This window comes from Enterobacter cloacae complex sp. GF14B, from assembly GCF_004136805.1.
Lineage (GTDB): Bacteria > Pseudomonadota > Gammaproteobacteria > Enterobacterales > Enterobacteriaceae > Enterobacter > Enterobacter hormaechei_C.
On record NZ_QFRV01000010.1, the window covers coordinates 1 to 57,671 of the forward strand.

Below are 57,671 nucleotides of genomic sequence, written 5' to 3' on the forward strand. Positions count from 1 at the left end.
GCTTTATTGTAGGTGGGCCAGTTGGTGATTTTGAACTTTTGCTTTGCCACGGAACGGTCTGCGTTGTCGGGAAGATGCGTGATCTGATCCTTCAACTCAGCAAAAGTTCGATTTATTCAACAAAGCCGCGGTGATGCTTACGGTATGGTGGTTATCAAGTTTTATCCTGATTAGCACCCTTAATGGCTATTTCGATAATCAGGACCGCGATTTTCTGACAGGTAAACTTCAGCTCACCGAAGAGTTTCTTAAAACAGAGACGTTCCGGAACAAAACGGATATTAAGTCATTATCAGAAAAAATAAACGATGCGATGGTAGGGCACAATGGTTTATTCATTTCTATAAAAAACATGGAAAATGAAAAAATTGTTGAACTCTATGCCAAAAATTCTGTTGTTCCAGCGGTCCTGCTTAATAAGTCGGGTGATATTCTCGACTATATGATCCAGACGGAAGAAAATAACACCGTGTACCGCAGTATCTCGCGGCGGGTTGCCGTGACGCCGGAACAGGGTAAAAGCAAACATGTCATCATTACGGTTGCCACGGATACTGGGTATCACACCCTGTTTATGGATAAGCTCAGTACCTGGCTGTTCTGGTTCAATATCGGTCTGGTCTTTATTTCTGTTTTTCTGGGCTGGCTGACCACACGTATTGGTCTGAAACCGCTACGGGAAATGACCAGTCTGGCTTCCTCCATGACCGTACACAGCCTGGATCAGCGTCTTAATCCCGATTTGGCTCCGCCGGAAATTTCTGAGACCATGCAGGAGTTCAATAACATGTTCGATCGCCTGGAGGGGTCATTCCGGAAACTGTCAGATTTCTCGTCTGACATCGCGCATGAGCTGCGCACAGCGGTCAGTAATCTGATGATGCAGACGCAGTTTGCACTGGCTAAGGAAAGGGATGTTTCGCATTACCGCGAAATCTTATTCGCTTACCTGGAAGAACTGAAAAGGTTGTCACGAATGACCAGTGATATGCTTTTTCTGGCACGTTCAGAGCATGGTCTGCTGCAGCTGGATAAACATGATGTGGATCTGGCCGCCGAACTGAATGAATTACGTGAGCTGTTCGAGCCTCTGGCAGACGAAACAGGAAAGACAATCACCGTTGAAGGAGAGGGCGTTGTTGCCGGAGACAGCGATATGCTGCGACGTGCTTTCAGTAACCTGCTTTCCAATGCAATCAAGTATTCTCCCGATAACACCTGTACAGCGATACACCTTGAGCGTGACAGTGACTGTGTGAACGTGATGATTACGAATACGATGTCCGGCCAGGTTCCCGCTAATCTGGAACGTTTGTTTGATCGGTTCTATCGAGCTGATTCATCAAGGGTCCACAACACGGAAGGCGCGGGGCTGGGATTATCAATTACAAGGTCGATCATTCATGCTCATGGCGGCGAGCTGTCAGCAGAACAGCAGGGGCGGGAAATTGTGTTCAGTGTGCGCCTGTTAATGGATTAATCCCGTTCTTCAGGAGAAACCTGGAAGGTGACAAAATTGTCATCATTCAGTCACGCGATAAACAGAGGCGGTTTTTTATAATCATACATAAATCAGGAGCAGAGTGATAACGCAATCGCCTGGTTCCTGGAGTGATGAATAACCCGCCCTGAGATCAAATGCTTTCTCTGTTATAAGCCGTTGATTGTTTGGGTATGAAAACACCGGAGACCCAACCATGAAAAAGATCCTTGTATCATTTGTTGCCATTATGGCTGTCGCTTCATCCGCCATGGCTGCAGAGACAATGAACATGCATGACCAGGTAAATAATGCCCAGGCACCCGCCCATCAGATGCAGTCAACCTCTGAAAAAAGCGCTGTTCAGGGAGACAGTATGACAATGATGGATATGAGCGGACACGATCAGGCTGCAATGTCCCATGAAATGATGCAAAACGGCAACGCTTCTGCCCACCAGGACATGGCGGAGATGCATAAAAAAATGATGAAAGGCAAACCAGGGGCCACCAACGAATCAGCAACGTCATTTTCAGAAATGAACGAGCATGAAAAAGCCGCTGTTGTGCACGAGAAGGCGAATAATGGTCAGTCTTCCGTTATTCATCAGCAGCAGGCTGAAAAGCATCGCAGCCAGATCACCCAGAATTAACCCGCAGCTCCACTTGTTAGACCCTCATTTGACGCCGAAGTCACTGGCTTACGCTCCCGTCCGGGAGCGTTTTTTTTATTCTTTCATTTATCATTGAGTCTTATGGGAATGGATTTAATCAGTTACTTAATCCCTGCCTCAGCAACAAGTCCCGGAAAGAGCAGCTTTATATTCCGGGTTTTTCTGCTCATAACCTCAACGGTGGCGCTTAGGATGTACTTTGTAAGTACCCAGAGTGTGTGTCATCAGTACCGGTGTTAATGCACCAGCCCATTCCAGCCATGTATACCCATGTAAATCCCAACAGCAGCAATCAGGGCGCTTGAAATATAGGGGGCTCTTCTGGCGATGGTATTGAAGCCACTCCAGCGTTTGGCGACCTGACGAACGCTGATCGCCGCACCCACTCCAACCGTTACGAGGGTCAATGCCAGGCCGATACTGAAACAAACAACCAGTGTGGCACCCAGCGTAAGCGCTTTAAGCTGAAGGCAGATCAACAATACAGTTATAGCTGCCGGGCAAGGGATAAGCCCTCCTGTCAGTCCAAATATCAGGATTTGCCCGTTGGTTACTTCTTTCCCGTCGAAGCGGCGTTTTATGTCATTGGCATGAGCCAGTTCGTGAGCGTCCTGATACTCTTTCGAATTCACATCCAGCCCATCAAGCTCAGAGTGGTCATGGTCATGGTCGTGTTCAGCGAACGCCACATCATAGTCATGGACATGACCACGATGTCCCAGAGACAGACGTACGTTGAAACTGTGAGGCTCAGGGATGGGAGATGTTGACTCCAGATAATCACCATGATCAACAAATTCAAAAGTCTGAGAGATCGTACTGTTTTCCCGAAGTGTGGTTAATGAGATATCTTCAGAAGCCCATCTTTGGCCACTAAGAGTGCGTAGCCGCCAGTGGGGAAGTTGTCCTTCTTCAAAAATGGACAGTTCAACTTTTCCATGGCCAGTATCGATCAACCTTGTTTCGTCATGGTGATGATGTTCATTCTCCTGCATTCCCTCCAGCCAGTTTTTCTCACCGCTCCAGGTTCGCCAGAACATCCAAAAAGCCGTACCAAGGATGATCACTGAAGAGACCATCTGTAGCCAGGGTTCGGCTGATTCTGCGGTAAATTTATTACTGATATACATCCCTCCAAAAGCAATCAGCCATACGACTGCAGTGTGCGACAATGTTGCCGCGACACCCAGCATCACGGCCTGACGTACGGTGCCTTTTATAGCAATGATGAATGCTGCCATCATTGTTTTGGAGTGCCCGGGCTCCAGTCCATGAAGCGCGCCAAGCAGAATGGCGCTGGGGATGAAAAACCATGCGTTGCCTTGCTGAAGAAGTGTCGTAAATTCGTTCATGAGAATCATTCTTGGTTATTAAGTGTAGGCCGGATTCTACTCCCCCCCAGTAAAATATACTACCCCCCAGTAGAATAACGCTGGTATAGTTACATAAAATATCCAGGAGAGTGAGAGCCCACATGTCACATACCATCCGCGATAAACAAAAACTGAAAGCACGTACAAGCAAGATCCAGGGGCAGGTTGCTGCGCTGAAAAAAATGCTTGATGAACCTCACGAATGTGCCGCTGTACTGCAACAAATAGCCGCCATACGTGGTGCCGTGAATGGTTTATTGCGTGAAGTGATTAAAGGACATTTGACTGAACATATTGTTCATGAAAGTGAAGAACAGAAACGAGAAGAAGACCTGGACGTTGTGCTGAAGGTTCTGGATTCTTACATCAAGTGACAGTTTGGCTAAAAGCCCTGAGCATTAATTTATCTAAATAACACGTTATCAAGTGACGGTTTTGGGCTGTTTGTAGCGGCATAGTGAGTTTGTTTAATCAATGAGCTTTAAGATGCCCCCCTTCATGCAAGGCAACGCGTACATTTCTGGTACATCTACTTCCCTTACTTTGCTCAGGGCAACCCACATTGTTAAAGCCTCTACTCGCTGACCATCAAAATCACCCAACGTCAGATAATGGAAAAAAATTTTGGATGACATTTTGAAACGTGTCCTCTGCTGTGAACGTCGAGAGATGCTACGCGAGAAAGGAGATGACCTACTTAGTATCCTGTTAAGTAGGTCTATCTGAAGAAGTAGACAACTTTAAAGTCTTTTTCATGTTAAAGGAGACAACTTTAATGTCTGTGTACACCTACCTTTGCTCAAATCAAAATGTTCTGACATACCAAAATGGAGTGTAAAATGACTCAAAACCAGGGTTCTGAGCCAGTACCGGCGAGCCGGACAGGGCAGCTCATCAGCGCCCGGGATATGGCCATGCAGAAATTCGAAGAAGGGATGCGGTTAATCTCGGAAGCGTCGGAACTGTGCGGTCTCTCTCTCTTCACCAGCAGAATTATGCAGCCCAACGCATTTGGTCTTCCGTCGTCACTGGATCGCACCATCGAGGAGGGGCGTAAGGAAATTGACCGTAAAACGTGGAAAAGGCTCTTTGAAGAAATAGGTATGGACCGGTACTGGAACCATAAGCAAAAAGAAGCCTTTAACGAATCCCTACGTACGGATCCGCCCGTCGCTTCCCTGGAGATTGTTAAGGGAACATTACAGCATGCACTGGCTAACAGACGAGACACGCTTGCAGAAGGTTTCGTTGATGTTCTCAACAAGCTTGACCGAAGTTTTAAAAGCAATGCACGGCAATATACAATGCCGAAAAAGCTTGTTCTTCGGGGGATTTTTCCTGGTGTGAACGTACTGAGGTACAACGGTTTCTCGCAGGACAATCACTTTTGTTTACGCGACTTTGAGAATATTGTATGCATCTGTTCTGATACTCCAACACCTGCAACCGGCGGTGGGCTGAGTATGGTCGACAGGCTGACGGCCATGAGAAATACAGATTTCACAGGCGAGGTCTGCGATGAGAATGGCTGGCGGTGTCGCCTGTTTGAGAATGGAAACGTTCATATTTGTATCGACAGTATCTCGCTTCTGAATGCTCTGAACGATCTTATCAGCATATATTTTGCAAACCAGCTTCCGGCCGCAGGAAAAAAATGATGATCGAAAACGATAAAGAAAAAAGCCTGAACGATGCTACCTCGCCAGAGGTGCAGAATGACATCCGCAGCGAATCCACAGAAAAATCAAAGGAAATGGGTCGTTCAAGGTACTCATCTATTGCGATGATCGATTACTTCAATGCAATCGAACGTCTGTGCGAAGAGAAAAAAATTAACCCGGAAAATATCGATCTGAGCTTCAAAGTTCACTGGCTCAGAAACGCTGTTGGCGGCTCGTTTGCAAGGTCACAGGAGATGTTCGCTGAGTACCAGAAGTATGTTAAAGAGGTTCCTGAAGAGGCCCGTTACCTGGATATACCCGATGAGGTGAAGGTTGCACTCGGCGATATTATCTCGTACATCACCTGGCACTACCGTAGAAGCTATACCGCAATACAGAGTGATAGTGTTAAAAAAGCTGAAGCACGTAGCATGCAGCTGGAGGAGGAGGTAACGCAGCTTTTACAGCGGCTTGAGCAAAGCGCTACCGATATGGATGAGCTGAAACTTGAGAATCAGGCGCTACAGGGTCGATTAGAGATCCGGGACAGTACCGTCAAGGAGTTAGAAACAAGGCTGAATGTTGCCGAAGCAGAACTCGAAACCTGCCATCACCAGTTAGATAGCACACGGCATGAATTAAGCCTCGCACAGCAGTCAAATGACTCACTCTCCCAGCAACTGGCTGAACGTAAAACAGAGATCGCTGGTCACCTTGAATATCAAAAAAAGCTGAACGAAGAGATCAACACTCAGCGTTCTGATAATGCCGGTCTTTCCAGACAATGCGACCAGTTAAGTCAGACTGTGTCAGATACAAAGGCAGAGAGGGACAGGTTTGAACAGGAATTGATTGCTGCACAGAACCTCTGTGCTGAGCTGAAAAGTGCACTGTCCGGGAAGGAGGGTGACCTGGTGGCGGTGAATGCCGAGCTTACTGAACTCCATAAACTAAACGAGTCGCTGAGCGCCGACCTGAAAAAAGTAACTTTGGTCAGCCAGGGCTATGAAGCGGAAGTGGCTGAACAAAGCAGTGAATTAAAAACGCTCCAGTCCAAAGTAATGAAGCTGGAAGCTACCCTGGAGGCAGAGAAAACAATCTCAGAATCCCTGAAAGGCACCATTGATACATTGACTGGTGCAATGGCAGGGGGAGGTACTGGAAAGTCAAAACAGCCGCGTAGTAGAAAAACATCATGATAAATGAAGCCAGGTTGATAGACTTCTCTGCATCCCCTGGCACAGTAGACCTTCTGCGGACATTCAGCCCGTCCGCAGGAGTTTTCGTCCTTCAGTCAACAAATGCACTACCTTTTTTGAGTCTCCACTTTCCAGTGCAGAAAACACGTTACCGATTTTACCAACAGCTTGTATCTGAGTGATAACCCCAGTCTTGTAATCATCAAGGATCCCTGACAGGAAAGCGTTCAGTTTTGTCTGTTCGCTTAGTGAAAGCATGTATGACATTTTTTCTCCATTTTAAGCAGGTGTGCCAGTTGAAAGAGGTTTACGTGATTCTGGAAAATGAGGCAGCACCATAGTTTCAGATGCTGTGGTCGCATCCCAGTGCCACCATCCATAAGGCCCATATTCACGGTTGTAATAATCTTTTTTGAGTTGCTTTCGGGCCAGATAAGCAGGAGTGGCCATACCAAATACTTCCATCGGGAACGGCTTATCGCTTTTTGTGTCGAGCAGGTAGAAGTCAGGGAACACCTCACTAATACTCGCATCATAACGCATGGGCTTAACGTACTGCCGGTGCTCTGCATCCAGCTTTTCTGCAACAACCGCCTCATAGGAGGAGTCCAGAGGTATCCAGTTCTCGCTAACGTGCATCAGCACAATTTGATGAGCTCTTACAGAAGGGCCTCTGCCGGTTACCGCAGCTGGTGACGTCAACGCAAAGACAACTATTTTCGCCCCGGATTTCCATGCTGCGTACTCCGATGAAAATCGTTTCTTTACGCTATCCCAATGGCCTTCTGAATTGAAAAAAATCAGCGGTAGCCCCCCAAAATTCCGCAGGGGTAAAAATTTAAGTGGCTTCTCATGCTTTTCAGCATCGTAGCGAGGTAAAACTGACAGGAGCATGAGACGTTTATCACTCATCGCCTGTGATGAAAGACGCTGAATTTGCGACTGAGCGACAGGTTGTTTCGGGTCAGGTACACCAATGAATAAATGGTCACCTATGCAGGCTCTGCCGGTACGAATTTGTTTAGCGGTTTCAAGCAGACGATACCGTACCAGTGAATCGTTACGTTTCCCTGCCATTTTCGGGTACCAGACATTCAGACCAGACTCTGTCCACAAAAGACTAAGCAAGCCCAGGAGGGTCATTGAGGCCTGACCTCCTTCTGGTCGCTGAACATGGGGCAGGGGAGGCACTTCTGATTTTTCAGGAGGATCTTTCTCTGTCATACCGATACCGAGCCTTACAGCCATATCACCTTCGGTTGTAATCCGGACCACACCACTCGCATATCCTTTCAGGCCGGTATGCCGGGCATCAAGGGAGAAGAATACACAGGAAGGATCATGCTCAATGCCCGTGTTAGCGGCTTTGACGAGAATAAAGGCATCACCGTTCGGTAAAGCACGAACATAAAGTCGCTTTTCTCCTTTTCCACGACATCCGCAGGTGATGACTGATTTTTGACCTGAGGTGTGGTGTGCCTTTTTAAGAGCCGACTGCCACCCTTTAGCAAACTCATCCTGCGTTTGAAAGTCAGGTGAGTACCTTTTGACGTTTGGATCGTCGTCGTAAGCAATCATCACTGCGAATTTTTGGCTCATAGTAGTCTCCTAAACAGGAAGTTTAATATCCCAACCAAAGCAACACTTCCTGAGCGTCATACTGTTCCTTTACGCCCATGTCGCTAAAGAATTCTTCGAAATCTGTTTCGGGAACGCAATGCCTGGACAGTTCTTGTAATGCTCGTTCTTTAGATACCGTCTCACCTTCAGCTGATTCGAAATACGTCATGGTTGACCTCTGACATTATTACAACAATCTTAAGCATTTAAATTGATGAAGGAGCTCAGGTCAGCTGACTTCGTCGTAAAACTGCCGCAAGCGCTGGGAGGCTGCAAATTCAATTCGAGACTTCAGCAGTTTGGCGACGGCCGCAAAGACATCAACGACCACGGAGTTCCCAAACTGTCTGTAAGCCTGTGTATTGGACACAGGGATACGGAAAACACTTTCCCCGGGTTTATCGAAGCCCATTAGCCTGCTGCATTCACGTGGCGTTAGCATGCGTGGCCGACGGTCCATGTTGTATGTGTTATGGAAATCAGTTTCTCCCAGCTCATGAGACCAGCCCCGATCAATAAGAATTTCAGATCCGTCTTTCATATAGCGGCTTGAGAGGGTTCTGGTGACACTATTAACATTGGAAGGATCTACTAGTCCAAAACCAAAACCATTGCCTTTTGCCGCATGTTTCTTTGCATAGTTGTATAAGTACTCCCAGAGTTTAGGGGAGAGGATGTATTTACTATCTACGCTCGGATCCAGTAAATCTGAGAGAGAAGGGCGCTTGTCCGGATAAAAGTCTTTAATGTCTCTCAGAGTAAAACCGTCTTTCAGACGTAGGTCGCGGCGAAAACCAATAAGGACGATACGTTCACGGTGCTGGGGTCGGAAATGACGGCCATCGATGACTTTAGGATCATCCGCGCCCGTGCTTTCGCTGTTTGCGACGTCGTAGCCAAGCTCATCGAGCGTTTTCATGATGATGTTAAAGGTATTACCCTTATCGTGACTCTTCAGATTTTTTACGTTTTCCAGAACAAAAATTGCAGGTTGTTTTGCCCGGATGATCCTGGCCACATCAAAGAAGAGCGTACCCTGAGTGTCGCACTCGAAACCGTGTTTGCGACCCATAGAGTTCTTTTTACTGACACCGGCGATGCTGAATGGCTGGCATGGAAATCCCGCAAGAAGAACATCATGATCCGGGATAGAGGCATCGATAAATTTGTATGCCTCGTCATCAGTAACCTCGGGCCGGTTGCTAAGAGTGATGTCACGGATGTCTGAATTGAAGCGGTGCTCGTTCTCATCGCAATACCAGTTCGCCCGGTAAGTACGGCTGGAATAAGTATTCCATTCGCTCGTGAAAAGACATTTACCACCGATGGCATCAAATCCGCTTCGCAGTCCACCTATCCCTGCAAACAGATCGATAAAGCTAAAGTGCCTGTCCTCATAATCAGCAGGTCGTGAAGGTATTAAAGTCTGTAGATAGCGTCCATCTGCGATACTCAGATCACAATGCTCAGGTATGCATGTAACCTGACGTTTAAGGGATGCACGGGACCAATTACTGCCATTTTCATCATTTAATACCTGAGCCAGATATTTCAGGTCATAAATAGTCGAAGCTGTTAACAAAGTTTTGTGGATCAGAGATGGTGTTTTATCCACATCATTCAGGTCTGTCTCAAGATCATGAGTGTAACGTTTCATCCAAACTCTCTCAGGAATAATATCTTTGAGATAGATTAACACGCTTAATTTGGATTATTTTTTGGTTCAGGTTCTAAATTTATTGTGATTATTCTGCCTTTAAGTTGCAAAAAGATTGGTTTTAAGCCCGCCCATGAAATAATGACTTGTTAAAATACTGCCTGTAAATAGGCTTGTGGATACATGTCTGTACTCAACAAATTCAGGTGAAATGATGTTTTTTTTTACAAAGTTACTTTTGCCCATCATGATTGTTGTATTCCCAGTGGCGTCCTGGGGGAACTCAACAACTTTTGAGGCAAAGGTGGTTAAGATTGTTGACGGTGACACCATAACTGCGTTGGATGCTCAAAACACAACCATCAAAATACGGATGTATGGTATAGACGCTCCTGAATCTAAACAGGCTTTTGGCCAAAAAGCAAAACAGGCCTTAACCACAGCTATAGCAACTAAAATCGTTACCGTGATAGACCATGGTACGGATATCTATGGCCGTATGTTAGGTACCATCTGGTTAGATGGATATGATATCAATGCCTCTATGGTGGACAGTGGATATGCGTGGGTTTATCGGTTCGAAGATAACGCCATTGTCCCTGGCTATATCAAATATGAATCCGCAGCACAAAAGGAGGCAAAAGGGTTATGGGCAGACACCAACCCTGTCCCACCATGGCAGTGGAGACAGGCAAACGAAAAGCCCAGAAAGGTGAAAGGGAAGAAATAACCATGATGAAAGAGCCTCATCCGTTACTTCAGTTGGTACTAAACGATTCCGGTCGTCTAACCATGCCTGTTTATTATAGAGATCAACAGTATTGCCCGACTTGCCTTACAAAGGTGTTGAAGAGTGAGGATGGAAGTTTGGCGCACCTCGGGGAAATAAATCAAAATACATGTAGACCTTCTATTTCAGTAGTTGTGACAAAAGCAATTATTGAAATGTTATGTGACGGGGAAAAAATATTTGTAAATCCAATACGATACCGAGGCCGGGTGCTGGCACCCTCAGTAATTTTTTCTCCCGACACTCACACTTTCAAACCGTTTATAAATACAGACTATCAGCCTGTGGGAGCAAACTGGAAAAGTGAAAAGGGATATAAACTCGGTCTGTTTTATCTCAAAGATCGAGCCAACTCTATCAATAAAGAGGAATTTGATTTCATTGCCGTTATAGACCCTAAGGCAATGCAGAAAGAATTTATTTCGGCCTGGTCTGAGGTTGATGAAAAAAATCCATTGGAAACGCTGAAGCAGATCTTACGATCTAAAAACAACTCTTCTTTATGGGTAAAATGGCCTGGCAAAATTGAGCATGCGCAAAAAGGAAATTGCAACGAAAATTACTGGTTCGATTATCAATCTGATAATCAGGAAGTGAACTGTACGGTCTCTGTTGTAGGTATCGAAGGTAACAGTTCCGGTGAGACAATTTATAGATTGCAAACTTTGCTAAAGCGTAAGCTCAATGAATATCAACTGGTTCGGTCTTTAGGGACTATTATGCTTCTTGATAATACCGGGAATATGATTCCATCAAACCATCCTTATTTTGAAGTCATCTCAAAAGCATGTATAAATGGAGTGCGTGACTTTGTTCGTCAAAACCCGTGGGTAGTCTGACGGTCAACTATAAAGCATAATATAATTAGTAATAACAAGGAACAGACATGAATGAAAACTCAGTAATCTTAATAAGTTTATTTTGGTTTTTTTTTGGATCGAGTGTTGTAGCTGGTTTTATGGATGCATCATTATATTGCTGGATTTTTGCAGCCATAAGCGCATTGTTTCTTCTTTCGGTGATACAAACACCAAAGGAGTTAACGGTATCTATTCTTCTTGCGGTACTTATGGCAAGCTCCGCAGGTGTTTTCATTCTGGCTTATAAAGTCAAAACGAATGTCGTTTCACCAATCTATCTCTTAAAAAAGCCTACTGCATACATGGCTGAAATAGATAACCGAAGGATTCATGGTTACTAAATATTTTGCAATTGCATCATTTGACGGTCCGGGTTTATTTACCCACAGCATCGACTAATTCAAGAGGTTACATATGATAGTTTCAGAAGCAATTTTTTATTCTTCTATTATTTCCTGGGTTCTTTATTGGTGGTTTATTGGAAATATTACTAAAAAGGTAGGGATGCTTGTTGTTCCACTCACGCTTACCTTCGGATGTTACATTTATGCAATTCATTTGGATGATTCCGAACAGCAAACCAATTTACGTTGGGAGCAGATCGGTTTTATTACCTTTATAATTGTGATAATGTGGGCAGGAAAGTTTGTGATGAAAAGACTATCTGAATGATGATCTAATCCACACTTTTCGATATCTTAGAAAAGTAACTTTGTGAGCAAACAGTCATATGACATGCAAAACGCTGATCTCAAAGACAGATGATGGATACACATTTAGCATTTCACCTTACGAAGACGGGTACCGCTTATCAGTCTCGCCTGAAAATCGTCACAATGGTACCCAAAGCTTTGACGGCTGGTTCCCACGTTTTTTTTCCGAACCACAGTATGCCAAATCATCTTTAACTAAGTTTCTCGGTGAGTCCTTAGTATGGGAAGAAGATTCAAGTAATGCTCTATGAGATTACTTATTATAAATTTTTCTATTAATCTCCATGGAGTGATATATGAATTTGGCCTATTTTTTATTTTTGTCTATAACTGTTATGCTTACGAGCTTTATTATTAAATCACTTGTCGTATTGGTAAAGTTCAAATTACTTCGTGATGAACGTCTCGAATATACCAGCAATAAAAATATTGATGAGATGTACGATTTAATGAATGCGAAGGAAGAAATCCTCATAAGGCATCATAAGCAGATGTTGGCATTGCATCTTTCACTATTAATATTCGTTCTATTTATTGCTTACATTTACTAAAAATAATTTTATTCAACATTTCAACAAAGGGTTTTCAATGGAAAGCTTCGAAACTGAACAAATGATTCAATATGCTTTCTACATAAATATCGTAATAACGACTGGTTTGGCATGGTTTTGCTTGCGGTCAGGATTGCATTACAATTTTTTCAGAAAAGCAGAGAGTGCCAGAACAAAAGGGCTGAGTAGTACCTCTACTGAACACGGTCCAGCAATTGTGAGAATAAAGAAGCTACAAGCATTAGTAGATTTTATTAGTAACTGTGCTTTTCTAATCCTTTCAATTGGCACAGCTTATATTTTGTATTTTTGGATCCACAGTTAACTCATACAAGGTAACTTCGGCAAATAACAACTTCTAATGCAGGACTTTAATAACTATAACGGATGCTACATGAAAAACGACAGTTTAATTACGCGGTATAAAATACTTAAAGGCGAACGCGATGAGTCTATCTTCACCATAATAATCGCGCTAGTAGTAAAGCTGGGGCTGGTAGCCCTGGCATTCTATCTGTTGCTTGGTTCCACGATTGATTGGTCAAGCTGGAAAACCTATGCCGCCATGTTGATCTTTGGAGCATTTCTCTAAAAGGATGACCACGGCAATACCAGGTCAGACAACAAGGTCGTTAGCATGATCGTTGGAAGCAACGGAAGCACCTTGAAAAAGGTCGGCAGCACTATAAAATCCATCAGCAATGCACACAAATAAACTACTGGTATCTTAAAATGAAAGTGAAAGAGTTGATCGCCATGCTGAACGAAAGAGACCCTGAGGCAATTGTTCTGATTTCCGGCTATGAAACGATCGGCGGCACGGAAGTCGCAGAAGCTGATTTGCTCATTGATATGCAGTCAATATGCTTAGAACAGGCTGATAATCTCACAGGAAACCGTAAAGTTGTTTCTTCCGGTGGTGAAGATTCAGTTTGGTTAGGCTGGAAAGATGATTACCGTACAAAGGTGTTTTTAGAAGATGCCCAAATTCCTGATCAAGATGAATGACGGTCAGCGTTGGCTTCAAAGGCAATCTATCAGTACGTGAAACGTAAATGTTAAAAAATAACCACATATGAATCAATAACTTATGTCAAAGCTAAGTAGAGATGTCCGGGGTGGGGCAAAGTTCAAATGTCCTTTGATAATATTGAATTCCTGGATAAAAATCGCATCTTAACCTCTTCGTTTGAGTACCTTGTTGGGTTGACCCCGTATTCGCTTTATTTGTAGTATTGGGCTGCTTTGAAGTGTTTCATGTTCAAACGCGACGTGTTCTGTAAGTTCTTCCTGACAACAGAGCCGACAATATATACACATCCGCTATGGAGAATCTGACAACCGCTATGCGTATTACGCCACCCTGAGTTTTTCCTTCCTCTGTCGTACTGAGCAAGCCTCAGCACGCACTCAATAACATCCCGTCTGCGGATGTGCTTTACCGTACGTAAAAATGTAGCCCTCCAGGGCTGACTGTATCTAAAAACTGAGAAATTACTATGTTGCTGTCCTCGACGCGTAAGGACTGGCTGGGTAACGTCCGTGGTGACGTTCTGGCCGGTATTGTTGTCGCGCTCGCACTCATTCCAGAAGCGATCGCCTTTTCCATTATCGCCGGTGTTGATCCCCAGGTGGGCCTCTACTCGGCGTTCTGTATTCCTCTCGTTATGGCCTTCTTTGGCGGACGTCCGGCGATGATTTCGTCCTCCACCGGTGCAATGGCTCTCCTGATGGTGACGCTGGTGAAAGATCATGGCTTACAGTATTTACTGGCTGCCTCCATACTGACCGGGGTATTCCAGCTGATAGCCGGATATCTGAAGCTTGGCGGGCTGATGCGTTTTGTTTCACGCTCAGTGGTCACGGGGTTTGTTAATGCACTGGCAATACTGATTTTTATGGCCCAGTTGCCTGAGCTGACCAATGTGACATGGCATGTTTATGCCATGACTGCGGCAGGGCTGGGGATCATCTATCTCTTCCCTTATATCAACAAAACCATTCCTTCACCGCTTGTGTGCATCGTGGTGCTGACTGGGATTGCCATGTGGCTGCATCTGGATGTGCGAACCGTCGGGGATATGGGGAAACTTCCCGACAGTCTGCCGGTCTTCCTGCTCCCGGACGTGCCTTTAAATCTTCAGACGCTGCTCATCATCCTGCCATATTCTGCGGGGCTTGCGGTGGTTGGCCTGCTTGAGTCGATGATGACCGCCACTATCGTGGATGACATGACCGACACGCCAAGCGACAAAAACAGGGAGTGCAAAGCTCAGGGCATCGCGAACATCTGCACATCCTTTATCGGAGGAATGGCAGGCTGCGCGATGATTGGGCAATCTGTTATCAACGTAAAATCCGGTGGACGCGGACGACTTTCAACCCTCACGGCGGGCGTGGTGCTGCTTTGCCTGATTGTGTTCCTGCGCAACTGGGTCTCCCAAATTCCGATGGCAGCGCTGGTCGCGGTGATGATTATGGTTTCCATCGGGACATTCTCCTGGCGCTCCATTGCCAACCTGCGGACACACCCCCTTTCAACCAGCGTGGTCATGCTTGCCACCGTCGCGGTTGTGGTGGCAACACATAATCTGGCCTTCGGTGTGCTGACCGGTGTACTGATTGCTTCGCTCAATTTTGCCACTAAAGTATCCCGGTTCATGCGTGTAACCTCAGTTCTGGAGGGGACGAGCCGGACGTATACCGTCACCGGCCAGGTATTCTTTGCATCAGCAGACCGCTTTACGAGCCACTTTGATTTCCGTGAAGCGATTGAGAATGTGGTGATAGACGTTTCACATGCCCATTTCTGGGACATCACGTCCGTCAGCGCCCTGGATAAGGTGGTCATTAAGTTCCGTAGAGAGGGCGCCGGGGTTGAAATACGTGGGATGAATGAAGCCACCCGCACCATCGTTGACCGGTTTGGTGTTCACGATAAACCTGAAGAAGTCGAAAAACTGATGGGCGGTCATTAACAGACTGGAGGGAAAACTATGAATAATACTGTTACAGCCTGTGTGGACGGTTCACTTTCAACGCGGTCAGTGTGTGAATATGCGGCGTGGGCAGCCCGCACTTTGCAATCACAGCTAGCACTGTTGCACGTTATCGAAAAAGACAGCACCCCGGTAGTGTCAGACCTGACCGGCACTCTCGGCATAGACAGTCAGCAATTGCTGACCGATGAGCTGGTAGAAATTGAAGGGCAACGTAATCGCCTGCTGATGGCCCAGGGGAAAGCAATACTGGAAAGTTGTGCTGAACTGCTTCAAAAACAGGGAAGCCCGGATGTGCTTTTGATGCAAAAACACGGTACACCGGATGAAGTTCTGGCAGAGCTGAGCGACCTTCGTCTCATGGTGCTGGGGCGTCGGGGTAGCCAGCATCCGGTAGGCTCTCATCTGGAAAGCGTTATTCGTCTGCAAAAGAAACCCCTACTGGTTGTTCCGGAGAACTACTCAGTGCCTTCCAGAGTCATGCTGGCTTATGATGGCAGTGAAGAAAGCAGGAGTAACCTGGAACGTCTGACGATGAGTCCCTTACTCAGGGGGCTGGAGTGCCACCTTGTCATGGTAAACGGTAAGAAGGAAGAGCTGCTGACCGCACAGCAAATTTTACGTGACGCGGATATAGAAAACAGCACAACACATCTTACCGGGCAATCAGTCGGGGACGCGCTTATTCGTTACGCCGAGGAAAATGCTGTCGATCTGATAGTGATGGGGGCCTACGGTCATTCCAGGTTGCGGCAGTTCTTTATCGGTAGTCATACCTCCGAAATGCTGCAAAAGACGCAACAACCGCTTCTTATCCTCCGTTAGCACTGATTATCTTAAATAAAAAAGGGCGAGTTCTCTCGCCCTTCGTCACAAGAACACGTTTAGTTCAGCCGGTTACCTTTTTCATCAACTACCTTCTCACCGTCCTCTTTCGTGAACGCGCTTTTCTGCGCATCGGGAAGAATATCCAGCACGACTTCAGAAGGGCGGCATAGCCGGGTACCCAGCGGCGTTACCACGATAGGGCGATTGATCAGAACAGGGTGCTGCAACATAAAATCGATTAACTGCTCGTCAGTAAAGCGGTCTTCCGCCAGCCCTAACGCTTCAAAAGGTTCGACATTCTTACGCAGCAGCGCTCGTACCGTGATCCCCATATCCGCAATGAGTTTTACCAGCTCAGCTCGTGATGGTGGGGTTTCAAGATAATGAATAACGGTCGGCTCTGTACCGCTGTTGCGGATCATTTCAAGGGTATTGCGTGACGTGCCGCAGGCCGGGTTGTGATAAATGGTAATGTTGCTCATATCAGTATCTCATTACAAAGTGAAAGACAGACGAAGCGCCAGTGCTGCAAGCGTGACAAACAGCACGGGGATTGTCATGACAATGCCCACCCGGAAGTAATATCCCCAGGTAATTTTGATATTTTTCTGCGACAGAACGTGCAGCCACAGTAACGTTGCCAGACTGCCGATAGGGGTAATTTTTGGCCCCAGGTCGCTGCCGATGACGTTGGCGTAAATCATCGCTTCTTTGATAACACCGGTCGCTGTGCTGCCATCAATCGACAGCGCCCCGACCAGCACGGTCGGCATATTGTTCATCACTGATGACAGGAAGGCCGTCAGGAAGCCCGTACCCAGCGTTGCCGCCCACAATCCCTGCTCTGCCAGCTGATTCAGCAAGGAAGAGAGATAGTGGGTCAGACCGGCATTTCGTAAGCCGTAGACCACCAGGTACATCCCCAGCGAGAAGATAACGATTTGCCAGGGCGCACCACGCAGCACCTTACCGGTGTTAATGGCATGCCCTTTTTTCGCAACAGCAAACAGAAGCAATGCACCAGCGGCTGCGACCAAACTGACCGGTACGCCCAGCGGCTCCAGTCCGAAGAATCCCACCAGAAGCAACACCAGAACCAGCCAGCCGGTTTTAAAGGTATTCACATCACGTATAGCGTCTTTCGGTTCTTTCAACAGAGAAACGTCGTAAACGGCGGGAATGTCCTTACGGAAAAACAGATGCAGCATCACCAGCGTAGCCGCAATCGCGGCCAGGTTAACCGGGACCATCACGGCGGCATATTCTGAGAAACCAAGCTTAAAGAAATCCGCCGAGACGATATTCACCAGGTTTGAGACAATCAGTGGCAGGCTTGCCGTGTCAGCGATAAACCCTGCGGCCATGATAAACGCTAAGGTTGCTCCCCGGCTGAATCCCAGCGCCAGCAGCATCGCGATAACGATAGGTGTCAGGATCAGTGCCGCACCGTCGTTGGCAAACAGTGCCGCAACCATCGCACCAAGCAGGACGATCCAGGTGAAGAGCAGCCGCCCCCGGCCATTCCCCCAACGGGCAACGTGCAGCGCGGCCCATTCAAAGAAGCCGGATTCGTCGAGCAGAAGACTGATGATGATCACGGCGATAAAGGTGGCGGTCGCATTCCACACTATCTGCCAGACCACCGGAATATCCCCCAGATGAACGACGCCAGTCAGCAATGCCAGAATTGCGCCCAGTGAGGCACTCCAGCCAATCCCCAGCCCTCTGGGTTGCCAGATAACCAGGACGAGCGTGAATAAAAAGATAGCACCAGCCAGTAACATCAGAAACTCCATTCACATTTGTTTATTCGGATATATATATCGCCATCAGCAGGAGACAGATGCCACGCTACTGAGCTTGTTGCGTATGTTTTCTCGTTCACAGTTCCAGGCTGTATCAATAATACCCGCAGCCCATGCTGGCATGTGTGGCGACAGTCGGTAATGCACCCATTTTCCTTCGCGACGGTCGATGACCAGCTCGGCTTCACGTAAAAGGGCCATATGGCGAGAAATTTTTGGCTGAGACTCTGCGGTTGCCGCACAGATGTCACAGACGCACATTTCACCGGACTCCCTGAGAAGCATCACGATAGTTGAACGGGTCTCGTCGGCGAGCAGTTTAAAAAGCTGAACAGGCTGTAGCATGCTTAACCTCGTAAAAAAATAACAATACATATGGTATTTCATATGTGATAACTTTTAAAGCATAGCTTATGAAATGGAGATTTTTTATGACCGACTTACCAGCAATCGAACCGGCTTATTTTGATGATGCGCTTGCCAGCAAACTTACGGGCAACAACGAAACCATGCCGCGAATTCTCATCCTGTACGGTTCAGTACGAGAGCGGTCCTACAGTCGTTTTGCAGCGGAAGAGGCCGGGCGGTTGCTGGCAAAGATGGGGGCTGAGGTGAAAATATTTAACCCATCCGGTCTGCCGTTACCCGATGATGCGCCCGAAAGTCACCCCAAAGTGCTTGAACTCCGCGAGCTGGTCAGGTGGTGTGACGGAATGGTCTGGAGTTCTCCGGAAAGACATGGCGCCATGAGCTCGGTGATGAAGGCCCAGATTGACTGGATACCCCTGAGTGAAGGTGCTGTTCGTCCTTCCCAGGGTAAAACGCTGGCCGTCATGCAGGTTTGTGGTGGTTCACAGTCGTTTAACACGGTCAATCAGATGCGGATACTTGGCCGCTGGATGCGGATGTTCACCATCCCCAATCAGTCGTCAGTGCCAAAGGCATGGCAGGAATTTGATGATGAAGGGCGCATGAAACCCTCACCCTGGTATGACAGGATTGTCGACGTTACCGAAGAGTTGTTCAAAATGACGTTACTCCTGAAAGGGCACACAGCCTACCTGTCCGACCGCTACAGCGAAAGGAAAGAGAGTCATCAGGAGCTCGCGGCACGGGTCAATCAGGCCAAAATCTGACAGCCAGGCATGCCCGGATGGATTACCGGGCTTTAAATCGGTTTCTTCCCAAATATCTCTTCAGAGCGTGACTGAAGTTTCACCAGGGCATTGAACATATCGTCCTGATCCAGGGAACGCTGGGATTTCTTCGTCGTGGGAGCTTTACGCCTGCGAGAAGGGCCGTCTCCGGATGGTACGGATTGCGACCGGTTATTATCCCGCTCGGCCTGGACCAGCTGCGCCATTTCCAGGGCCCGCCCCAGACGTTTGTTATCCACAATGGCCCCCTGATCGATTTCAGAAAGCTTGTCATAGGTGGAGTAGGGAAGTGATACGCCATTAAGCCGGAGCTCTTTATGTCCATCCGGGTAATGCCAGACATCGATGTATTTACCAATCGCCCGACGACTGAATTCGCTGTCTTCAATCAGATAAAGGACTTTGTCGTATTGCACTGTGAGTGATTTCGACACTTTACGAGCTTCACGCCAGTTAAATACCATATCAAGATCGTCATCGACATCCAGTTCCCGATGAACATCAAACGCCTGGCGAGGCGCTTTTGCGAAACGACGGTTGTAATCGTTCATGAACTCTTCGGCAAATGCGTTCGCAGCTTCCATGGAACTGATGCCCTGGAGCCTGAGCTCCTTGACCAGTCGGTCCTGAAGCGTCAGGTGCGCCCGTTCAACGCGGCCTTTGGCAGCACTGGTTTCTGCACAAATGGTCTGAATGTTCAGTTCATGCATCGCACGGCCAAACTGGGTATCGCCGTCGCCGCCGGTTGCATTTTTATTGTTGATCCTGAATACGCTGGCTTTGTCGCTGTACAGCGCAAGCGGTTTGCCATGTTTTTCAATATAGCCCCGGGTCGCTTCAAAATAGGTGAAAGTAGACTCAGATTTCACGAAAAGAAGCTGCATTAAACGACTGGTTGCGTCATCAACGTAAACCAGTGCCGTACACTTAGGTCCCCGATTTTCAAACCAGTGGTGGTCGCAGCCGTCGATTTGTATGAGTTCACCGGCACAGGCACGGCGGTAACGAGGTTGCTGAATTTTTGGCGCACGTTGCTTACGTGGGACCCACAGACTGGCCTGAGTCATCAGCTTACGGACGGTTTCTTTGGAAAGATGAACACCGTGCACCTCAGACAGTTTTTCACAGGCCAGCGTCGGACCGAAATCGTTATAGCGTTCGCGAATAATGTTCAGCGCGTATGCGGCCAGTCCCTGAGGCAACTGGTTGTTACTGGATTTACCACGACGGCGGCTGGTCATGCCAATCGGACCATCTTCACGATAACGCGCAAGCAGACGACGGCACTGACGGTCGGAGATACCAAGCCGCTGAGCTGCCATTTGTGTTGTCAGACGCCGGTCGATGACATCCTGAATGATTTTGAGTCGGTTAACTTCATCCAATGTGAAAAACTCCGCTGCGAGAGCCGTCATGGTAATCCTTACTTGATTATACACGCCGGACATCTTAACTTAGCCATTATCGGACATTACAACTTTGCTACTACAACTTAAGTGCGCATAATCAGGATTATGTAAGATCAGCGTTAAGTAGTCGATTTATTTGAAAGTGACGTCGTCTTTAAGTTAAAATCACCTATAATCAATACCTACTGGAGCAGCTCATGGCTGACACCTACCTCCCCCCGGGCTTTAAAAAATGCAAATCATGTCAGCAAGTTAAACCCTTTGAACAGTTTGGAAAAGAGCTCAAGGGCAAGTTTGGCCTCAAGAGTAAATGCCGAGCGTGTATTAGCGAGAAAAACAAAACGTACGCAGCAGGCCCAGGGGCCGAAGTAAAGACGCAAAATAATAGGACCTACCAGGCAGAAAACAAGACTGAGCTCGCGGAGAAAATGCGCGTTAAGCGTGCGAAAGAAAAATTTGGTGATCGCTATAATTCCTACCTCGCTTCTTTAGAGTCCATGAAAAAACTCAAATAATGTAATCGCCAACGGAGGAATAATGAATGTACATCTGAAATATGATACGATAAAGCACTATCACTTTGATTGGCTAACGCCTGCTGGCGACTATCCTAATTCAGCGGTTATGCTCGTAGGTTTCCGTGATGGGCGCTGGATTATTGTTCAAGAGTTCGGAAATGATTATAGCTGCTTCGAGGGCGTTCTGAAGAATGGTGATGATCTTAATACGGAGCCTAAATTCTATTCCGACTTAGAAAGCGTAGCGGTTGCTGCTTTTGGCATGATGAAGCAGATATATCCCCAGTACCAAGATAGCACGTTAGAAGAATTCCTCGCTGGATAAAATATTCTAGAAACCAAACTCGCCTTATTCGAAGGAAACTGACTATGTATAGAAAGGTTTTAGCTCTTTCAGCCTTACTGATTTCTGCTTGTTCCACCGATAATCCTCATAAACAAAGTATGCACCACAATGATTTTGAGCTTTCGGACTCAGCTGTAAAAATTCAAATCAAGTCTGGAAATAAGACAATCTCCGGCTCAGGTACTTGGATCGATGAACAACATATTCTTACAGCTTCACATTTATGGCTTGATGCAAGCAAGGATTATAGTCTAAGTATAATAACAAGGAATGGGAGCCAACCAGCAACAGTTATCAATATTGATGATCCTAAGAACCGGGACCTCGCTCTTTTAAAAGTAGAAAAAAATACTATTGTCAAAGCCCCACCTAATTGGAAGCTTCCAGTATGTGATAATGTTCTAGCTCCAGGTGAGTCTGTTTGGGTTCTATCGGGAATGTATAATACGCTTTCAAATACGTATGCTTCCCCCGACTCAACCTACTATTATAAAGGAATAGTTGGTTCTGATGGTTTGACTGCTTTTTATCAAAATGGAGTTAGTGGAAGCGCTGTGTTAAACCAATCTAAGAGTTGCTTATATGGTGTTGTGAGTCAACAAGACATTAAAAAGATCAATGTCTATCAGATATATATTACGAAGATTACTACAAATGAAATTATACGCGGATTCATAGGTTATAAAAATAATTAAATGAGCGTAATCTTACAACAGGCAATTCCGACGTTATCTGCGTTGGTCTACCTATCTGAACCTTTAAAAGGAACGTCTATCATGTATAAACTTTTACCCGCAATACTAGTCTTTCTTTCGGTGTTCCTTGGACTAATCGCTCTACTCAGTGCTATCAAAAATGGTTCTGATGAATTGGCGGTATTCCTCATTACACTTTCGGCGTGGTTCGCTGCTTTAAGTAAGTTTTATTCACTTAAACTGTATAAAAATAGTTAGCCTGTGAATCCAAATACAGTTGACAAGTATCCAGCACTGCCCCCGTGATTTATTCAGGTTAGAAGCATTCCCGGAGTGCAGGCTGGGATTAGAAAAGTTACTTTTCTTACGATGTACCAACCAATAGGGCACGACTTATCGTAATGCCTAATTACATATTACCTGTTTAAGTCGATCTAATAATTTCATTGGAGCAGACATGTCCCCGGAATTGGTATCAGGCATTGCACGAGTGGCGCATGAAAAGCTACTTTCAGTTTTGACGGAGTGCGGCACAAAGAAGACGAAAGGCACATGCCTTTTTGCAAGCTATCTTGTATGTTATTTAGCAAAAACTAAAGGTCTAGATGCTGTTGTTCGTGGGGGTAACGGTGCAGATGATGGCGGTATATTTACAGAGAGTGGTGGCTTTGGCCATTATTGGTGTGAATTGAACTTCGAAGAAGTGCAATATTATATTGACATCACTTCCGAGCAGTTTGGGTTTCATCCATACATAGTGAAACGCGTCAACGATATAACAGGATGGCCACGATATATTCCTGGTGATCAGGAAACGGTCGATAGTCATTTAGAACAATTATTACGCGACGGCTATACAGAATAGGCTGCGTATACACTATCGCAGCCTTTCAGGCTCTTAACCCTTGTGACCAGTTAACGGAACCACTCAGGATGACGCTGCCGATCAACGTTGATAACCTGCGAATTAAATTCAACGACATCCGCTGGAGTAAGCATTAATTCATCAGGATTTACAATAAATGGTCTTAAAACCACTTCGCCACCGTCTTCTTTTGCACCGTAGATATTAATAAGAAAGTGCAGTCGTTGATTTCCGTCAGCATTGCGTTGCCATTCTCTAAAAGTCAAAGTCTGTTTAATATAGTTTGTTAAAAGAAATGCGAATTCAGATTCTTCCGTTTGTGAGATACCGTTTTTGTTAGACATTTTTTTTAGTATCTTTCCGAGCATGGATACACAGGCATCTAGGGAAGGTGCGAATAAGCAGGTCATTTCTTCCCAAGCTGACTCGCTGATTAAAATTTCGCGGATCTGGGCCGATTTTTTTCCCGCAAACACATCGAATCAGCCTATTTAGGCTATTTTTTCCACCATTTCTGGCGTTATTTCCGGTTTTTACTGAGATCTCTCCCACTGACGTATCATTTGGTCCACCCGAAACAGGTTGGCCAGGGTGAATAACATCGCCAGTTGGTTATCGTTTTTCAGCAGCCCCTTGTATCTGGCTTTCACGAAGCCGAACTGCCGCTTGATGATGCGAAACGGGTGCTCCACCTTGGCACGGATGCTGGCTTTCATGTATTCGATGTTGATGGCCGTTTTGTTCTTGCGCGGATGCTGCTTCAAGGTTTTTACCTTGCCGGGACGCTCGGCGATCAGCCAGTCCACATCCACCTCGGCCAGCTCCTCGCGCTGTGGCGCTCCTTGGTAGCCGGCATCGGCTGAGACAAATTGCTCCTCTCCATGAAGCAGATTACCCAGCTGATTGAGGTCATGCTCGTTGGCCGCGGTGGTGACTAGGCTGTGGGTCAGGCCACTCTTGGCATCGACACCAATGTGGGCCTTCATGCCAAAGTGCCACTGATTGCCTTTCTTGGTCTGATGCATCTCCGGATCGCGTTGCTGCTCTTTGTTCTTGCTAGAGCTGGGTGCCTCAATGATGGTGGCATCCACCAAAGTGCCTTGGGTCATCATGACGCCTGCTTCGGCCAGCCAGCGATTGATGGTCTTGAACAATTGACGGGCCAGTTGATGCTGCTCGAGCAGGTGGCGGAAATTCATGATGGTGGTGCGATCCGGCAGGGCGCTATCCAGGGATAATCGGGCAAACAGGCGCATGGAGGCGATTTCGTACAGGGCATCTTCCATGGCACCGTCGCTCAGGTTGTACCAATGCTGCATGCAGTGAATACGCAGCATGGTCTCCAGCGGATAGGGCCGTCGGCCATTGCCCGCCTTGGGATAAAACGGCTCGATGACAGCGGTCATATTCTGCCATGGCAGAATCTGCTCCATGCGGGAGAGGAAAATCTCTTTTCGGGTCTGACGGCGCTTAGTGCTGAATTCACTATCGGCGAAGGTGAGTTAATGGCTCATGATGTCCCTCTGGGATGCGCTCCGGATGAATATGATGATCTCATATCAGGAACTTGTTCGCACCTTCCCTAGACTTAACGATGTTAAAATTTTGGTTGTATTAAAATCCTCCTGCGAAAGTGAAATCATCCATGTATTATCTTTATGATAGTCGGTGATATAAATAAAATGAGATGTAAAAGGCGTTGAGTGATTGAACTCTCCTAAGTTCCATCCATACTGTCTCACTGTATTTGAGCTAAGTTCTTTGTCGGTAATGTTCATAATTCATACCTTTCGATAAAGTCTGTAATGATAATTAGCTATCTCAAAGGCCCAGAACAACTCTTGAAATAACCTCACTCGAAGAATTTATCATATTGAACACCCCTACCTAATAACCTTGCCGACTTAATAAATCACAATAGCCCTCCCCTGTCATTTTAAAACGCTACTTGAATTTTTGATAGCTTATAGTTGTTTTACGTTCTTTGTGATACTCATATGTCATCTTCTCTTTCCAGTACCAATCTTGTAAATCCTGCAAGTCTAGCCCATTTTTCTCACGTATGCTTTCGTGTAATTCGCTAAGCGCGAGTTTATCATTAGGTTTATAAATGGCTAATTTTTCTTCAAATAAATCCAGCCAACGTTTCCCCATCTTTCGACGCAAAACAAACACCATCGTGATAATTGTACTGAAATGCACAGCAATTAGTTCCAACTTATGCGATTGCTGACCAGATAAAATTACTATTGTAACAACAGGGATGGCCGTATATAAAGCAATCAAAGCGACCATAAGTTGATATGGTTTTTCCCGTATTACCATGTCCATGGGTAAACCAGAGGACGCTACTGCTTGCCAAAATCTTAAATACCTTCCGATGGACTTAAACCTTTTCCCGTTTTTATGCATAAACCTGTTTTTATTTACTATCATGTTAGACCTCTATTTTTCTGTAATTCTAGAAGAATGTTACCTTAACCCTTAACAGGGATAACACCGCATGTATTATCTCCATAATCAAAGCGCAGGGCCGGTAATAAAAAGTACCATACCATCGATGTGTAGTTCGTTCAGTGCATCCCTGTCCGTGGATAGCTTTCTAATGTTGTCAGGAGTTGCATCAATCGGGTATAAATCTTGCGTCAGTTTGACGAGATTCTTCTCAGTGCAGGTAAGACCGCCTTCAGCGAGAGTGCGCAGGTAATCACTAAACACGACTTCTTTTTCATCAGAGGTAAGTCGCTCGAAGTACCCCATATGTTCGGACGTGAAATTCTCATCTGCAATACTTCTCACTACTGAGATGATATCCGACCTTATGACCAACTCCCGCACCGCAGCATAAAAAATCCTGCCGTAATGTCCTGACACGTTTTCCTTTGCGAGCCACCAGCGCTCATCCGTGGTAACGGGTACTGTGGTCGGGGATGCCAGTAGCAGAACGGGGCTTAAACCGGATCGCGATAACCCTTCAGCAAAAGCTTCTTCAGGAAGACTGCTAACAGGCTTGCCTTGATAACGTGCTTCTACCATCTATGCTTCTCCTTTCTGATGTAGGCATGACTGCCTTCTATTTAAGCAATCAGTAAACCGGATTGAGCTGAGCAACGTTATCCTTCTCCCATCATTGCTTGCCACTTTTACCATAAGCGCCAAACAATTAGCCCCATTATTCCGGTTGTAAACTGAACCTTAACACTAACCAGTATGAATCGGTCATCTGGGGCAAAGTGTCCACCGGGTTGAAGTAGCCAGGTTGTTAGCGGCGGATGGAAAGCCAGTACGAATCCGTAAACTATAAAAGCCAAGCTCAGTAAAAGAAGGAGCATGCGCCCAATACGTTTGAGTTGATAAGATAAACTCGCGCTAGTTTTTCGTGGGGGTACGATATGGTCTTTCAACACTGTCTCCTTGCCAGCAAATGCCGAAGCGCTGGCATAAAGATTAAACAATTTTTATGCCAGTTACTCCGGCGAGATGGGTGATAATCCTCGTTGCCATCATAAAGCCTTATCTCTTTCAAATTTGAGCGATAAGGGGTCTTTGAGCCTGTAATGGCTTTTTGTTTGATGTTTTGATGGCACCTGCCCCCGCGTTTTACCATGACCGAAGTACATAGCGGCTCACACCTTCTGCTGGCTGTTGCCACTCGCTATTCTCCGTTGACGGTCTGAGGCGCGTCGAGCCCCGGGAGATGTTTTTCATCGCCTGCTCAAGAGTGTCCATCCTGTAGGTTTTGATGTTCACCCCTTCTTCAGAAATAGGCCCCAGCAGTTCCGTAACCTCACGCTCACCCTGATAAATATCGACCCACTGTGTAATATTCACCTTATCACCATTCGCATCAATGCCACGTCGGTTAAAGTGGTCAATTTCAAACTCACACACGGTTACCGGTACCAGCCCCTCCGGGCGCGGATACCCGAGTATTTCATCAAAACCAGGTTCCCCTTCATCAGTGACCAGATCAGGCGTCAAATAGAGTTTTCCGTTACGGGAAAAATGCGCAACATGGCAGGACCACTGGTCATTTAACATCGTTGGCATGCTTGTGAACATTCCTGAATACCACCGTCTGGCATTATCAACTGATTTGGTGACGAGGATTTCATCTGGTACTTCCCCGTTGTCCATGGTGTAAAAACTGAGAGACAGAGCGGTATTTCTGCGTGAAAGTAGCTTTTCTTTATTGACCTCTTTATTTTCAAATTTGGACAGGTATTCCTCAAGGAACAGCGCCTGCAACTCGGGTGTCGGCGCTTTCTGATAAAACCAGTCGGCCAGGTCTTTAGTGCCAATATAGATGAGGCTGGCTTTACCTTTTTCGCTCTTGACCGCAACAGGAGCCATTAGGCTTACTTGCTGTACGTACTCACTGGTTTCATTGATACTTTCATAGGCCTCAATCCACTGGCCAAGCAGATTGGTGTAAATCACCGGATCGTTCAGCTTTAAAAACTGCTTAAGAGCCTGAGCGCCACGGGAGCATGTATCAAAATAACGCTGCTTCTCTTCGAAGCTTTTGAAAGCAGTCTTTTTGCCCGACCATGTGGCCACCAGCTGTTCATCTTCGAACAGGGTGTTTTCAGCTGGTAAGAAGTGTTTCATTTTCGCAAAACGTTGATGAGTGACGTTTAAGACATTTCGGGATGTAGCAAGTACCATTCGATGAACCCAGGCATGCCCTTCCATCCGGTTGTCGCATTCAAAATTTGCTGGTGCGGCATATGCAACAAGTTTCCCTGAAGCATTTACCGATAACCTGACCAGCTCATAGCCTTTGCTGCTAATAAAATTACGAACCCCGGGAAGATGTTTGAGCCCCACATCAGCGAGCATATAGAGCTGGTTCAGGAGCTCTTTGGAGCCCTTCTCTGTACTCATGGCAGCTTCCAGCGTCGCCCCCCTGTTATCAGCTCGCCAGGCTACAATGCATCGATCTATCAACTCTGATCTCAGATTAGGCTGGCCAATATTTCCATCGGCCAGAGCCTGGCTCAGCATCTGCCGGTAAGGTTCTTCTGCCTCACGCTCGGCACGAATATAATTTAAAGCCATCTTGAAGAAGCGAATGTAAAACAGGTGATTAGACCTGAATTTACGTCTGTGAATGTACCATTCGAGCTCCTCCGCTTTAATGGTATCCATGCACAGGAAACCCAGTTCAGCATCATTCCTGCTGGACTCCTTAAATAAAGACAAATTCACCTTACAATTGAAATCTCGATCCGTTGAGTATCTGTTTACTGTTGCGTTGACACAGATATCGTCTCCCTGACGGAATGCAATAACCGGCTCATAGTTTTTATGGGTTCTCCCAAGCCATTTATAGCCAGAGTAGCTGTTGTCTTCCTGAACTGCTCCTGGTGCTGTCACTGGGTTCATCAACGAATCCCAGTTGCACATTACCCGGGATCCGGACTGAAGGCATGAGTTTGCCTGTTCAAGATAACTTTGCAGAGACGGCCGTGTCTCAGCCATACCCAAAAGGCCAGAACCGTCTTTGTCGTGCAGAAATTGGAAGTACCGTTCCTGGAACTCAAGGCTCAGAAAACTGTAAGGGGTATTGGTATCATAGAAATCACCAAATAGTTTGAGCCGGTGATCGAGGCCGCAGATAAGGATCAGGAAACGACGGTAGTGAAGTGCCATAAGATCATGCTGCTTCAGTCGGTCGGTATAACTGACGTCCTCAAACTTTATGGTGCTGCCATCAATCCCCTGGAAATGTGCTTCCTGTTCGCTGGCGGAAGGGAATAGCTGCGAAGCCCCAAGATGGCTTTCTACCGAAGAGTAAACCTGATGAATATTTTGACCGTCCCGGACCAGAAGGAATACAACCCGGTTCCTGTCATTGCGGACATGATTTTCCCAGGGATCGCGGTAATCGATATAACGTCGTGTTGTGGCCATACATACGATGGAACGTTCGGACGGAAAAATCTGCTCCACCAGCCCGGGGCTGGTTCGTAAAGTTTCATGAAATTTTTCCATATCAGAGAAGTCGAACCAGCTATCGAGATCGCACCATACGGCCAGCTCTTCATCCACCATCAGCTTTGCCTGAACGACCTGGAGCGGGAGGTGTGATGGAGCGGATTCACCCTTCACGATATTCACTACCTCAACGTCTTTGCCGGTATACAGTTCCAGACTGCCAACGCCATCGTGGATTTTCTTCACATATTCCATGGCTTCTTCTGTAGTGGCCAGACTTGCCGCTGCAACTTCCTCGAAATAGGGCAGCATTCTTTTGCTGGCATTAGCGATTGCCTGCGTTCGTTGTGTGATGATTTTGCTGATGGCTGTGCTGATCTGCCCTTCTTTTAAGGCCGCTTCTCTGATTTGTTCAATGCGGGTATCTGAAATACCAGAGGACAGAGCATTTTGAACTGATCCAATCGCCAGTGAGGTTACCGCCTGCTGCTCTTGTGGGGGCACTAACGCAACGCTAAGGCCCGTCACAGGGTTTTCACGGTCATCTGTACCTAATTGCTCAATCGCAAGGTCACGGAGCCCCTGAGCATCGCTCACGAGGGCTGTAAGCGATGCCTGTAGGCTATTCACTTCTTCCTGAGCTTGTCTGAGTTCAGCATCCCGGATTACCTTATGGTCGGGTTCAAATACAAAACTGGACAGAAAATCCTTAACCAGGAAGCGATGCTCTCGCATTTCTTTGCCACGTTCCCTACGGTTGCCGCTGCTGTCTTCAGTGACAATAGCTACAGTCTGACCGTAAACGCGGGGATGGGCGCGTAGAATCACTGTGTGCAGCTTATCTTCAACGTAACGCAAAGACGTAATGAGCAGCGTATCCCCTGCCACAATACCCTCTTCAGGGATGCTGTCAGTGGACGTCCAGTACTGACCCGCCAGCAAAGAATGAAATCGCTCTAAACGGTCAATGTTATTTTTGCTGACCAGGTCACCCATATACCTTTCCTTCCAGATTCGTATGTTAGGTGAATCATACCAGATTGCACTTACCGTCTAATAACTCAAAAAACACCAACTTCGGCATTCACTAGAAATGAATCCGTCCACTATTATTCATTAATTAAATAGATTCTTAGATATGAATAGCGCATTGCTTTTAAAGCAGGTTTCGCAAAGGGTTAAAAAAGGCTTCTTAAGTGAAGCCTTTAATAATAAATGCTACTTATCTTCAGAGGGATACATTTCCCAGTATTTATTACGTACATTAACAAGGCAATGGTCTGCTGTTTCTGAAGCGCCTTTGTCGCGGTTTACAAAGGCTTCTGCAACTTCATCCAACTTATCCGGTACCGTATTTAATGGTAATGCCTGCTTCAGGTTGGTGGTTACCAGTTCCTTTGCTTTATCATGATTAAGTTCAGTTCGGATGCTTGCATCTTTACAAATATCATCAACCTTACCATCAAGAATAATGTTTGGGATAGGTTCGTTTTCAACTTTATGTGTAGTATTAGCAGAGGAGCCAAAAGCGACTGACATCATCGCACACAGCAGAATATTTTTTAATTTCATAGTTCACTCCATTATGACTATTGATATCTACTTATGAAGTATTAGTTATATCATGTTTGCCGTCAAAACATAGAACCCACTGTTTTGACTTTAAACATATCATGCTACAACGTTTTTTTGCACGTGACTTTAGTAGGCATGATTTATGAGGTTTCAGCAGGACGTCAGATTGTTGTCGATCCAGTATTGATGCAAGCCTACCGTCCATTTCTTCGATAAGGCCGAAAGTAAAAGCGCTAAACCACAGCAGTTACCAGGAGTAAAAATTCGTATGGGATCTGGAGAACCGACTTTAACACTCATAATGAACTCCAGAATGTTGCCATGGCATAGACTATTTCTAAGCCTGACGATATCTGCTTCAGGTTTTTTACCAGCGTCTATCTTTGCCAACATATTCTTCTCGGCTGGAAATGACAGTAATTCTATCGGCATCCCTTCCTGCTTAGCCTTTCGCATTAAAGCGTTACTCATTACTGACGTACCATCTAAGTCCACCAGTACAGGAACTGACTGCTGAACGTTAACAGTTGATTTCAACTTCAGCGTAACCCTGAGTGATGTTTCGATCCCATTCAGAAAGCTCGTACAGGCCGGTAACCATAGACCATGATGCAGCGCCTCGGTTGCTTGTTTAAAAAACCAGTCAATCACGGGGACAGTGCAATGCTCATAATAGTGATTTACCTCGCTGAACCTTGCCATATAAGCATCGTACTCAGCCTGGTCTTCAGGAGATAAAAAATTTGGTGGGAGGAGCATCAGAATCCTTTCATCCTAGCTTGTATACCTTCTTCGTAGGCCAGCTCGCCATTATCGGTAAAAGATGGTTTTTGATGTTTATGATAAAGCTTAATTTTTCGTCAGGCTTGATAGCGTTACCGGAGAGATTTGATCTTTTCTCTTCAACTCGCAATACTGTTTATACATACAGTACAAGAATTCGAGTGTAGCTATGTCTGTTATCCTTGAGCACATTAGCAACAAGCCTTACGAAATGGCACCTTTTTTCAGTGATTTACTAAGCTGTGGAGTGATGAGTCCGTGCGCCGGGCATGAAGATAATGAATTAAATTTGCATGAATATGTAGTCCGCAACCGCCCCTCAACCTTCTTTGTCAGGGCGGCGGGCCTCAGTATGATCAATGCCGGTATCAATGATGGAGCAATACTGGTTGTGGATCGGTCTTTAACAGCACGACACGGCTCTATCGTCGTTGCGCTGGTGGATGGAGAGTTTACGGTAAAGATCTTACACACGTATCCTGAGCTGCTTTTGATGCCTTCTAATCCAGCCTATAAGCCGATACGTGTAAATCCTGAATCCCTTGAGATATGGGGCGTCGTCACCTTTGCACTGAATCAGTTCAGCCATGTACATGCACGTTGATATTAACGGAGCCTATGCGGCATTTGAGTGTGCGATGGATCCCAAGCTGTCAAAAAAGCCGCTCATCATAGCCAGCAATAACGATTCGTCCGTCATTGCAATGAATAAACTGGCTAAAAGCGTTGGTATTAAGCGTGGGACCCCAATTTTTAAGTGCAGGGATTTGATTCAGCAACACCGGATCGAAGTCCGGAGCTCTAACTTTACTTTGTATGAAGACTACTCAAATCGCTTCCATGAAACGCTGGAAAGCTTCGCGCCTCAATCGAGTCGATATAGCATAGATGAAAATTTCATGTTATTGAAAAACATGAACAAGATAATAGATTATGAAGATTACGGCCGGTTGATCAGAAGTACACTTCTTCATAATCTGTCCCTTACCTGTGGTGTGGGTTGTTCAAGCACCAAAACCCTCGCTAAATTATGCACCTATGCGAGCAAACGATGGGCAGCTACAGGCGGGGTTGTAGTTTTGACTGATCAGGCCAGGATCAGGAAGCTCCTGAGCCTGATCAGTACCAGAGAAATATGGGGTATTGGTCGAAAGATTAGTGAACGCCTGTCGGCTTTCGGGATCATCACTGCCGGTGATTTTTATAATAGCGACGTTCGCTTTTTACGTAAAAGCTTTGGCGTTGAAATCGAGCGTACCTGGCGGGAACTGCATGGCGAACCATGTTTCCGGCTGCACGAGTCTCCTCCTGTCAGGCAACAGATTATCGTTTCCAGAAGTTTTGGTCAGCGCCTTAATGAGATAGGCAAGCTACATGAGGCAGTTTCATTTTTTACCGCCCGGGCGGCAGAGCAGCTGCGCAAGGATGGCTCGTGGACCCGTCAAATCACAGTCTTCATTCAGAGTAGCAATTATGCGCAAGGTGAAAACCGCTACAGCAATTGTGGTATCGAGCCGCTTACCGCTACACAGGACACCCGCGATCTGGTTGATGCAGCCATGACCATCCTGAACCGCATTTACAGACCCGGGATAGCGTATGCGAAAGCAGGGGTAATGCTCTCCGCTATGACTGACGGCACAGAGCAACTCAGCCTGTTTGATACTCGCCCGGCCAGGCCTGGCAGTCAGGCACTGATGAAAGTTATGGACCGGTTCAATAAAGAAAAGCGCGGAGCTCTGTTTTTACTGGGGGAAGGCATTCAACAGGATTTTCGTATGAAGCAGGCCATGCTATCACCGAGATATACGACCCGCTGGGATGAATTACTCGTTGTAAAAGCGTAGCGGCCATGACCGGCATGGCCGTACTCATCAAATGTGAAAGTAACTTTAGGCCCCGCGAGCTTTTTCGATTGCGCCCTGCAAAGTTGCTGCGTCCATAGCCCCGGGGATAAATGTGGTAGTCGCCGCATTCGGCTTTTTCATATTCATAATGATGAAACCGGGTGTGCCGGTGATCCCGAGCGCTTCGCCCAGCTGCATATTGCCGGAGATCACGTTTTCATACCGGTTTTTTTCCCTGTCAGAAAACGTGCTGTTAAACCCTGACTTTTCCACCACAGTATTAAAGTCAGTGAGTTCGAATTTGCGTTGAGAGGTCATGAAGGTATGAGCCACAGCCATCAGGTTGTTGTGGTACTTACGATAGGCTTCAGCACCGAAATTCTGATAGACGTGCAGACCCGTAGCGGCCCCCATGGCAGATACAGGTTTTGAACCGGCAAAAATCGGGAATTCTTTAAAGAAGAATTTTACATCTTTGCTCTGATTCATTACCGATTCAACAACAGGTGTAACCCGCATGCAGTAAATACACTGATAGTCGAAGAACTCGATTACCGCGACGTCGGCGTCATCAGGGCCGATGTTTGGCGTCTCCTTGGTATCCAGCAGAGCTGGCGCATATGGAATTATTCGTTCCACTGAGGCACTCACGTTCTGATTTTCCAGCGCCTTACCTGCTTCCACTAAATAATGGGGATTTTTTACCAGGTAAGTAGCGGCAATTTTGCCAATTTCTTCCTCACTGAGCACCTTCGGTTTAAAATAAGTTGCCGTGATTAACGCCGAGGCAGCGGTAGCAATAACCGCAGAAATTAAAATCGTGGCCATCGGTTTTAAATAAAATTCTTTAGACATAGCTACCTTTATGCTTTTCAGCCTGTTAGTTATTAACCTGCGATGGATTATACTGGCCCGGTAAATCGGAATTATTCGTGAAACAATGCTTTTTGGAGATTAAAGGATGATTAGGCAGGGCTTTATACTCACAACCGCAATGCTTTTGAGTGGATGCGGATATCATTTCGCAAACCAGGTAGATGCGTACGATCTAATGCCTCGTCCTGTTACAAATAAAAGGTTTCAGATAGTCCCTCCGGACGAAAGTATTCAGTCCAGAATGTTTTCAGGCCGTTTTGCTGATGGATTAGCAAAAAAAGGAGTCATTATTTCCACTCACCAGCCAGATTATGTGCTCAGGTTCCGAATCAGCAGCTCACAGGAGAACATGCAGTATAGCGAGCAGCTTCTTACTGGGGTGACAGGCTACGTTGTAGATAAAAAGACAACGAGAACTGACAAGCATGGCGAATTGCATACTGACTATGACTACAAGCCAGTCGATGGGGTAATAGGCACTGAGACGATGTCGCAGATGCACTATATGCGACAGCTGGATGTCGAGGTATACCCGTCAGCGAAAGGAGCAAAGCAGGTTCTGAAAGTGAGTATGCAAAGCAATGCACCTGTGCCGTCAGACAGCATTGCTTATTCAGCAATGATCGACGCCTTTACTGATAAATTTGATGCGCCGCTGCGTTCCGGAAATTATGTTGCAGTGATCCCCTGGAACTGAAAGCAGACGGCGGGAAGAGAATGTTCAAAAGTGACTTTTGGACACGCACATTAACGTGGCTATCGCCCTCCCCCATTAAAATCATAAAGTCGGTAAAGATCGCCCATCGTGATGGAATTGGGCTTATTAATGAACAGATACTGTAACTGTTCTTTATGTTGAGTACTGGCAGCTGCATTCATAAGCACTTCCAGGTAGAACTTGTAGCCTATGCTTCGCTCTGAATACATATACTGGAACTGCATCAGTAAAATGCCTGACATAACATACAACAGCAGCAGACTGAGTAATACAGTGCTATCAGGCTGTTCCAGTGCCATACTGACATACCCTGAACCCAGAATGCACAGAAGCCACCCCGTCATTAGAGCAGGCACCCTACGACTCAGACGTTTATAACAACGTTTTATTACGGGATCCCGGAGATACTTTTTGTCAGGTATCCCCGTTGCTCTGATGACGAAGCTACTGAGTATCGACATCTTTTTTCCTTCTGGACGCTCTCAGTCAATAAATCAGGCCAGGCGCTCATTGAAAGCTACCACGAGCTGCGAATCGGGATTTTTTACCAGTTCGGGCCGGATAACTTTTAGTTGCCTCGTTGGGGCGAGCTCATCTGTAGGCCTGATGGTGGTATTACCCGGCCCCTTGCGGGTACTGTCGGTGTTTACCTTGAGCTTTTTATTTCCCAGGTAGCTTTCCATCTTTTTAGAGATGGTGTCACCTGTGGTCGCAACACCAGAGAGTTCCTTTAGATGTTCACCTTTATCCATTTGTACCGATGACATCAGAAATCCGATTCCGGGATCGTTTTCCGTTCCACAGGCTCCGTACTGACATTGTGCAGCGAAAACGGGCTGTACACCTACAGCAACCAGCATTAACGTACTCAGTAAAGTAGATTTCATACACACCTCTTACAGTCGGAAAAGTTACTTTTGCGCAGCGCCCATTTGGGTCACCAGGTTTTCCGGGCTCAGCCACCCCGTAAATAACTGCGGTTTGCCGCTTAGTGTCACCATGGTAGGAGTACCTTGCAGCGGGATTGTTGAGGCCACCTGGAAATGCGATTTGATAATGTTTAAGCAAGCCTCATCAGGACGTCCTTCCGGGATAGTTGAAACCGGATTCATCGCTGCATCCAGAGCTTCGTTTGGCTTTGCTGAACACCAGATTTTGGCCATGTTCCCGGCTACTACCGAGTTCAGTCCTGCACGTGGGAATGCAAGAAACTTAATCGAAATACCGGCATCAAGATAAGACTTCAGATCATGATGCAGTTTTTGGCAGTATCCACAGGTTATATCGGTAAAGATAGCAAGCCGGTATTTTTCGTTTGGTGATTTGTAGTCGATGGATTTTGTTTTGGATGCGAATTCCCGGACGCCCATTAAAATGGCCTGCTCAGTGGTGTTTACCACATCTTTACCTTTCACGTGGAATAAGCTTCCGGTAAAAATGTAATCTCCGTCTTTGCTCACGTAACTTACCCCCTCCCTGGAAATCACCGTAAAAATATCTTTTACTGGCGAGGGTTCGACGTGCTCGATTGAAAGCCCAATGGCTTTGAGCTTATCCCGGGCTGCATCTGGCAGTACCATTGTATTAACCGGCTCGGCATTCATCGTGAAGGCGGTACTTAATGAAAGAAGTAATACCGATGCCTTAATAATTTTTTTCATTTCCGCTCCTTAAATCGAGCACTAATATTATCACGCCCCAAAATTCCAGAATTTTGCTTAAACGCTTAAATCAACGGGTAAAGCCGAAAGAAAGTCGATAGATATATGGGAGAATAGATAAAACGTAGATTCAGTGGAGAAATCGTTGTGTTTACACCACCAGCAGATGATGTGAAACCTATTCCCGTTCCTGATGAGATTTACACTCAGTGCATTACGGATGCCGCCCGCTACTTCGGAATTGATGCTGAACTGGTTTTTACGTTGTTTGACAATGAAGGCGGTAAGGTTGGTACTTTCAGCAGGAATACTAACGGCACTTATGATATTGGCCCAATGCAGATCAACTCATCCAATCTACCTGAAATAAAAAAGCATTTCCCGACGGTAACGTGGCGGGTTCTGGCTTACGATGCTTGCGCAAGTTTCTGGGTTGGAACATGGTGGCTCTATAGAAAAATTGTTGATCGCAAGGGCAATGTGTTTGAAGGGATTGCAGATTACAACAGCAAAACCCCAAAGGTACGTGCAAAGTACATATTTAACTTCATGGTAAAGTACAATCGCCGGATCCAGCAGCGTAACGGGATGGGTGAGCTTTATCAATGGACCCAGCAACCTCCTCGATACAATGGCCATATAGCTAAAAATGTCCCGGAGCAAAACCCGACTCCTGTTGTTAAATAAATACAACCCGATATTACAGAAGATCATCGAGTGGCTTGGGTAAACCACCACAAATATTTCACACTGACTCAGGAGTAATATATTGTCTTCTTCTGCAAGAAATTTATTTAAGATTCTCTCTTCTTTCTTGATCCAGAAAAACCCTCATCATGAAGAAGTATGTGTTCATGAAGAAACAACAGCTGGTTTATGGGCCCCTCTCCCTGATTCGCATGTCGTGCTTTTCTTAGATTTCGATGGGGTTTGCCACAGGTGTAAAAATGAAACCTTTGAGCGAATGCCACTGTTAGAGAAATTGCTGGATAACTGCCCTGCCATGGTGATTGTTATCTCCAGCTCATGGCGTGAGTGCGCTAATACAAGTTATCTGAAATCTCTGTTCCGGGTGCCTTATAGAGACAAAATCATAGGTGCAACCGGTTCGGTATATTTAAAACACGGACAGACTGGTGTGCGGGCTGCCGAGTGTGAGGACTTTGTCTTTTCACATCGAGTTAAAGCATTTATCTGCCTTGATGACGACGAATCATTATTTCCGGCCGGTTATCCGCATTTGCACAAAACCGATTATTACACGGGCCTCACCGAATCTGACCTTGCAGCTCTTAACGCAAGGTACCATCAGCTCATGGGACGCTGATGAACAAAGTAACTTTCCTTTTACCCTGTCACTGCTGATCTCGTACGCCCATCCACTTTAGGATTGATTGTTTTATACCATACGCAATAATGTCTCATATGAATTCGACAAGAAAGGGACATTATGCTGCATCACTGTCAGGCTAAGTCACTGGATGACATATACCTTGAGGATATTCCCCACATCATACATCCGGCCACGGCGGTACATGACCTCGAAGATACCGCCCTGCCAAACCGGATTATTCAGGAATGGAATTTACCGCAGGGATATACACAGTTTGTCAGCCGGTATCACCAGTTCCACCATCAACGCCCCTGGCTCGCTTACCGCGATACGCTTGACGACATCAGATACGGTAAGATCGTTCTGCTTAGAAAAGACATAACCGGCAATGCCGGGCCGGGGGTTATATCAAATGGCAACCTACGCAATGACCTGCCCCTGTCCCTCTTTACCCGTCTGCGCGATATCATCTCTCGTCAGTTGAAACGCCCGGGGTATTACGTTCGATCAACGACACCAGCACAGCACGCCCAATCAACAAAAACCATTAATTCCAAAGCGGCTGGTCGTCTTCTCGCAGCTGGCGGGCTTTATAATGGAAATGTGGAGGGATTTCGACATACGGCTGAACAACTTGGCGGCGAAGCTGTTGAAGGCTATGACCAGGTATTGAACGAAACAACTTCAGGTATGCTGGTTGCAGCGGCTTCACTTCTGGTTATCCGAAATCCAAGGTCTGCGGATGAATTGACAAGTTATCTCGGCAAGTACAAAAAAGCACACGTTTTGCTCGATGATATGAATGTTAGCGAATTGAACTACATGCGCCGAGACAGAGCTGAATATTTAGCTCTCCGTGGACAATTCAACAATACTGTACGCCCTAACTTCCTTAAATCACTTTCAGACCACCCAGATGCCCTGGCTACGTTTGAACCTAACGATTTGATGAAACTTGCAACAGGCAAGGTCCCCTCTGGGTGGCAGGTTCACCACAAGATCCCTCTTGATGATGGTGGCACAAACGCTATAGACAACCTGGTACTTATTCAGAATTCACCATACCATTCAGCACTGTCGAAAGCACAATCCATCATTACGAAGGATCTACCGTATAATTCAAGCACCAAAGTTCTATGGCCATCGCCGAACGGTGTTATCTACCCGGTAGGAAAGTAAGAGGCGCTCATGAAAGATTTAACTCAACTACTCAGCAGCTTAAAGAGGTTGATGGTTGCAGATCACTACCCTTTAGCCAGCCCGGTAGCCCCGGAAGTCTTGAAAGACTTAATCTGCAATCCGCCTCCAGTGGAGTGGGCAGATCACAAAAAGAGCGCCTATATAGATATACAGAAACTCATTAAAACCAGGCTTGATTATGCCCAAGTGTTTAATGCTATGGATGGTTTTGAGTACAACGGACTTACGTTTTATAACCTTGTTCAGGCAGAGAACGAAAATCTATTGTGGTCAAATATTTACATACGCAACTTTGAAGCACGAGACAATGAAATCTACGTTGACCCAAATCTCACTGATAAGGTGTTAATCGGAGAAGATGGCATGTCACTTTTCGCTTATAGTTTTGCAGACGACTGCTTTCAGATAAGAGACAAAGCATCTACTGATTATGTTATTGAATCTCATACAGAGTTTGATAGATTTTTGTCTTCACTGATTCAAACCGTCAGTTGAATGTTCCGCAAGAGCGGTACTTCTGAAAAAAAGGCCGCAAACACATACTTTGCGGCCTTAATTGTTTAGCAGTAATTTACAATCTATTGATAGTCATTTCAGGAGGTTATATTCAACCTCCCTTATTTTTTATTTTCATTAAGCCACTGATCCGCTTTATCGACACGTGACTGGTAAGGCTCATTTGTGTTGCTCAGCTCTGACTTCATGTACTGAATGAATTCATCTGCTTTCTGAGGCCCAAAGCGTGGGTCATCCGTCAATTGCTGCCGGATAGCCCTTTCAGAGTTCTGCGCTGCATTCGCATAAGTCGAAACGCCGTCGCTGCTAATACTCTGATACCGGTCACTTACAGCTGCGACGCCATCAGACATCTGCATGTGATTAAGGACTTTACCCTGGAGAGAATCAGGCATATTTGCAGGGTTAGAGGCATCATTTGCTATCGATGTCTGGGTTTGAAGGATGCCCGCTCCCGTAAGCATCTCATTTACCGGTTTCGCCCCAACGCTGGTTAGCGTATCCGAAACAAATTGCTGGCCCCCGAGTAGCGCACCAGAAATCGCGCCCCGCTCAGTGTTGGCCTCTATCTTTTCCCCAACCAAGCGATCTGTGACGGTCTGAGTGCGGTTACCAACGAGACCACCGCCCGACCCACCTTCTCCCAGGTTTGCCCGTACGACTGACTCAAGTGAACCATCAGCTCTGTTATGAGTGTTGAAACTGCTATGGATGCTCTTAACGTCATTCATACTCCAGTTAACGTTATAGTTACCCAGTTCATTAAGGATCTTCTGGGTATCCGCTTTGAGCTGCTCTCTTTCGGCACCGGTAGCCATGGTGCTGGCACCATAGGTAAAGACAGCTTGCTGTGCCAATTCAGCTCGCTTATCGTCCCGGCTTAAGTTCGGGTTGTTGGCAACACGACTAAAGTAGTTATCAGTGTTATTAGATAAGCCACGAACTTGCCCGCTCTGATACATACTGTTCAAAGCAGTGGCTCGTTGATCCATTCCATCACCAACCACCCGACCTCCAACCTTTTCCAGATCGTTAAATGTGCCTTCTGCATTTCTGACATCCTGACCCGAATTGACGACTTTCTCTACACCCTGATTATTCAGTACAGGTCCATTCTTTTCGAGAGAATTAAGCACATTCCTTTCTTCATCAGAATAAGTGCGGCCCACGTTGTTGTTATGTATTCCCTGAATATCGCCTTTGCCCGCGTTATCAAGGTTATACGGAGTAAAGCCAGCTTCACTTTTTCCAGGGACATGCTGTGTCGCGTCCTGAGCGTTGGAGGAAAGACCGAGTTTAGCCTGCGAATCTACACTTCCACCCAGTTCCCCTACGCGTGACGCACTCATCACGCCAGACGTATTTACGCTGTCAGGAGTTCTATCCTGTGCCTGAGTGATAGTATTAATTCCTGACCCGTCACCTGAAATTCTGTCGAGCTGATTGGTGATAGGTAGCAGCTGCTGTGCATTACCACCGAAGTCGGAAACCAGACTTTTAAGCAGGCTGGAGGTTTCACGGAGATCCTGTTTATTACTTTCGGCCGTCTCTCCCCGGGCGGTATCAATCGCAATTTTTTGCTCACTGAAATCTCGGGTTGCAGCCACAAGCGCGTCAGTACGTTGAAGCTGCGATCCAAGCTGATTACTGGCCTTGAAGGTATCGTTATAGGAGTTGAATTTCTCCATAAACGCATTCTCATCCAGCCCATTCTTACGAGCAAAATTCCTTACATCATCATCACTGAAGTTTTTGTTGCGAATAGAATCGGAGAACCTGTCCAGGTTAATGCTTTGTTTAGAATCAAGGCTCATTCCACTATTGGAGCTTGCGTTAGTCGAAACCGATGTAGAAATATTTTGCGCCATCGTCTGTGTCGCCTGGTTCATTTTCGACGATGCTTCTTTAAACGCATTAGTATTGGATATCTGATCGCTGCTTACCTGAGACGCCGCTTTACTGAACTGGTCAGTTAACGCAGAATCCTGGCTAAGCTGATTCGTGATTGCTTTTGAAAGGTCATTTGAAAGCGAGTCACTGCCTGTATTGGTCTTAGATGCACCGCTACTCAATTGCCCTGCTACAGCCGCTTTCAGCCCGGCTCCATTGCCAGTTCCAACACCTCCATTAAGCCCAGCGTTGAGAATAACATTTGAAGCAATGCTGGCCATCTGAGACGCACTCACCCCATGTTTCGTTGCAATACCTTCTGCTACAGAGGCACCAATCTTATCCGAGATCTGCTTCATTGTTTGCAGGTTGGTTGAGAACTGCTGGCTCGACTGTCCTGACCTTCCAATTTCGCTCATCTGACTGTAACCAGCCTGGAATGAATTACTTGCCGCACTCATAACTGATGAGGTTACAGCTGATCCTTGTCCCTGGCTGTTAGCGATACTTGAACCAGCATTCCACATTCCAAGACGGAAATTACTTGAATCAACTGCGCCGCCATCGCTGTATCCCTGACCGGTACTGGTTAAGGCGGTTCGTGTCACGTCACCAAATGAAGATTTACCGCTGTTAGGGCCATCCCATACTTTGGGCGTTACATGACCAGTATCCACCGGCGCATCGGGGGTCACTCCCTTAACCGCATTCATCATCGGGTGAATCGACTGTGTCATCAGGAATAATGTGAGTACCGGAATCAGAGCATAGAGGGCGGAAGCAACAGACAGGTATGAACTGTATGTTTCCGCAAGCCCTGGGAGTCCCATCCACGTGACGGCATTATTCTGGCTGTTGAGGGTGCTCCAGGTATCCAAGTCGGCCGTCGCGACTTTCTTCACATACGCGTTGACCATTACTGCCGTAAGCGGCCACATATTCACGAAGAGGATAAGTTGCAAATATTTCGCCGCAGCGGCAACACCATTACCACCTAACGCCAGCAGCATAAGCAAAGCAAATGGAGCAACCATATAAGCAAACATTTCAAGGAATGCGATTGCTGCTCCCGACAGTTGTAACCACAACTGGCCCTGTGAAGCCATTGTGTTGGTTCGCTTCAGAGAAGCCTCAAACAACTGCATATCGGAAGCCAGACCGAGTGGGGTCTTATATTTGCTTGCGCCATTTCTGAGCTCATTCATAATGAACAGGTTCAGGGTGGCGTCATACGAACCAATAGCCTTACCGTACATACCATTTGCTGACGCCATAACATCAGTAAAGCTTGCGCCGGTAGGTGCACCATTTGCTTCGTCTGGAGTAAGGATGCCGTTTGTCTGTCCTATAAGGGAAATAGTCTGGCGAGCTTCAGCTGTACTGGTAACCTGTTTCACAGTTGACCAGACCTCATCACACGTACCAGATTTTGAACCGTTAGCGCCAACAATACTGGCAGAGGCATTCTTCAGTGCGCCTTTCATCGCCTGATTAATCCGGTCCATGCTATCTGCCAGATTAGCTGAGAAAATATCGTTAAAAATAGTTTCTTTACCGGCAATATTTGCGCTTGAGTTTTGGGTAGCCTTCAGGCAGTTGTATGCAAGAGACTGAACGGTAGCACATACGTTCATTGGCCCTAGCCCGCTGGCCGGTTCAGGAAATGCGGAACAGTAGCCCTGGCTATCGCCGCCCCATTGCAAAAACTTCACGAATCGGATCATCGGACCGAGGGTGATGTCATCGTCCAGAGTTGTTGCAGACAGGTCCACCGGAGAAAGCGGATCAAACGCTGTTTTATAATCCTTCAGCAAACCCTGGCTTAAGTTAGTGGTGACGGTTGCCATCGCAGCAATAAAAATTGGAATTCCGTCGACGTTTCTGACCTCTCCCGACTTTACAGATTCAATAGTTACATCCACTCGAACCATTGCCATCATGAAAAGGATCAACCCCAAAAACCAGGAGAAAAACGGTAATTCATTTTTGGTCGGAGCCTGAAGCCATAGCCACGTTTTATAGAATAGGCTCACACCTGCTACAACGGCGGCCGTGGTCAGGAACTCTTTTACACCAGTATATTGAGAAAAGATCAGGGCAATACCGGTAAAAGCCGACCAGACAAAATCAATATCACCCAGGGTATATATGTTGTAATCCATGTCAGACCTCAGTTACGTGTGCCACGAATACTTTCAGTGAAAGCCTTCCGTTGCAGGCGACGGTTATCCCAGGTTGAAATGACGTCCGAGCTGGTACCGACCTGGCTGTGCGATAGCTCATAGGCGGCTTTAACCTGTTTTGAGAGATTGTCTGTTAATCGGTTGAGATCATCCCTTTTACCCGACAGCGACTCACTCGGTATGCTCATGGTTGAAATTTTGGCCTCAACCTGGCGCAACATGTTGATTACGAGGCTCGTCGCAGCAATAGTGCTGATGTCCTGAATGTATGCGTACCCTTCCGGTGCTTCGAATGTTTGCAAAGAGTCGATAATGGTCGGGATGCCGATATAGGAGATAATGCGTAATTCATCATCTGAAACACGAACGTCGTTGATGATTTTTTTCTGTACGTTTAAAAGAAGATCAGAAATGGTATCCTTCAATCCCTTAAAACCACCGTCATTAACTTCTGACATGACAAGGCACTGAGCCTTTCGTGGGGATGATGGATCTGGTGCCGGAGAACACTTGAGCATTTTAATTGATCCGCCAGCTGGTGGCCCCATGATGTAATCCGTGACAGTCATGGTAGACGGGCGGACTTCCATTCCCGCTTTTTCGCCTTTGCTATCCCAGTTGATAATGACAGTACCTACGAGAGACATAAGTTGTTCTGCCAGTTTATAACCGGATAACTCCGTTACCCCTCCGATGTTCATCGTTCCCTTATCAATATCCATGAACGACATATAGAAGAGGTTACCACTGAATTTTTCAGCGAACTCTTCGGGATCCTTTGCTTTAACCTGAGAAGTGACAGCTTCAGGTGACTTTGTCATCGATGAGCCAAAATCAGGAATAAGACCATTAATCGATCCCAGAATTGAGGCTGGTCCAGAGCTAACTGAGTTAGCGAACTGGCTTGGCGTACCCACGTTTTCAGAAAGGAAAGAGTAAGTTGCATTGCATGAATCTTTCGCAAATTTATTTAGCGCTTGCAGTTTGTTTTGGATGTCATTAATCGTTGCAGCACAGTCAGCACAAATAGCTGAAACAGCAACGTTAAAAGCATAGATAGCCGCACCCTGGGCAATACCACGGGCCACCTGCACAAGCTGGTCCCCGTTGATCATGCTGAAGGACCCAAGAAAAACGTCAATACCGTTACAACCGACAGAAGCTTTTGGAAACGACATGGAAACAAGGTTGGTATTAACGTTTGTTGTTCGGTAAGACATTGACCCGCCAACTATGCCTGTACGGGTTGCTGTGGAAAAGGTGGCCGGGCTGGTAGACGTCATCATGCCATTGAAAATGTTACGCATTGCGTTGTCTGCATTTGCAGTCGGGGCTAAAATTGCAGCACAAACAGAAAGAGACAAAAGTAACTTTTTGAAGTTGAAAACGGCATTACTGCGCATAAGTGCCTCCAAAACTGCCGCCAGCATTGAGATAATTGACCGGATCGGCCGTAGGCATGTCATAGCCTTCGAGTTTTTGGTCCATTATTTTTTGAAGTAGGAATGGGTCTGATTCCATTTCGGATTTATTAACGGTAATAACGCCATCATCGCCGATGGTATATTGCCTTTTAATATCTAGAGTTGACTGGAACGAAGCGTCATCGATCAGATTCATGCCCTTCGCGGCAAGTATAATAGTGTTCTTTAATTCATCAGCGGAGATCATGCCTTCACTAATGCGCTGAGCTGATGTCCCATCCTTTGAAACCAGGAAAATTGTAGGTACCTCTCGAATTTTAAATTGATCAATAATTTGTGCGTTGGGGATGTTAAAATCCTGAAAAAGGCCATTATGCAATGGCCTTCCATCCATACTGATTGGAAGAATATCTACCGAATAATAGTTCTGCATAAATTGAAGTATTTGGCTTTCTTCGTGGCAAAACTGGCAAGTACTCTGGAAAAAGAAAAATAAACCTGACTTAGTAAAGATATCTTTCATTACCGTTTGCTGATTTTTTTCAACAACAGTGCGGTGAGCATCCAGTGCCACCTTTTCCACTGGTTGCCTGCGTTTTTCAGACATCATCGGGTTTTTAAGAAAATAATCTTTTGATTTGTCAGAAAAACGCGTACTGATATCCAGCATTAACCTTTGCGCCGTGTAATAACGTGATAGATTTTCTGCGGTAGGGTTATCCATTGCCTGCGTTAACAGTCGAGGCATATTCTCTTTTAGCCATTTTGAATTTAAATCTACCATTTCCTCTTTTGAAGGCGAGCTAGCAGCACCGGTTGGTGGCAAAACCTCTTCTTCTTCAGCTTCGCTTTTTTTAGCAGGATCGTCATACCAGAAGAAACCCTTCTTATAAGCCTGGCCAGATACAAAGGGCGTATCTTTTATTAGGGGTTGCTCAGGGCTGGCGTGGGCACCAGTAATTACCAAAGACATAAGCAAAACCATCTTTGAAGGCGCTAATGCAATACGAGTCATAGACCGTTCTCCTTTTCTGATGCGGTTATGATGGCATACAAAAAAAAGGTTAGAGCTCGTATAGCATGGTCGTTTTTATGTTGAAAAGGACGGAAAAGGAGTGCTGACTAAGAAGATAGTCTCGGTGATGGAAAGATCATCCATCTTGCACGTTGTCAAAAATCCGGTGTAACAAAAACATGGTTTTATCGAATATCTAAAAGCAAATATTGCTTTGAAAACAGGTGTATTTAGAGCTGAAAAAAATCATCACAAGTAATGCTGTTTCTATATTTCAAAAAAGGAATAGCTAAGGATCAAAGAAGCGAACTTAGACAAGAATATAAAATATATTAATTGAAAGCGATTAAGAAGTCGTCATGCATAGAAGGTTTTGAGAACCTAAGTAGTTTTACGTTTTCAACAGAAAAAAAGGTGCACATTTTTGGAACGAAGAAAAACTGAATAAAGAAAAATCAAATTATATCTTTACTTGTCAAGAGTTGATATTTAAGTTGTAACTAATATTTGATTGTAAAGCAAACAACAGAATTTGACTTAAGTCAATATTTAGATTCAGACAAGGCAAGTTTCGCGATATCTTTTTTAAATTTAATCTAATTCTTCTTGAGAATACCTCTCTATGGCTGAAGCAGTTGAAGATAATCTGCAACGTGGACAATGAGCATCATTTGTCACTGGCACAATGTATGGGCGTTTACATTTTTCGCAGGCACCTAGTTCTTCAATTTCTTTCATAGAAGTAAGGATTTCTATTATTTTATTAACTTCCGGTGCGCATACAAAGTATCCCAGATTATGAAGGACACTCATTATTCGGTTGAAGTCAATTTGCCGAAAACTCGCTTCCGGATTTATTGGATCAAAACCAAAATAGTTAACTGCGACATCAATAACAGCAGAAAAGGCTCGGCGGTTATCTGTGCGTTTGCTCCAGCCCCGGATACCTTTTTTGAGTTTTGTTTTTGCACCAGGCTCAAAATCGATATTTTCAGCAACATGATTACCGTACAAAATTCGTATTGTATTTTTATTTGCCCCAAGCGACATAGTTCTTGCTGCTCGCAATAGAGCATTAGCTTTTGTTTGATCGACCTTTGCCATATCAATAATCCTTTAACATAACTTTATTTGTTAAAGTGTTGAACACATCCTGACGGTGACTGGTGAACATAGTGTCATAACGTAATAGTTCCATCAAATCATCACTAACTTTTCCTAACCGGATGTCAGCAGACAATTCATAAGCCCAGGCAAAAACTTTCGTTTTAAGTGAAACACTCTCTTCAATATGCCCTTGTGAGAAAGCAATTGTACGTGGGAAAAGAACGACATCGTTAATTGTTTTTAACGATGAATAACCAATGTCTTTAATAGCATCAGCTGTAGTTGGTTTTAAACCAAAGAAAATACTTACAAACTCTGGTGCGAGCATTGAGATAAAGAACACCTGCATAAAGTAGTCATTCTGTATATCAACACATTTAGAACGCAACTCATGAATCTTCTTGGGATTATAGATATCCACTGTACCATTCAGAAAAGTCACTTTTTCACCGGCATCGTAAATACCATAGTCAATATCATTTGTATCATATTCACGAATTACATTGGAATCACCGTCCAAGACCGCAGAAAAAAACCTCTCCCATGTAATTTCCTTTCCGAGTGTACGCGGAACCAAAAAACTACCTGGACGTGTTTCCACTTCAAAAGCTAAATCAGCGGCTGTACTAAATCCTTTCCCAAATAGGCGACGCTGGAGAAGAGGAGTCCCAGTTTGATATGCAGAAGATCCATGCACAGGCAATAACATTAAAAATGCACGGTAACTACGAATAAGCGAAATCTCAGTGCGGAAAAGTTTACCGAGTAAGCTACGAGTTAAATTATCAGATTCTGACATGTGCTGATTGTCCTTGCGCCATTACAATTGTTCAAATCTTCAACATGGATTTTTTGTTAGGTGTTCGGTAGGGTGAAAAGTAACTTTTAGTATTTTCTTAAGGCTTGAATAAGCCTTAAATCTATCCCTTCAACCACACCGCTTACTTGTAACACTTTTTAACCAAACTAACCAGAATTTTATCAAAAATTCCTGCGCATGCTAACGAAATGTGAAGCGATTAAAAAAAAACCTAAATCCAGCCCCTACCAACGTTGGATTAGAATAACGACGTCTTTCACTGACCGTCATAAACTGACATTTTTACTTTTCATCAACCTCATGCTTACATAGGATCACTAAACAAAGAAAAGTGACCCTATGTAATGTCGTCATAGGGTCACTTTTTATAAAAGTGTCACTATGGACAAAGTTCCATAGGGTCATTTTTTTTGGAAAAGTGGCACTAGATATATGTATAACTTTAATAGAGCAATGCACATTATCAAAAGCAATAATCCACAATGGTCATTCTGTCAAAAGTAACTTTAGGGGGTAGCGATGGAAGTGAGGCTAAACTCGCTGTTACTGTTTCTGAAGGCCCCTCCCGAATGGGGGAAACAGCGAGTGCATTACATCTGTTCAATTCCCTCATCAAAGAGCATTCAAAAATCTTCTGTTCGTGAAAAAAAACGGAAATTTCCTCCGGTATAGTAATTTCACATCAGGAGGCGTCATGAGTAATTCAAATCTTATAAGTTCTATAGAGCTAACACGTAAAAATTTACGTGCTCAGATTGAAGGTTTGCGTGTTGAGGCTGAAGATCTCATTACAAAATACTGGATCAAGTGGAAGGAACGAAACCACCAAGAGATTAACCTTACCCGACATAGCAAAGTTCCAAAGAGGGAGTACCTGGGTTCTTACGCACCAAAAGTTGAGCTAATTGGTAATGCCAGAAAAGTAACGATCACTTGGCATCAGTTCAGCCCTTATAAAACAAGAGCGCCTAGCCACATGTCAAAACGGGTGCAACCAATGAAAAGTGGAAAATATTCTAAGAACTGTTTTGTAAACCATGCCAGCTGGGAATACGAAATGATTTCTGAAACGGAAGCATTGCTGGAGCCTTACAGAGAAATGCTTGAGCTCTATCATTCAGCATATATCGAACTTGGACGAAAAATCCGTCAATACTCAAAAACTAAGGTGGCACAATGAACGACGCAATTATCACGGACAATGAGCGTATTAACATTGAACCAAAAGATGTAATGGTAAAAGGTTCAAATAAAAAGCAAGGCGTAAACGCTCAAACTTCTACTCAACGTAGACCAGAGCACCAGGGTATGGCCAAAGTTATTATTAACCCCGGCACCCCAGACTTTAACCGGTTTTTAACTGCCAGAAATGGAGCAGTCATCAGAGGTTTTGATGATGTGAGTATCGCTATTTCCTCTCTCTTTAAAACGGTTGATGCAGTTAAACATCCTGACCTTGTTCAGGCTATTCAGGATTGGTTCAACGAGCTGCATGAAGAAAACAATAAGATGAAAGAAAATCTTGTTGCTTATATTAAGTCAATTGAGTTCGACAAGAATGACTCATTCATGTCATCAACTCAGTTTGTACCTTTCAGTTTTGAACCAGTACAACTCAACTTCAATAACCACAACACCATGAGGTTTTACAAGTACATCTTCGAGATGAACCAGCTCATGAACACAATGTATGAGTACAACTCATTGGGTTTACTGGCTGTAAGCGACTATCCGGTTATGTCTCACAACATTATAAAGAGTATTAATTTATATGTTGAGAATGTGAAAAAGACTCTGAATGTTTCTCGCCGTAAGGATGGGCCATACAGTCCAGCAGAGTTCATCACCAAAGTAATGCAATATAAAAGTGTGCAGGCATACATTGCAGCCGAACTGTCAGGCAAACGTCGATAAGGTATGATGATGAATTTCAGGGCGCTGTATTTATGTATTAAACGGATTTTGGGGATATTCTCATCTCAGGAGAATGATGCAACCTCTGTAATGATTGAGGATATATCAAGCCTCTCTCCTTTTGCGCAGATTCTAGGAGATCAGAAGTACACTGTTCCTGATCATCCAAATCCAGAAGTCCTGAAATTCATCGAGTATCCAACTCGTCCGACGGGCATACAGACATTTAATGAACAGTCAATCCTGTCTCTGTATCGGGAAAAGCTGCACTCAATTTCAATGATGTTAGCTATCAGCGATAGCGACATCAGGGACGATGCATATACATTTACTAATTTAGTTTTAAAGCCCTTGGTTGAATATGTTCGCTGGATACATCTTTTGCCAGCTTCCGAAAATCATCATCATAATGGTATTGGTGGGTTACTTTCTCACAGCCTGGAAGTGGCCATACTCTCTTTAAAAAATGCGCATCACTCAGAACTGAGACCAATCGGATATCAAGATGAAGAAGTAGTCCGTAGAAAAGTATATCTCTATGCTGCGTTTATCTGTGGTTTAGTCCATGATGCCGGAAAGGTTTACGATCTCGACATTGTAAGCCTGAATTTAGCTAGTCCGATCATTTGGACGCCAAGCTCACAAAGTCTTCTTGACTGGGCACGTGAAAATGACGTGGTTGAATACGAAATCCACTGGCGAAAGCGTATTCATAATCAACATAATATCTGGTCCAGCGTTTTCCTTGAGCGAATCCTAAACCCGGTATGTCTTGCATTTTTGGATCGGGTAAATAAAGAACGTGTTTATTCAAAAATGATCACCGCCCTAAACGTTTATACTGATGGGAATGACTTTTTGTCTAAATGCGTGAGGACCGCTGATTTCTATTCTACTGGTACAGACCTTAATGTTTTACGTGACCCTATCATGGGTCTGCGTTCTAATGATGCAGCAGCAAGGGCCATTAGTACCATCAAGCACAACTTTACCAGTATCAATATCAACAATTACAATGCTAAGCCTATGCACATCATTATCGTAAATGGTGAGGTATACCTTAACGAGAACGCATTCCTTGATTTTGTTCTCAATGATTTCGAATTACATAAATATAACTTCCCTCAGGGAGAGGCTGGTAAGACCGTATTGGTAGAATCCCTAGTTCAACGTGGTTACGTCGAGCCCTATGATGATGAGCGTGTCGTTCACTACTTCATTCCGGGTATCTATTCGGAAAACGAAATATCAAACATCTTTAGAAATGGGATAGGGAAACTAGAATTCTATAACCTTCTTAAGCTAAGGTGGATTGGTTTAATCTTTGATTCCTATAAAATCCCTGACTCAGTGCCGGGTCTTTTTAGCGTTAATGCCAATAAAGACTTTATTTACATTGACGAGCAAAAAACAGTTACTGAATACAGAAGACCAGTGCCCGGTCGGGACGTTATAACTAAAATTACTGATACTGTTGAGACGGCTGTTCTTAAGGTTAATGATTTAGGCCGCTCCTCTGCCTCTATTGATGTTGATATACATTCTAAGAAAAATGAAGGCTCATCCGACGATTTTGAGAAGAAAGCCGAAAGTGATAATGAAATTGATAATGACACGCAGATAGTTAAATCTGAGGGTGAGGAAGCAGCTGATCCTGTCATTCCTGATATAGAAGAAAGTGAAGATGAATCGGCAAAGGACACGGAATCCCATGTCCTGGTCAACCAACTTCATGAACTCCTTTTAAGCGCTCCACTTTCCAATGACTATATAGTGTGTGTTGATGCTGTCCCCTACCTCAACATAGATACCACTATGGCATTGCTGCCGGGATTAGATGAAAAAGCATTCAGTGAAGAGCCCTATTTCCAACTGACATTCAGAGAAGGCTCTCTCGATGGAATGTGGATAGTAAGGGACATTGACGATCTGCGTTTAGTCCAGCTCGGCGATAACTGCGCCGGGTTCCAGCTCACCTATCATGAGCCAAGAAGGCCAACAACTTTAAAGTCACTTTTCAATACTTCTATGTATCAGGCATTAGTGATTAATGATGAGTCTTCTGTTGAAAACTCTGCCCCACGTCCAAAGCAAACGCTTGAGCTGCCTCCCCCACGTGTAAATGCAGTCGAAGAACATTCTGGCGACGTGGAATATCATGGAACCGATAGTGCATCCGCGACTGGTCCGCTGAAAACTGAGGCTGTGGAATATGAACATTATCAACATCTTTTTGAGAAAGAAGATGAAGAGCATGAGATCATTGATTATACCGATTTCTCACAGCTTAGTGTTTCTCGGCCAGAAGTCGGTAGTTGTGCAACAAGCTCTTCGGTCCATAATGAAAAGCTTCTCTCCGAGCCGTCAGAATTACCAGAACTTAACCGAGAACAGAACGCTGATCCCCAGGGTACGAATGAACGCTCTATGGATGTTTCTGTAGGACAAGAAAACTCAGAACCAGATACTGAGGGTAACTGCCCACCACCAGCTGAAGTTGTGTATTCCCAGACCGAAGCAGCCGCAACCAGTGTGATGGCAAGTGAAGAGCCCGCCTTACCTCCTGTACTTGAAGAATCAAATGGAGAGCATGCGCCCACAGACGCTAAGGGGCATCATCTTTCGCCAGCACTGGCCAGACTGTTCGCCCCAACAGCACCGGTAGAAAAACAAAATCCCAAGCGCAACCGGAATAAATCATCGGACAAAGCAGAAGTACAAAAACCAGCATCACCTGTTTCTGGTCACAATCTGAACAGTAAAGTCTTTGCATCTACTGAATCAGACCAAAATGGTGAATTCTCGCTTATAAGCGAAGGTGACGTTACAGAGCTTGAATTTGTAGAAATTGCGTTAGTACTGCATCAAATTCTGTCCAAAATGGAGGTGGCGTTTAAAAGAAAGCGCAAAAACAGATTTATGGTAAGTACTCCTAATACTCTCTATCTGACCCAATCTTGCGTGGAAAAATTTGGGTCGCAGTTAGAGGCTCAAGATCTTTTCAATAAGCTTCCTCAGTACCTCGTTAATTCTGGTGCTGTGATCAATACAAAATGCCATGCATTTAACATGCCTACTTTGCTGGCCGCATCAGACCGGGCGAAAGTGGACATTGAACGAATTATCAATAACCTGAAAGAGGCTGGGAACCTATAATGTCAGATTCGAAGAGGACTAACCTCCATGCACAAGAGAATTTTTATCGGCCTATTCTTGAGTATCGTAGTGCCTCAATACTTTTGATTTGTTCGGTTTCTATGCTTTATATGGGACTTTCTTCAGACGGACTGGACATCGCCCCAATAGTTCTGTTCACCTCAATATTGCTTTTTTTGCTGTGCCTTTATCGTTGCAAAACAGCAGCGCCATTTTTGATGGCTCATTGGCGTGTATTCAAGCGACATTTCATGTTCGTTAGTCTTGATTCACTGCGTGTAATTAACAAAAGTAACTTTTTCTCCAATGAGCGAAAGTATCGTCAACTGGTTCAGGATTATCAAAATAAAAATAAGGATATACCCGAGCGAAAGTCCTATTTTTGTGATGGGTTTGAGTGGGGTCCGGAACATGCGGATCGGGCATATCAAATAGCTAACCTCTCCAGTGATAAACGTGAGATCGAGTTGCCATTCGTCTTCAACCCAATTAAGAGACATTTTGACGCAATGGCTCGTAAGATGGGCGGCAGCAATGCAATTTTTGCTGTGGAACGTAGGGAACCCATATTTGTAACTGAAGACAATTGGTTTGGTCATACTCTGATAACCGGAAACGTGGGTACCGGGAAAACGGTGCTACAGCGTTTACTAAGCATTAGCATGCTTCATCTTGGTCATGTTGTTGTTGTCATAGATCCAAAGAACGATGCAGAGTGGCGAGAATCTCTAATGGAAGAGGCTAAGACCCTCGGTCTTCCTTTCTATAAATTTCATCCTGGCCAGCCAGCATCTTCGGTCTGTATTGATGTCTGCAACACCTATACTAATGTTTCTGACCTAACATCTCGTCTTTTGAGCTTGGTGACAGTTCCCGGTGAGGTTAACCCATTCGTTCAGTATGCCAAGGCTCTCGTTTCCAATGTGATTTCCGGGCTTTCTTACATAGAGAAAAAGCCTTCTATTTATCTGATTCACAAGAACATGAAAAGCCACATGTCTATTGTGAATCTTACAGTCAAGGTAATGGAGTCATGTTACGCGAGATATTATGGTTACGATGTCTGGACCGAAAAAGTTAAGTACGTCGCTAACGATACCTTGCCGGTACGTTTCAAGCGTCTCGCTGAATGGTTTACGGCTCATTTCATGAATTACGAGGGGTCCGAACAAATAGACTGGTTAGATACTGTTTCCCAGCTTATTGATTACTCAATGTCCGACCCAGAGCATATGGCTAAAATGACCGCAGGTATTATGCCTGTTTTCGATATGCTCATTGAAAAACCTTTAAATGAGCTTTTATCTCCTAACCCGAACTCAGTATCATCAAGAGAAATTGTAACAAGCGAAGGGATGTTCAGCACTGGCGGGGTGCTATACATTTCGCTTGATGGCCTTTCAAACCCCGATACAGCAGCTGCTATTTCTCAATTAATAATGTCAGATCTGACCTCCTGTGCCGGTAGTCGCTACAACGCTCAAGATGGTGATATGTCAGCTAATTCCAGGATAAGTATTTTTGTTGATGAGGCACACTCAGCCATTAACAACCCTATGATTAACCTTCTGGCGCAGGGTCGTGCAGCGAAAATTGCACTGTTTATTTGCACCCAAACCATCTCCGACTTTATTGCTGCGGCAAGTGTTGAAACTGCCAATCGAATTACGGGGCTCTGCAACAATTATATAAGCTTGCGAGTCAACGATACTCCTACTCAGACGCTTGTTGTAGAGAACTTTGGTAAGAGTGCGATAAGCACAAATATGGTCACTTATACGACCGGTTCAGAAACATCTTTGCCGCATAATAACTTCTCAGGTTCAATCTCAGAAAGAAAGCAGACAACTTTAGAAGAGAGTATTCCAAAGGATCTCTTGGGTCAGGTCCCTATGTTTCACATAGTTGCCAGGCTTCAAGATGGCAGGAAGGTTGTAGGCCAAATCCCTATTGCTGTTGCTGAGAAACAAATGAAGCCAAACACAACTCTGTCGGAAATGCTTTTCAAGAAGGCCGGAAAAGTTACTTTGCGTCAAAATCTCGATATCAAAAATCTTAATAAATTTCTAAGGAAGTTGCATTGATGGATGAAAAAATTGTCCTGACGCGCCAGCAAATTTTAAGCTCTGCACTAAAAGTCAGCAAATGTCGCTCGCTCGTAAAAAGGCGCTTTCAGTCTTTGGGTTTAAAGTACGCAGATTCTCAGGAAGTTCGAGATCGGCTAACTATGATAGAAAAAAACGCGTTTCATCATTTGGGAAAATTTTGTCAGAGCAACGATATCGATTCCCTATTCTCCATGGCAAATACCCTGTCTGAGCTTTTCCTTTTAAAGGGAGAGTTGATCACGACTGATCCCTTTGGGGACCGTGAAACCAGCTACTGGTCGGTACCACAAGGATCATGCCATGAATGGATTCAATCACTGACCACCAGCGAAGGTCCTGAACGTAAATTCGTTAGTTTCCGTATTTCTTTCGATAACAATGACGTACGGTGTGATCTTGTAAAAAAGAATGCCCGTATGCTTGGTTGTTATCTTTTGCCTTATTTCGTCGATTTAACACGCACGGTGGGCGCATTCATTAATTTGCCAGGTAGTGTCTCTTTTAAACAAGTACAGCGCATCAAACCCCAGATTCATCCAGAAACAACACATAGTCATATAGTTACTATTGAGGACTCTCCCTTTCTTTCTCGGTTAAAATTTAAAATCATTACTGCCATAGATCAGCTTCCTGACCCTAATGGCCTTTATACAAACACCTTTAACAGCATTATTGACCGTGCACTGCTGACTCATCTCAAAACCGAACAGGAAAAAATAGATAGTCCAAGAGTCTGCAAAAATGTGATTTCGGCTTTTGCCGACTCAACTCTTTCTCTGCCGGTGTTTAACATCGGCCTAAACGAGCAGTACAGATACTGGACGCCGTGGGGCATCAACTTTATAGAATTTTCCCGCCAGGCCGCAAAAGCAAGGACCGCTGTATTTGTTCCTGATGTGGGACAGATCGAGTGGAAAAGCGCAGAGCATAAAGAACTGGCGGAGTTAAGCCTCATCGACCAAATCATACCTAAACAGTACCACTGGCTCCTGGGTATCCCGACGATGTGGCGTAACAACTATTGCAATCACGATCAGAGGCTAGCTCTTTTTCGTGAATGGAGGGAAAGCAATGGCTGCGGATAATACAAGCAGGGCAGCAGTGCTCAGAACAATGCTTTTTTTTGGCATGGTCATTTATTTTGGTTACAGCTTGGCTTTCCAGAATACTGAGGAGCTCAAATATCAGATTACTCAGGAGGTTAATGCAAGCCGGTCCATCATATCAAATGACCGTTGGAAGTCTGTCATTGCAAATAGTGAAGCGACTTTAAATTGGTTGGTACATGACTATAAGTTAATTGACTATCTGAATACTATTCTGATCCCTGACACCAAAAAACCAGCCAGAGGTATTAACATTGTTGCTGAAAAATTTACCTCTATTAATTACACTATGGCCAAAAACATACCCCTCTTACTTTATCAGTCCATTTTCCGGTGGAACTTAATCCTGGGGTGGCTAATCGTTTTTCTGCCCTATCTATTTGCCATGCTAGCAGATGGAATGTACCAGTGGAAATTGAAGAGGTACGTATTTGGTAAGGTTACAGTTCAGTTTTATCGTATTTGGTTTCGAGCATTTTGGGTGATCAGTGCTTTAACGATGGTCTACCTGGTCATGCCAAATATGTCACTATTTAACAATATCGCTCAACTTTTCCCACCAGTCGCTTTATTGATACTGGGAATTGCATTGAATCGCTTGTGGTCTAACTTTCAAAAACTCATGTAAAGGTGGTCAGATGTTAAGCAGTAAAAAAAGGAAGTCCCCTACAAATATCAAAGAATCGCTCAATGATAACGCTGACCGTTTTTATAAGATGTTTCGCATTCATACCACGGCAAAAGTTGCTATGTCGCTAATTGCCATGACCGCTGTAGGGTTTTCTTTCTACAATCTTTACGAACAATGGCAGGACGCTGAAGGGAAGAAAGACCATATAGCTGTAATACGGATTTCTGGCGAGATGGGTACCGGCTCGGAAACGGGCGATGGAACAGTGATCGCAACAGCTCTTGCCAAAGCTTACAATAATCCCCATGCCAAAGCAGTTATTATCGAGGCAGAGTCAGGTGGTGGTGGTCCCTCTGACGCCATCATTATTTACCGCCAGATAAACGCGCTTAAAAACCACCAGCCACAGATTGAACGCGTATCAGATGCCGGTGGCTCTCTTTCATCTGTAGCCGCTGACAAGAGTAACAAAACCGGGAGCACAGAACGTGGCGATGAAGCACGGTCGAAGCAAAACTCCCTCGAAGTACTCTCCAGCGGTACCGGTCGTTTTTTCTCTGATATCGCAGACTCATATAAACCAATCATCGTTAGTGTGAAAGGCATATGCGCATCCGCATGCTATTACGCGGTATCGCCCGCTGATGCAATTTATGCCGACAGTAATGC

Annotated in this window: 59 protein-coding genes (1 of these 59 running past the window's edge); 32 read left to right on the top strand and 27 right to left on the bottom strand. The window is 45.2% G+C overall.

Annotated features, from left to right (window positions below):
- Positions 1-95, bottom strand: a 95-nt coding sequence (locus tag DD606_RS26390) for a hypothetical protein (RefSeq protein WP_047353200.1), incomplete at its 3' end; no start/stop codon positions are given.
- Positions 96-133: 38 nt separating this feature from the next.
- Between DD606_RS26390 and pcoS the strand changes: the two genes are divergently transcribed.
- A complete protein-coding gene (pcoS, locus tag DD606_RS05380; protein ID WP_004248839.1) occupies positions 134-1,480 on the top strand; it encodes a copper resistance membrane spanning protein PcoS in 1,347 nt (448 codons plus the stop codon).
- Positions 1,481-1,697: 217 nt separating this feature from the next.
- The gene (locus tag DD606_RS05385) at positions 1,698-2,132 is read left to right on the top strand and encodes a hypothetical protein (protein WP_000723070.1); all 435 of its coding nucleotides are present in this window, start codon (positions 1,698-1,700) and stop codon (positions 2,130-2,132) included.
- Between the two features lie 257 nt (positions 2,133-2,389).
- Here the strand turns inward: DD606_RS05385 and DD606_RS05390 are convergent, their stop codons facing one another.
- On the bottom strand, positions 2,390-3,505 hold the full coding sequence (locus DD606_RS05390) for a nickel/cobalt efflux protein RcnA (RefSeq protein ID WP_001572377.1): 1,116 nt from the start codon (positions 3,503-3,505) through the stop codon (positions 2,390-2,392).
- Positions 3,506-3,627: 122 nt separating this feature from the next.
- On the opposite strand from DD606_RS05390, the gene rcnR reads away from it, so the two are divergent.
- The 3 genes from rcnR (at position 3,628) to DD606_RS05405 (ending at position 6,386) form a co-directional block, all read left to right on the top strand.
- Positions 3,628-3,900, top strand: coding sequence for a Ni(II)/Co(II)-binding transcriptional repressor RcnR (gene rcnR / locus DD606_RS05395; protein WP_000019951.1), 273 nt, complete (start codon positions 3,628-3,630; stop codon positions 3,898-3,900).
- Positions 3,901-4,365: 465 nt separating this feature from the next.
- On the top strand, positions 4,366-5,184 hold the full coding sequence (locus DD606_RS05400) for a DUF4942 domain-containing protein (RefSeq protein ID WP_000193207.1): 819 nt from the start codon (positions 4,366-4,368) through the stop codon (positions 5,182-5,184).
- Complete coding sequence (locus DD606_RS05405; protein ID WP_001371952.1) at positions 5,181-6,386, top strand: hypothetical protein; 1,206 nt, start codon at positions 5,181-5,183, stop codon at positions 6,384-6,386. The genes DD606_RS05400 and DD606_RS05405 overlap by 4 nt, the downstream gene beginning before the upstream one ends.
- Before the next feature lie 63 nt (positions 6,387-6,449).
- Here the strand turns inward: DD606_RS05405 and DD606_RS05410 are convergent, their stop codons facing one another.
- From DD606_RS05410 to DD606_RS05420, 4 genes are read right to left on the bottom strand one after another with little or no spacing between them, the layout of a single operon-like run.
- A complete protein-coding gene (locus DD606_RS05410; protein WP_000121164.1) occupies positions 6,450-6,653 on the bottom strand; it encodes a hypothetical protein in 204 nt (67 codons plus the stop codon).
- A gap of 12 nt (positions 6,654-6,665) precedes the next feature.
- The gene (locus tag DD606_RS05415; protein ID WP_000078513.1) at positions 6,666-7,985 is read right to left on the bottom strand and encodes a DUF1173 family protein; all 1,320 of its coding nucleotides are present in this window, start codon (positions 7,983-7,985) and stop codon (positions 6,666-6,668) included.
- Positions 7,986-8,007: 22 nt separating this feature from the next.
- Positions 8,008-8,175, bottom strand: a complete 168-nt coding sequence (locus DD606_RS25910; RefSeq protein ID WP_000220758.1) for a hypothetical protein — start codon at positions 8,173-8,175, stop codon at positions 8,008-8,010.
- A 60-nt stretch (positions 8,176-8,235) separates the two neighbouring features.
- The gene (locus DD606_RS05420; RefSeq protein WP_000833380.1) at positions 8,236-9,663 is read right to left on the bottom strand and encodes a DNA cytosine methyltransferase; all 1,428 of its coding nucleotides are present in this window, start codon (positions 9,661-9,663) and stop codon (positions 8,236-8,238) included.
- A 214-nt stretch (positions 9,664-9,877) separates the two neighbouring features.
- On the opposite strand from DD606_RS05420, the gene DD606_RS05425 reads away from it, so the two are divergent.
- The 8 genes from DD606_RS05425 (at position 9,878) to DD606_RS05475 (ending at position 16,401) form a co-directional block, all read left to right on the top strand.
- Entirely contained in the window at positions 9,878-10,393 is a 516-nt protein-coding gene (locus DD606_RS05425; RefSeq protein WP_000464825.1) for a thermonuclease family protein, read from the top strand.
- Between the two features lie 2 nt (positions 10,394-10,395).
- The gene (locus tag DD606_RS05430; RefSeq protein WP_000975181.1) at positions 10,396-11,292 is read left to right on the top strand and encodes a hypothetical protein; all 897 of its coding nucleotides are present in this window, start codon (positions 10,396-10,398) and stop codon (positions 11,290-11,292) included.
- A gap of 47 nt (positions 11,293-11,339) precedes the next feature.
- Positions 11,340-11,654: a hypothetical protein gene (locus DD606_RS05435; RefSeq protein WP_001005009.1), complete on the top strand. Its 315-nt coding sequence runs from the start codon at positions 11,340-11,342 to the stop codon at positions 11,652-11,654.
- Positions 11,655-11,727: 73 nt separating this feature from the next.
- The gene (locus DD606_RS05440; RefSeq protein WP_000637193.1) at positions 11,728-11,985 is read left to right on the top strand and encodes a hypothetical protein; all 258 of its coding nucleotides are present in this window, start codon (positions 11,728-11,730) and stop codon (positions 11,983-11,985) included.
- 986 nt (positions 11,986-12,971) lie between these two features.
- Positions 12,972-13,169 carry a hypothetical protein gene (locus tag DD606_RS05460; RefSeq protein WP_001371914.1) on the top strand — a complete coding sequence of 66 codons (198 nt, stop codon included), beginning with the start codon at positions 12,972-12,974 and terminating at the stop codon, positions 13,167-13,169.
- 140 nt (positions 13,170-13,309) lie between these two features.
- Positions 13,310-13,585 carry a hypothetical protein gene (locus DD606_RS05465; protein ID WP_000864986.1) on the top strand — a complete coding sequence of 92 codons (276 nt, stop codon included), beginning with the start codon at positions 13,310-13,312 and terminating at the stop codon, positions 13,583-13,585.
- Between the two features lie 491 nt (positions 13,586-14,076).
- Positions 14,077-15,555, top strand: coding sequence for a SulP family inorganic anion transporter (locus DD606_RS05470; protein WP_000927306.1), 1,479 nt, complete (start codon positions 14,077-14,079; stop codon positions 15,553-15,555).
- Between the two features lie 18 nt (positions 15,556-15,573).
- Positions 15,574-16,401, top strand: a complete 828-nt coding sequence (locus DD606_RS05475; RefSeq protein ID WP_001066652.1) for a universal stress protein — start codon at positions 15,574-15,576, stop codon at positions 16,399-16,401.
- A 59-nt stretch (positions 16,402-16,460) separates the two neighbouring features.
- Here the strand turns inward: DD606_RS05475 and arsC are convergent, their stop codons facing one another.
- The 3 genes from arsC to DD606_RS05490 are packed head-to-tail and all read right to left on the bottom strand — an operon-like array spanning position 16,461 to position 18,554.
- The gene (gene arsC / locus DD606_RS05480) at positions 16,461-16,886 is read right to left on the bottom strand and encodes a glutaredoxin-dependent arsenate reductase (RefSeq protein ID WP_000065802.1); all 426 of its coding nucleotides are present in this window, start codon (positions 16,884-16,886) and stop codon (positions 16,461-16,463) included.
- Between the two features lie 12 nt (positions 16,887-16,898).
- Positions 16,899-18,188, bottom strand: a complete 1,290-nt coding sequence (locus DD606_RS05485; RefSeq protein WP_000922628.1) for an arsenic transporter — start codon at positions 18,186-18,188, stop codon at positions 16,899-16,901.
- Between the two features lie 45 nt (positions 18,189-18,233).
- Positions 18,234-18,554, bottom strand: a complete 321-nt coding sequence (locus DD606_RS05490; RefSeq protein WP_000941305.1) for a transcriptional regulator — start codon at positions 18,552-18,554, stop codon at positions 18,234-18,236.
- A gap of 86 nt (positions 18,555-18,640) precedes the next feature.
- Here DD606_RS05490 and arsH point away from each other — a divergent pair, with 86 nt between their 5' ends.
- Positions 18,641-19,345, top strand: a complete 705-nt coding sequence (gene arsH / locus DD606_RS05495) for an arsenical resistance protein ArsH (protein WP_000130816.1) — start codon at positions 18,641-18,643, stop codon at positions 19,343-19,345.
- 32 nt (positions 19,346-19,377) lie between these two features.
- On the opposite strand, the gene DD606_RS05500 is transcribed toward arsH, so the two are convergent.
- Positions 19,378-20,781: an ISNCY family transposase gene (locus DD606_RS05500; protein WP_000125668.1), complete on the bottom strand. Its 1,404-nt coding sequence runs from the start codon at positions 20,779-20,781 to the stop codon at positions 19,378-19,380.
- Between the two features lie 191 nt (positions 20,782-20,972).
- On the opposite strand from DD606_RS05500, the gene DD606_RS05505 reads away from it, so the two are divergent.
- From DD606_RS05505 to DD606_RS05520, 4 genes are all read left to right on the top strand, one after another.
- Complete coding sequence (locus DD606_RS05505) at positions 20,973-21,290, top strand: hypothetical protein (RefSeq protein ID WP_000785965.1); 318 nt, start codon at positions 20,973-20,975, stop codon at positions 21,288-21,290.
- A 22-nt stretch (positions 21,291-21,312) separates the two neighbouring features.
- Positions 21,313-21,618 (top strand): hypothetical protein, encoded by a 306-nt coding sequence (locus tag DD606_RS05510; RefSeq protein ID WP_001100610.1) that lies wholly within the window; start codon positions 21,313-21,315, stop codon positions 21,616-21,618.
- A 44-nt stretch (positions 21,619-21,662) separates the two neighbouring features.
- Positions 21,663-22,334 (top strand): serine protease, encoded by a 672-nt coding sequence (locus DD606_RS05515; protein WP_000285959.1) that lies wholly within the window; start codon positions 21,663-21,665, stop codon positions 22,332-22,334.
- A 457-nt stretch (positions 22,335-22,791) separates the two neighbouring features.
- Positions 22,792-23,199: a hypothetical protein gene (locus DD606_RS05520; RefSeq protein ID WP_001371904.1), complete on the top strand. Its 408-nt coding sequence runs from the start codon at positions 22,792-22,794 to the stop codon at positions 23,197-23,199.
- Positions 23,200-23,249: 50 nt separating this feature from the next.
- On the opposite strand, the gene DD606_RS05525 is transcribed toward DD606_RS05520, so the two are convergent.
- The 8 genes from DD606_RS05525 to DD606_RS05560 form a co-directional block, all read right to left on the bottom strand.
- Entirely contained in the window at positions 23,250-23,639 is a 390-nt protein-coding gene (locus tag DD606_RS05525) for a hypothetical protein (protein ID WP_236689843.1), read from the bottom strand.
- Positions 23,536-23,751, bottom strand: coding sequence for a hypothetical protein (locus DD606_RS26625; protein WP_122966916.1), 216 nt, complete (start codon positions 23,749-23,751; stop codon positions 23,536-23,538). The genes DD606_RS05525 and DD606_RS26625 overlap by 104 nt, the downstream gene beginning before the upstream one ends.
- Positions 23,733-24,647 carry an IS5 family transposase gene (locus tag DD606_RS05535; RefSeq protein ID WP_100185530.1) on the bottom strand — a complete coding sequence of 305 codons (915 nt, stop codon included), beginning with the start codon at positions 24,645-24,647 and terminating at the stop codon, positions 23,733-23,735. The genes DD606_RS26625 and DD606_RS05535 overlap by 19 nt, the downstream gene beginning before the upstream one ends.
- 496 nt (positions 24,648-25,143) lie before the next feature.
- Positions 25,144-25,635: a hypothetical protein gene (locus tag DD606_RS05540; protein WP_000636790.1), complete on the bottom strand. Its 492-nt coding sequence runs from the start codon at positions 25,633-25,635 to the stop codon at positions 25,144-25,146.
- An 84-nt stretch (positions 25,636-25,719) separates the two neighbouring features.
- On the bottom strand, positions 25,720-26,235 hold the full coding sequence (locus DD606_RS05545; protein ID WP_000228894.1) for a hypothetical protein: 516 nt from the start codon (positions 26,233-26,235) through the stop codon (positions 25,720-25,722).
- 564 nt (positions 26,236-26,799) lie between these two features.
- A complete protein-coding gene (locus DD606_RS05550) occupies positions 26,800-30,135 on the bottom strand; it encodes a hypothetical protein (protein WP_000502666.1) in 3,336 nt (1,111 codons plus the stop codon).
- A gap of 222 nt (positions 30,136-30,357) precedes the next feature.
- Entirely contained in the window at positions 30,358-30,711 is a 354-nt protein-coding gene (locus DD606_RS05555) for a hypothetical protein (protein WP_000769182.1), read from the bottom strand.
- 153 nt (positions 30,712-30,864) lie between these two features.
- Positions 30,865-31,473 (bottom strand): hypothetical protein, encoded by a 609-nt coding sequence (locus tag DD606_RS05560; RefSeq protein WP_000926374.1) that lies wholly within the window; start codon positions 31,471-31,473, stop codon positions 30,865-30,867.
- Between the two features lie 193 nt (positions 31,474-31,666).
- Here DD606_RS05560 and umuD point away from each other — a divergent pair, with 193 nt between their 5' ends.
- Both umuD and umuC read left to right on the top strand, forming a co-directional pair.
- Positions 31,667-32,101 (top strand): translesion error-prone DNA polymerase V autoproteolytic subunit, encoded by a 435-nt coding sequence (gene umuD / locus DD606_RS05565; RefSeq protein ID WP_000111290.1) that lies wholly within the window; start codon positions 31,667-31,669, stop codon positions 32,099-32,101.
- Positions 32,091-33,344 (top strand): translesion error-prone DNA polymerase V subunit UmuC, encoded by a 1,254-nt coding sequence (gene umuC, locus DD606_RS05570; RefSeq protein ID WP_001371894.1) that lies wholly within the window; start codon positions 32,091-32,093, stop codon positions 33,342-33,344. The genes umuD and umuC overlap by 11 nt, the downstream gene beginning before the upstream one ends.
- Positions 33,345-33,389: 45 nt before the next feature.
- Here the strand turns inward: umuC and DD606_RS05575 are convergent, their stop codons facing one another.
- On the bottom strand, positions 33,390-34,199 hold the full coding sequence (locus DD606_RS05575; RefSeq protein WP_000031378.1) for a DsbA family protein: 810 nt from the start codon (positions 34,197-34,199) through the stop codon (positions 33,390-33,392).
- A 370-nt stretch (positions 34,200-34,569) separates the two neighbouring features.
- Here DD606_RS05575 and DD606_RS26395 point away from each other — a divergent pair, with 370 nt between their 5' ends.
- On the top strand, positions 34,570-34,917 hold the full coding sequence (locus DD606_RS26395) for a hypothetical protein (protein ID WP_121343843.1): 348 nt from the start codon (positions 34,570-34,572) through the stop codon (positions 34,915-34,917).
- 59 nt (positions 34,918-34,976) lie between these two features.
- On the opposite strand, the gene DD606_RS26400 is transcribed toward DD606_RS26395, so the two are convergent.
- From DD606_RS26400 to DD606_RS05595, 3 genes are all read right to left on the bottom strand, one after another.
- On the bottom strand, positions 34,977-35,237 hold the full coding sequence (locus DD606_RS26400) for a hypothetical protein (RefSeq protein ID WP_001439466.1): 261 nt from the start codon (positions 35,235-35,237) through the stop codon (positions 34,977-34,979).
- A gap of 195 nt (positions 35,238-35,432) precedes the next feature.
- Positions 35,433-35,825, bottom strand: coding sequence for a hypothetical protein (locus DD606_RS05590; RefSeq protein ID WP_000843243.1), 393 nt, complete (start codon positions 35,823-35,825; stop codon positions 35,433-35,435).
- 24 nt (positions 35,826-35,849) lie between these two features.
- A complete protein-coding gene (locus DD606_RS05595; RefSeq protein WP_000720274.1) occupies positions 35,850-36,599 on the bottom strand; it encodes a thioredoxin fold domain-containing protein in 750 nt (249 codons plus the stop codon).
- Positions 36,600-36,746: 147 nt separating this feature from the next.
- On the opposite strand from DD606_RS05595, the gene DD606_RS05600 reads away from it, so the two are divergent.
- The 4 genes from DD606_RS05600 (at position 36,747) to DD606_RS05615 (ending at position 39,627) form a co-directional block, all read left to right on the top strand.
- Positions 36,747-37,286, top strand: coding sequence for a lytic transglycosylase domain-containing protein (locus tag DD606_RS05600; protein ID WP_000494968.1), 540 nt, complete (start codon positions 36,747-36,749; stop codon positions 37,284-37,286).
- Between the two features lie 82 nt (positions 37,287-37,368).
- Positions 37,369-37,926 (top strand): HAD domain-containing protein, encoded by a 558-nt coding sequence (locus tag DD606_RS05605; protein WP_001371950.1) that lies wholly within the window; start codon positions 37,369-37,371, stop codon positions 37,924-37,926.
- A 123-nt stretch (positions 37,927-38,049) separates the two neighbouring features.
- On the top strand, positions 38,050-39,111 hold the full coding sequence (locus tag DD606_RS05610; protein ID WP_000902297.1) for an HNH endonuclease signature motif containing protein: 1,062 nt from the start codon (positions 38,050-38,052) through the stop codon (positions 39,109-39,111).
- Between the two features lie 9 nt (positions 39,112-39,120).
- Positions 39,121-39,627 carry a YrhA family protein gene (locus tag DD606_RS05615; protein ID WP_000654195.1) on the top strand — a complete coding sequence of 169 codons (507 nt, stop codon included), beginning with the start codon at positions 39,121-39,123 and terminating at the stop codon, positions 39,625-39,627.
- Positions 39,628-39,749: 122 nt separating this feature from the next.
- On the opposite strand, the gene DD606_RS05620 is transcribed toward DD606_RS05615, so the two are convergent.
- The 5 genes from DD606_RS05620 to DD606_RS05640 all read right to left on the bottom strand — a co-directional run bounded on the left by DD606_RS05620 (position 39,750) and on the right by DD606_RS05640 (position 48,066).
- Positions 39,750-43,700, bottom strand: coding sequence for a conjugal transfer protein TraG N-terminal domain-containing protein (locus DD606_RS05620; protein WP_000386160.1), 3,951 nt, complete (start codon positions 43,698-43,700; stop codon positions 39,750-39,752).
- 8 nt (positions 43,701-43,708) lie between these two features.
- Complete coding sequence (gene trhH / locus DD606_RS05625; protein WP_001257292.1) at positions 43,709-45,124, bottom strand: IncHI-type conjugal transfer protein TrhH; 1,416 nt, start codon at positions 45,122-45,124, stop codon at positions 43,709-43,711.
- Positions 45,114-46,160, bottom strand: coding sequence for a thioredoxin family protein (locus DD606_RS05630; RefSeq protein ID WP_000196727.1), 1,047 nt, complete (start codon positions 46,158-46,160; stop codon positions 45,114-45,116). Before DD606_RS05630 ends, trhH begins: the two co-directional genes overlap by 11 nt.
- A 591-nt stretch (positions 46,161-46,751) precedes the next feature.
- A complete protein-coding gene (locus tag DD606_RS05635; RefSeq protein WP_001140952.1) occupies positions 46,752-47,264 on the bottom strand; it encodes a hypothetical protein in 513 nt (170 codons plus the stop codon).
- Between the two features lies 1 nt (position 47,265).
- Complete coding sequence (locus tag DD606_RS05640) at positions 47,266-48,066, bottom strand: hypothetical protein (RefSeq protein ID WP_000004208.1); 801 nt, start codon at positions 48,064-48,066, stop codon at positions 47,266-47,268.
- A gap of 715 nt (positions 48,067-48,781) precedes the next feature.
- Here DD606_RS05640 and mobI point away from each other — a divergent pair.
- The 7 genes in view from mobI to DD606_RS05675 are tightly spaced (at most 10 nt apart) and all read left to right on the top strand, a layout consistent with a single transcriptional unit that may run on beyond the window.
- Positions 48,782-49,267 carry a conjugative transfer protein MobI(A/C) gene (gene mobI / locus DD606_RS05645; RefSeq protein ID WP_000071885.1) on the top strand — a complete coding sequence of 162 codons (486 nt, stop codon included), beginning with the start codon at positions 48,782-48,784 and terminating at the stop codon, positions 49,265-49,267.
- A complete protein-coding gene (locus tag DD606_RS05650) occupies positions 49,264-50,001 on the top strand; it encodes a hypothetical protein (RefSeq protein ID WP_000995978.1) in 738 nt (245 codons plus the stop codon). The genes mobI and DD606_RS05650 overlap by 4 nt, the downstream gene beginning before the upstream one ends.
- 3 nt (positions 50,002-50,004) lie before the next feature.
- A complete protein-coding gene (mobH, locus tag DD606_RS05655; protein ID WP_012477394.1) occupies positions 50,005-53,157 on the top strand; it encodes a MobH family relaxase in 3,153 nt (1,050 codons plus the stop codon).
- Complete coding sequence (gene traD, locus DD606_RS05660) at positions 53,157-55,241, top strand: conjugative transfer system coupling protein TraD (RefSeq protein WP_001284073.1); 2,085 nt, start codon at positions 53,157-53,159, stop codon at positions 55,239-55,241. Before mobH ends, traD begins: the two co-directional genes overlap by 1 nt.
- Positions 55,241-56,350, top strand: coding sequence for a hypothetical protein (locus DD606_RS05665; protein WP_000343600.1), 1,110 nt, complete (start codon positions 55,241-55,243; stop codon positions 56,348-56,350). The genes traD and DD606_RS05665 overlap by 1 nt, the downstream gene beginning before the upstream one ends.
- On the top strand, positions 56,337-56,999 hold the full coding sequence (locus tag DD606_RS05670; protein ID WP_000718549.1) for a DUF4400 domain-containing protein: 663 nt from the start codon (positions 56,337-56,339) through the stop codon (positions 56,997-56,999). The genes DD606_RS05665 and DD606_RS05670 overlap by 14 nt, the downstream gene beginning before the upstream one ends.
- A 10-nt stretch (positions 57,000-57,009) precedes the next feature.
- Positions 57,010-57,671 carry the 5' portion of a S49 family peptidase gene (locus DD606_RS05675; RefSeq protein ID WP_000952985.1) on the top strand. It continues 520 nt past the right edge of the window, so the window shows 662 of its 1,182 coding nt (coding positions 1-662); the start codon lies at positions 57,010-57,012; its stop codon lies beyond the right edge, outside the window.

Coding starts and splice junctions, on each gene's coding strand:
- pcoS (WP_004248839.1), top strand. CDS start 134: ATGCTTACGGTATGGTGGTTATCAAGTTTTATCCTGATTAGCACCCTT.
- DD606_RS05385 (WP_000723070.1), top strand. CDS start 1,698: ATGAAAAAGATCCTTGTATCATTTGTTGCCATTATGGCTGTCGCTTCA.
- DD606_RS05390 (WP_001572377.1), bottom strand. CDS start 3,505: ATGAACGAATTTACGACACTTCTTCAGCAAGGCAACGCATGGTTTTTC.
- rcnR (WP_000019951.1), top strand. CDS start 3,628: ATGTCACATACCATCCGCGATAAACAAAAACTGAAAGCACGTACAAGC.
- DD606_RS05400 (WP_000193207.1), top strand. CDS start 4,366: ATGACTCAAAACCAGGGTTCTGAGCCAGTACCGGCGAGCCGGACAGGG.
- DD606_RS05405 (WP_001371952.1), top strand. CDS start 5,181: ATGATGATCGAAAACGATAAAGAAAAAAGCCTGAACGATGCTACCTCG.
- DD606_RS05410 (WP_000121164.1), bottom strand. CDS start 6,653: ATGTCATACATGCTTTCACTAAGCGAACAGACAAAACTGAACGCTTTC.
- DD606_RS05415 (WP_000078513.1), bottom strand. CDS start 7,985: ATGAGCCAAAAATTCGCAGTGATGATTGCTTACGACGACGATCCAAAC.
- DD606_RS25910 (WP_000220758.1), bottom strand. CDS start 8,175: ATGACGTATTTCGAATCAGCTGAAGGTGAGACGGTATCTAAAGAACGA.
- DD606_RS05420 (WP_000833380.1), bottom strand. CDS start 9,663: ATGAAACGTTACACTCATGATCTTGAGACAGACCTGAATGATGTGGAT.
- DD606_RS05425 (WP_000464825.1), top strand. CDS start 9,878: ATGTTTTTTTTTACAAAGTTACTTTTGCCCATCATGATTGTTGTATTC.
- DD606_RS05430 (WP_000975181.1), top strand. CDS start 10,396: ATGATGAAAGAGCCTCATCCGTTACTTCAGTTGGTACTAAACGATTCC.
- DD606_RS05435 (WP_001005009.1), top strand. CDS start 11,340: ATGAATGAAAACTCAGTAATCTTAATAAGTTTATTTTGGTTTTTTTTT.
- DD606_RS05440 (WP_000637193.1), top strand. CDS start 11,728: ATGATAGTTTCAGAAGCAATTTTTTATTCTTCTATTATTTCCTGGGTT.
- DD606_RS05460 (WP_001371914.1), top strand. CDS start 12,972: ATGAAAAACGACAGTTTAATTACGCGGTATAAAATACTTAAAGGCGAA.
- DD606_RS05465 (WP_000864986.1), top strand. CDS start 13,310: ATGAAAGTGAAAGAGTTGATCGCCATGCTGAACGAAAGAGACCCTGAG.
- DD606_RS05470 (WP_000927306.1), top strand. CDS start 14,077: ATGTTGCTGTCCTCGACGCGTAAGGACTGGCTGGGTAACGTCCGTGGT.
- DD606_RS05475 (WP_001066652.1), top strand. CDS start 15,574: ATGAATAATACTGTTACAGCCTGTGTGGACGGTTCACTTTCAACGCGG.
- arsC (WP_000065802.1), bottom strand. CDS start 16,886: ATGAGCAACATTACCATTTATCACAACCCGGCCTGCGGCACGTCACGC.
- DD606_RS05485 (WP_000922628.1), bottom strand. CDS start 18,188: ATGTTACTGGCTGGTGCTATCTTTTTATTCACGCTCGTCCTGGTTATC.
- DD606_RS05490 (WP_000941305.1), bottom strand. CDS start 18,554: ATGCTACAGCCTGTTCAGCTTTTTAAACTGCTCGCCGACGAGACCCGT.
- arsH (WP_000130816.1), top strand. CDS start 18,641: ATGACCGACTTACCAGCAATCGAACCGGCTTATTTTGATGATGCGCTT.
- DD606_RS05500 (WP_000125668.1), bottom strand. CDS start 20,781: ATGACGGCTCTCGCAGCGGAGTTTTTCACATTGGATGAAGTTAACCGA.
- DD606_RS05505 (WP_000785965.1), top strand. CDS start 20,973: ATGGCTGACACCTACCTCCCCCCGGGCTTTAAAAAATGCAAATCATGT.
- DD606_RS05510 (WP_001100610.1), top strand. CDS start 21,313: ATGAATGTACATCTGAAATATGATACGATAAAGCACTATCACTTTGAT.
- DD606_RS05515 (WP_000285959.1), top strand. CDS start 21,663: ATGTATAGAAAGGTTTTAGCTCTTTCAGCCTTACTGATTTCTGCTTGT.
- DD606_RS05520 (WP_001371904.1), top strand. CDS start 22,792: ATGTCCCCGGAATTGGTATCAGGCATTGCACGAGTGGCGCATGAAAAG.
- DD606_RS05540 (WP_000636790.1), bottom strand. CDS start 25,635: ATGATAGTAAATAAAAACAGGTTTATGCATAAAAACGGGAAAAGGTTT.
- DD606_RS05545 (WP_000228894.1), bottom strand. CDS start 26,235: ATGGTAGAAGCACGTTATCAAGGCAAGCCTGTTAGCAGTCTTCCTGAA.
- DD606_RS05550 (WP_000502666.1), bottom strand. CDS start 30,135: ATGGGTGACCTGGTCAGCAAAAATAACATTGACCGTTTAGAGCGATTT.
- DD606_RS05555 (WP_000769182.1), bottom strand. CDS start 30,711: ATGAAATTAAAAAATATTCTGCTGTGTGCGATGATGTCAGTCGCTTTT.
- DD606_RS05560 (WP_000926374.1), bottom strand. CDS start 31,473: ATGCTCCTCCCACCAAATTTTTTATCTCCTGAAGACCAGGCTGAGTAC.
- umuD (WP_000111290.1), top strand. CDS start 31,667: ATGTCTGTTATCCTTGAGCACATTAGCAACAAGCCTTACGAAATGGCA.
- umuC (WP_001371894.1), top strand. CDS start 32,091: ATGCACGTTGATATTAACGGAGCCTATGCGGCATTTGAGTGTGCGATG.
- DD606_RS05575 (WP_000031378.1), bottom strand. CDS start 34,199: ATGTCTAAAGAATTTTATTTAAAACCGATGGCCACGATTTTAATTTCT.
- DD606_RS26395 (WP_121343843.1), top strand. CDS start 34,570: ATGCAGTATAGCGAGCAGCTTCTTACTGGGGTGACAGGCTACGTTGTA.
- DD606_RS26400 (WP_001439466.1), bottom strand. CDS start 35,237: ATGGCACTGGAACAGCCTGATAGCACTGTATTACTCAGTCTGCTGCTG.
- DD606_RS05590 (WP_000843243.1), bottom strand. CDS start 35,825: ATGAAATCTACTTTACTGAGTACGTTAATGCTGGTTGCTGTAGGTGTA.
- DD606_RS05595 (WP_000720274.1), bottom strand. CDS start 36,599: ATGAAAAAAATTATTAAGGCATCGGTATTACTTCTTTCATTAAGTACC.
- DD606_RS05610 (WP_000902297.1), top strand. CDS start 38,050: ATGCTGCATCACTGTCAGGCTAAGTCACTGGATGACATATACCTTGAG.
- DD606_RS05615 (WP_000654195.1), top strand. CDS start 39,121: ATGAAAGATTTAACTCAACTACTCAGCAGCTTAAAGAGGTTGATGGTT.
- DD606_RS05620 (WP_000386160.1), bottom strand. CDS start 43,700: ATGGATTACAACATATATACCCTGGGTGATATTGATTTTGTCTGGTCG.
- trhH (WP_001257292.1), bottom strand. CDS start 45,124: ATGCGCAGTAATGCCGTTTTCAACTTCAAAAAGTTACTTTTGTCTCTT.
- DD606_RS05630 (WP_000196727.1), bottom strand. CDS start 46,160: ATGACTCGTATTGCATTAGCGCCTTCAAAGATGGTTTTGCTTATGTCT.
- DD606_RS05635 (WP_001140952.1), bottom strand. CDS start 47,264: ATGGCAAAGGTCGATCAAACAAAAGCTAATGCTCTATTGCGAGCAGCA.
- DD606_RS05640 (WP_000004208.1), bottom strand. CDS start 48,066: ATGTCAGAATCTGATAATTTAACTCGTAGCTTACTCGGTAAACTTTTC.
- mobI (WP_000071885.1), top strand. CDS start 48,782: ATGAGTAATTCAAATCTTATAAGTTCTATAGAGCTAACACGTAAAAAT.
- DD606_RS05650 (WP_000995978.1), top strand. CDS start 49,264: ATGAACGACGCAATTATCACGGACAATGAGCGTATTAACATTGAACCA.
- mobH (WP_012477394.1), top strand. CDS start 50,005: ATGATGATGAATTTCAGGGCGCTGTATTTATGTATTAAACGGATTTTG.
- traD (WP_001284073.1), top strand. CDS start 53,157: ATGTCAGATTCGAAGAGGACTAACCTCCATGCACAAGAGAATTTTTAT.
- DD606_RS05665 (WP_000343600.1), top strand. CDS start 55,241: ATGGATGAAAAAATTGTCCTGACGCGCCAGCAAATTTTAAGCTCTGCA.
- DD606_RS05670 (WP_000718549.1), top strand. CDS start 56,337: ATGGCTGCGGATAATACAAGCAGGGCAGCAGTGCTCAGAACAATGCTT.